Raw genomic sequence first — 57,671 nt, 5'->3', positions numbered from 1 at the left:
GCATTGGGAAATACCCCAGGATTCCACGGCTTGTTGCACTAATCATACTTGAACCAACCAGTGGATATGAATCATCTATATGAGCAGGACATTCATCAAAACCATCTGTTCCACCCATTACAAAAGAACCATGCTTTGTCTGATGTCCGTAGAAATCGGCCATGGCAGTACCAAGCATTTGCCTGAACATCTGAGGTTCAGCTTCTGTAACAAGACAAGTAACCGCACGTTTATGCATTGGAATAGTTATTCCTACAGTTTCAAGAATTGCATTACTTTCATAACCTGCAGCAACTACTACAGTCTCGGCTTCAAAGAATGTTTTTTCATCACCTTCTCCAGCTTCAACACCTGTAATCTTGCCAGCTCTGGTAACAATTCGGCTCACTGGAGCTCCTGTTATAAAATCAGCTCCCAATTCACGAGCCTTTTTATAATATCCCAAAGTTGTAGTCAGAGGGTTTGCATGACCGTCTGTTGGACACCAGGAAGCACAGGTAACTTCATCACTTAAATAAGGATTAATCTTTTTTACTTCTGCAGCATCAATCATTTTTACTTCGACACCGCAGGCATTTGCTCCATCAGCGAGTTTCTGCAAAATAGCCTTATGCTGATCATTTTTACCTAAACGTAAGTTTCCTTCCTGAGTGTATTCTGTATCAACTCCAAGTTCTTCACTTAAGGTTGGCCAGATATTCTGAACTCCCCATTTCATTAATGGTAATTCTTTTGGGTTACGTCCTGATTGTCGCACTCCACCACCATTGCGGCTGGAACCACCGTTTCCAATATAATCACTTGCTTCAAGAACAATTACTTTTTTTTCTTTCTTTGCAAGATAATAAGCTGTAGCGTTTCCTACTATTCCAGCACCTATAACTATAACATCAGCCTTTGTCATCATATTACAACACCTCCGAAGCAAGCGTTTTCATTTCTGTTGGTCTTATAGGCCCTCGGCTTGTAGCCGGATTAATAAGAGCAGGACTTACTTTTTGTTCTGCTGCAACTATTCCTTTTACAAGCTTAGAACAAGTCTGCCCCTGACAAAGCCCCATACCTGCTCTTAAATATCTTCTTATTTCCTGCATTGTAAACATTCCAGCATGAACAGCTTTTCTTATTTCGCCTTTTGTAATTTCTTCACAACGGCAGATAATCATGTCATCATCTGGCATTGGAACAAATTCTCCTATATCTCTTGATCTGTCATTCATCATACAGCGGTCTCCTTTTTATTTTTCCAGGCGCCAGAAGCGAGCCTTATATCCATATTCATTTGGAACTTTCATTGTAAGAAGATGAGTATGATCAAAAGCTCCTGCACTTCTTACTCCAACAATCTCTGCATCACATAAAGCTTCACCACTTCTACTCAAAGCCTTTCCAACAGTTCCCTTTTCTGGAAGCGGCAGGAATTCGTAAGGAAGGGTTATACTTGTAAATCCAGGTTCAAAATCTTCATGAACAAGGAATATTGCCTGTCCGGAACATGATGCTACACACATACCGCAGCCTGTACATCCACAATTATCTGGAGTAACAACAGGAAGTGCTGTAATACAGGAACCAATCTTAATGCAATTTTTCTTACATGCATCCTGACATGGGTTACAAGGAATATTCTGTGTACATTCAATTACCGGATGAATTCCCTTCTGATGGGTTACTCCCGGATATCTTTCAATTTCATCTTCTGCAACAAAGCCCTTAGTTAAAAGATTCATTGAAGTTGGTATTCCTTCATCAGTTTTTTCAATCAGCTTGCCACGGTTAGCTGGAGCAAACATTCCCTGACGCAAACTGTCCAAATCTTTTGCATAGACAGTTTCTGTTTCTGTCATAACCTTTTCTTCTGTAAAGCCAAGCTTGTAGGCTGCCCTGAGTCCTGCCATTCTTCCTTTAATCATGGCTGAACTTGCTTCTTCTATTCCACTTACATCTCCTGCTGCAAATAAACAAGGAACAGAAGTTTCGCCATATTCATCAACAATTGGAACCTGGCCGCCACGTCTAGGATTATCTTCCATTTTGCAGCCAGACATTTTTAATAACTGACTCATCGGAGACAAACCAACTGCAACGCAGACTGTATCAACATCTAATTCTATTTCTGTTCCAGGAATAATTTTGAAGTGTTCATCAACCTTGCCAATAATTACACCTTCAACCTTTTCAGTACCAATAACCTTTTTGATTGTATAACCAAGATAGAAAGGAACTCCTGTACGAGCAACCTTTGCCGCATGAACACCATAACCGCCAATTCTAGGAGCCGCATCAACAAGTGCGACAACTTCGCAGCCAGCCTGAAGAAGCTGAAAACTTACTACCAGACCAACGTTTCCACTTCCAAGCATAAAAATCTTTTTTCCAGGCTTTACACCATGAAGATTCATCATTGTTTGAGCAGCACCGGCACCAATTACTCCCGGCAAAGTCCAGCCTTCAAATGGAACCATATTTTCTGCTGCACCAGTTGCAATAATTACGCTATCTGCCTTGTAATGATGTACCGCTCCATCGTGATTAACAGTAACTTCCTTATTTTCAAAGATTCCAATAACAGTCGCATTAAGCTTTACCTGAACACCTGCATCAGAAGCTTCCTTAAGAAGTTCTGTTCCAATATTAAATCCCCTGATTTTTGCTTTATGCTCTTTTGAACCAAAGAACTTGTGAATCTGCTTAAAAAGCTGTCCTCCGGGTTTATGATTTTCATCAAAAACCATTACAGACATTCCACGCTTTGCCGATTCTATTGCAGCACTAAGTCCGGCAGGACCTGCGCCTACTACTATTAAATTATATCTTTCCATAATACATCTCCTGCTTGCCTTACCAAGTTTTTTCAGCAGAACAACCATATTGTGTCTGCACTTTCATTCCTGCTTTTAATGGAGTTATACAAGTTCGTGTATTTGGAACACCATCAACAACCATTACGCAATCTGTACATCTTCCAATTGCACAGAAAATTCCTCGTGGTTTATGCTGTTTTGAAGTTTCGCGATGTTTAAGAATTCCTGCGGCTCGTAAAGCAGCAGCAATAGGTTCCCCTTCGTACCCCTGCATTTCATTACCATCTAAAGTAAATGTCACCAGAGCACCTTTTTCAGGAACCCCTAATATTGGATGTTCTGTTATTCTTTCAGTTTCCATATTGCATCTCCTGCTTTTCTTTCTGATAGACTAACTATAGTTTTGTTATGAATTTTGTACTTGTAAAAATTGGAACTAATGGGATTTGATTTGGTGGTAAAGGGGGGAAAGTTAAAAATCTTGTTTTAATTGATTTTGTACAATTTATTTAGACTTTTTAACTTGTTTTTGTTATTCTATATCAGTAACTTCTATGTATATGAATCTTCTTGATTTTGAGTATTTGAGAAATAACCTTGATACTTCAAATTTGTACGGCAGCGATTCTTGCATTGCGAATCTTTTTTTACTGCAGACTAAGTACAATACTGAACTCAAAATTAAAAATGGTATTTTAATCCGATATTATTATGGTGATGAAAATCGAACCGGATATGGATTTCCGATTCCTATAAAATCAGCAGATAAGTCGGAAAACTGGCTTTCAGACGCCATAAATGTATTAATTGATGATGCACATTCGCAGAATCGCCCCTTGAGTTTTTGTATTTTGACTCAGGAACAGAAAAATCAGCTCGATGCATGTTTTGCTACTGATTTTCCACACCTTAGCGCTGACTGGAAAACTAACCGCGATGACTGTGATTATGTTTATCTGCGTGAAAATCTTGCTGAACTTCCAGGTTCGCATTATCAGAAAAAGCGAAATCATATTTCGCGATTCAAACGTACTTACGGCGAAAACTGGGAGTTTAAGGCCTTCCCGGAAAATGATATTGCTGCTGATATTCTTCAGGTTTCTCATAAATGGTTTGCAGAAAAACACGGTGAATCAGACCAGATTCTTCAGCTTGAACAGCAGAGTATTGAGCTCGCGCTAGAAAATGCAGAACTTTTGGGATTACGTGGCGGCGTTCTTTATATCAACGGGGAGCCTGCCGCTATGACCCTTGCCGCACCAATTTCTGATGATGTTATTGATGTAATTTACGAAAAATCCTTTGGCGAATTCGAGAAAAATGGTGCCTACGCGGTAATAAACCAGCAGTTTGCCCGCCGTTGTCAGGATTTTCTATATATTAATCGCGAAGAAGACATGGGCGTAGAAGGCTTGCGTAAGGCAAAGCTTTCTTATAAGCCAACGATGATTCTCGAAAAATTTTACGGTATAATCGAATAGGAGGGAGGAGCCCCTCCCTTCGGCCGCATTTCATTGCGTCCTACCCTTCCAGCGGGGGCCTCCCCCGCAACGCCCCCGGAGGTTTCATATGTTAACTTCAATCCTCGCAAAATCCACCTGCGCAGCCTGCAAATTCTGCTGCAGCTTCCGCCGCCAGAGCCTCTGGGAAACCCCGATTTTTGACGAAGAAACCATGAAAAAGCTTCAGGAGCTCTATCCGTCAGCTAAATTCCGCCCTGCAGGAAATAGCGGCCATTCTTACACCTTCGACATTTCCGACGCATACAAAACACAAGACCCCGAAGAAGAAGCACTCTGCCCCTTCCTCGACCCAAACCACGGCTGCGCACTTCCGCCAGAACTCAAACCCTTTGACTGCAAAATCTGGCCGCTCCGTGCAGTTCAGCACTCCGAGCCCGACAATTCCAAAAAACTAGCCGTTGCCCTCACTCCAACCTGCCCTGCAATCAATAAGGTTCCGCTTGAACGCGTCCGCGAACTTGCAGAATCAGGTCTCGGCCAGCAAATTCTCGACTACGCAGCCTCACATCCCGACATAATCAAAGAATCAAGCGAATTTCTTTCAAATATCATCTATAAATAAATTCATAGCAGAAAACTTTATTTGCATTTATAATGATATGTTATGGGACATAACAGTTCAGAAACAAAATCTTATGATATTTCCACGCTCAGCCGTCTGATGAAAAAGGATTTAATCTTTGTTATTGCTGTTTTCCTTATTCTGCTTTTGATTTTTACTGACATAAGTATTTACGAATCCTTTGGCTCCGTACGATCCAGAAAACTCGAAGCTTATAATCTTGCAGCATTATGTTCCTCAGAAATTGAACGCAACTGTATTCACACCTTTCAGATAAATGGAATATTTGCTTCCCTGGTAATGCTTGATGAAGCCAATCAGAAGAATTTTGAAGAAATGGCAGCCCGCATTCTCCCGGATTTTCCCGCAGCAGATTGTGTTCAGCTTGCACCCAATGGAATTGTTTCTTCAGTTTACCCGCTGCAAGGTAACGAAAAAGTCCTTGGCCATAATCTTTTTGAAGATGAAAAACGCGTCGATGAAGCCTATAAAACAAAAGCCAGCGGCATAATGACAATAGGCGGTCCATATCCTCTTATACAGGGTGGAGACGGATTTATCGGTCGTCTTCCTGTTTTTCTGGATGATCAGAAAACACAGTTCTGGGGTTTTGTAAATGTAGTAGTTCGTGTTTCTAGAATAATTGAAACAATGAATATTTCTACAATGGAAAGCCGCGATTATGTTTATTCAATTTATAAAATAAGTGATGTTACAGGAAATCGTACCCATATTTACGGAACCGACCTCGGAAAACTTCATAAACCAATCAGCGTTCGCATTGATATGCCTAACGCACACTGGGAACTTGCAATTGCCCCAAAAAGCTTCTGGGTAAACATACATCTTGTAATCGTTCTAACTACCCTTTCTCTTCTTTTGATTTGTGCCTTTACAATTCTAACCCTGCTTTTCTTAAAACTCCGTCAAAGCAATATTCGTCTTGCACAGGTTGCAACATTAGATCAGCTTACTGGTCTTTATACAAAACAAACAGCAATTTTCACACTAAAAAAAGAAATTGATTATGCAAAACGTAACGGAAGCCAGGTTGCTGTGTGTTTTATAGATATGAATAATTTCAAACAGATAAATGACAGATTCGGCCACACCGTTGGCGATACCGCGCTTGCTAAAGTCGCAAAACGTCTTATGGAATCTGTCCGCCCAGAAGATATTACAGCCCGCTTTGGCGGCGATGAATTTATAATCATCTTCAGAGGAAAAAATACCGGTACAGATTATCAATCTACCGTTGAACGAATAAGAACCGTTTTAAATGTTCCCGCTAAGCTTTCTGCCCATGTACTTGCAGATATTTCAGCTTCAGTTGGTCTTGCAGTTTATCCTACAAATGGAAACGGAGTTGAAGAACTAATAGCTTATGCAGATAAAGCTATGTATAAAGAAAAGGCCCGTATGAAGCAGGCCGCAAAAATCGAAACAAATATTGAAACCATATAAAAAGTCAGAGGTTGTTATGAAAAAATCCAGTTTTCTCTTTTTGGCTGCTGTTTCAGCTATCCTAACGTTCGGTAGTTGTAAAAAAGCACAGGCACAAAGTTCAGATTCCCTGATGTCTAAATCAGATATCTCTTCCCAGGGCTCTCCTGAGTATAAGGAAAGGAATTCTCTTAGTCTGAACACAGATAGTACCAATCAGGTAGATTATGATTCAATCAAAAAATTCTTCACATTGGATTATACTCCTGAATATCCTGATTCAGCTTTTGCCCCTGCAGAAGATTCTAAAAAATCAAAGAAAAAAACTGCAGATAAAACTGAAGAAAGTAAATCTTATATTCCAGGAATCAGAAAGCTTGCAGACTACGTCACAAAATACATGACTAAAAAAGCAAACCTTCAGGATTACAAACCAAACGATGAACTGGAAGAAGACGATAATACAAAAGAGTTCTATATAGAAGACTGGGGTCCTCAGGGAAAAATCGTTGCAGGTGAAAATCATCCATCTTTCTATGTAATTTTCTCACGCCCTGTCCGTTCTCTTCAGGCCTTAGACAAACCTCAGTCTACTTCAGACATAATGACTATTGAACCTGCTCTCCCTGGAGTATTCCGCTGGTATGGAACAAAACATCTCAGCTTTGAATCAGATATTCCAGCCGATCCTACAATTCAATATACAATCAAAATAAATCCTTCTATTAAAACTCCAGATGGAAAAAAACTTACAGGTGATACAGCCTTTACAACTCAGGCAGAACCGGTTGAAGTAATCAACCTTTGGGGTGGATATATTAAAGACAGCGACTGTGCATATAACTGGAATACCGGAGCTCTTCCTCCTTATGAAAACCGCTTTGTTATGCGCACAAATTATACAACCACACTCTCAGCAATTAAACAGAACCTCACTGTTTTAGTAGATGGTACATCCGTTATTTGCGACATTCAGCCTGTTTACAAGGACATTTTCCATATGTGGTCTAACCATGCAGATTTTGATGAAGCAGCAGGCCGCACAAATACCTATCTTGTAGAAATCAAAAGTGATGTTCCTCATAACGCACTGGTTGAAGTAATAAATACAAACGGAAAATCAGAAAGCTACAATACACTCATGACCTTTACAATAGAAGAAGTTGGTGAAATGACAGAATATTCTTCTGCAAAATACACCTGGCCTCTTTCAGTTTATTTCTCTCAGGTTCCAGATAAACAGACCCTCATAAACAATATTACTTATGATAATAATCTTCCGCTCAAAGAAGAAAACATTGTAATAAACGGCCGTTCAGTTAAAATCTGTAATCTTCCTTTTGACTATAAACAGGAACATACAATCACCTTTAATTCAGAAATTAAAGATAAATACGGTCAGAATCTTTCACTTAAAAAAGCAACATATAAATTTAAGACACCAGAAGTAAAGGCTTATGTAAGATATCAGAATCATGGCACTACAATGCTCGAAGCACAATTCCCTCACAAAATGATTTTTGAACATCAGAATCTTATTTCGGGAACTTATGCGCTTCAGAAAACTGACCGCCCTGCTGGAAACGGATATTATGCCTTTAATAAAGACAAATCTTACTCCAAGCTTTTCGACCTGGGTAAAAAGAATCAGCGTAATTTTCAGGAGCTCGATTTAGAGCCATACCTTGATGACGGCTATGGCTTTGTCAGCTTTGAAAGTACTGCAAAATATAAAGAATACAACTACTGGCGAGAAAAATATGAAGATGAAACTTCTTCTATGAGCGGTGTTGTTCAGGTAACAGACCTTGGTATTACAGCGCGAATGTCTATTAACAAAGCTGTAGTAATGGTACGAAGTCTTTCAACCGGAAAACCAGTTGAGAACGCCGAAGTTTATATTGTTCATAATTTAAATGATTATCAGACCTGGGTTGACGGCTCATATGTACCAAAGAAGATTTTTGTGTACGGAGATGAATCAACCTATGACAAGATGATTGCAAAAGGCCAGACAGATAAGAATGGTCTTGCAGTTATTACCTACGATGAAAAACAGATTAAAAACATTCAGAGTGATAACCGTAATGCTTTTGTTTATGTTGTAAATGGCAAAGATAAGGCTGCCTTTGCTCCTTCTTCTCATAACACCTGGCGTGCTGGAGTAAATACAGGTTCTATGGACAGAGCACGTACTCCTCAGCAGAGAACCTTTATGTTTGTAGACCGCGGAATTTACCGTCCGGGAGAAATTGTTACCTTCCGTGGAATCGACCGCGATCAGCTGCTCGGTTCATTTACTCCTCACAGCGGCTGGTACTCAATTACAGCAAAAGGATCATGGTGGAACTCAAAAGAAATCATTGAACCAATTGCAGGACAGCTTTCAGAAACCGGAGGCTTCTATGGTTCATTCAAAATTCCTGATGATATAGAACGCGGTATTTATAGTCTTGTTTATTCACGCGAAGGCGATTCAAAAGAAACAGCAACAATCCGATTTACAATTGCTGATTTTGAACGTGTAAAATTTGAGTCATCAATTACAATTCCAGAAATCACATATTTCAGTGGCGATAAACTCACCGCAAACCTTTCTGCAGACTATCTTGCCGGAGGTTCTCTTAGCGGAGCCAAATATGATATTTCATGGTATAAGCAGGCAACAACTTTTAAAACCTCAGAGCCGGAAGCAAAAGGTTATTCATTCTATACAGGAGTTTATCCAGACAGAATTTATTATTCAAATGATACAGGTGCTCTTGGTGTAGACGGTACAGCCGCTCTCATTTGTGAATCAGAAAAGATTACAGATGGTGCTCCTTATATCTACCATGTTGAATCAGCAGTTACAGATATTTCAAATCAAAGAATTGCAGCTTCAAATGATATTTTTGTTAATGCTGCTCAATTCTATGCTGGTATTGGTAAAGCACAGAATATCAACGGCTTTGCAAAATCTGGAACAAAACTTGATATTCCTTATATCCTCGTAACACCAGAAGGAAAACTCATGAAGGAAAGTGATGTACCTCTAAAAGTTTCATCACTTGAATATTCACTTTCTCATGAAGTCTGGACAATGGTTCATGAACAGAGCGTTGACGACACAATCTATACACGTTATGAACGTTCAGATGTAGAAGATGCCAGCGGAGAACTTAAAGCCCTTGCAAAAGGAATCATCAATATTACTCCAAATACAAGCGGCTGGTACACACTCACACTCACTGGAAAAGACAACCGCGGTGGAAAAGTAATCTGTAAGAGTGAATTCTATGTTACAGGAAGCGGCTCAAGCTGGTTCGATCAGTACAATTCAAATTCACTTAAACTTACTCCAGATAAGTCTCAGTATAATCCGGGAGAAACTGCCCACGTACTTCTTGAAAGCCCGCTTCCAGCCGGCGACTATCTGATTACAGTTGAACGTGAAGGAATCTTTACAGAAGAAATCCGTCACTTTGAAAACGGAGCCGAAGTCCTCGATATTCCAGTTGCTGGAAATTACGTACCTGTTGTTTATCTTTCAGTTTCTTCTTACTCAGAACGCCATGGCGCACCAACACATAATTATGGAGAACCAGACCTCGACAAACCGAAGGGCTACTATGGAGTTACACCTATTCTCGTAAATCCTTATGTACGTTCTTTCTCTGTTAAAGTTGAATGTGATAAGCCAAGCTACAAACCTGGAGATATGGCAACAATTAAGTTCACAGCAACAAAAGGCGGAAAACCTTATGAAGGCGCTGAACTTACAGCTATGGCCGTAGATCGTGGAGTTCTCGACCTTATAAATTATCATGTTCCAAATCCAATCGATTTCTTCTATAGCAAAGAAAATTTCCCTCTCAGAGTTTATGGCGGAGACTCACGTGCTTATCTTATGGACCCTGTAACTTACAGTGTTAAAAATCTGATGGGTGGAGACGCACTTGCAGAAGACGCAGAAAAGGAAGACGAACGAAAAGATTTCCGCCCGACAGCTTTCTTTGAACCTGTTCTTGTAACCGATAAAAATGGTGAAGCAACCGTTACCTTTAAAATGCCAGACAGCCTTACAACTTATCGTATTACTGCCTTTGGTGTAAAAGATGATTTGTTTGCTTTACAGGAAGAAGAGGTTAAGGTTCAGAACCCAATAAATATTCAGCAGGTTCAGCCACGTCGTCTCCGTGAACGCGATACTGCAGAATGTGGAGTTCTCATTACAAACCTTGATAAAAACGGACAGAACGTAACCGTAAGCCTTGAAGTGCTTTCTCCAGATAAAGATACTGCACAGGATATTCTTGAGGGCCGCAAAACAATTCCTGGAAAAGGTTTTGTTGATGGCGAGAGTTCTCACACAGTTTATATTGCCTCTGGACAGTCCAGCGTAGTTTATTTTGATGTTGCAGCTCAGACAGAAGGAACAGTAAATCTTGTTTATACAATTAAATCTGATATTCTGAATGAAAAACTCATTTCACCGATTCGTATTGAAAAGACCTTTGTATATGAAACCGTTACTATGACCGGAACCATTTCTGATGGAAGTAAAGGTCTTGAAAAAGAATCTCTGATAATTCCTGGTTTTGCAAAAGAAGGCCGGGGAGATCTTAAGTTTACTCTTGATGCTACACGACTTGGTGTACTTGGCAGTTCAGTTAATTATCTCTTTGATTATCCTTATGGTTGTCTTGAGCAGCAAAGTTCACGCATACTACCGTTAGTCTGTTTCGGCGAATACATAGATGTCTTTGGTATGAATTCAAAACTACTGAACATAAAAGACTGTGTCACAAGCTTTACAAAAAAATGGAAGGATTATCAGCATGAAGATGGAGGCTTTGGTTACTGGCCGGATTCATACTATTCTTCTTCATTTGTAAGCATGCGTATTTTATACATCTATGCACTTGCAATGCAGCGGGGTTATACACCAGAAGATATTCCTATCAATGTAAAGAAACTTTCAAAATATGTTTATGATAGAATTCTCGATTATAAATCTCATGTTACTAATTCGAACTTCTATGATTACGATATGGCTTTTGCCTGCTATGTTTACAGTCTGCTGAATGATACTTCCCTCAATTCAGTTCGTGAAGCACTTTATGGCAGAGCAGATGAACTTACTCTTGATTCACTTGCCTACCTTTCGTTAGCTTATCAGAATTCAGGTAAAGCTGCAGATACAGAAAAGGCAAAAATCATCAACAAGAAAATCCGTCCATACCTGCAGCCAGATCAGCGTAGTGTCACCCTCTCGAAAAAAGCAAAAACAGGTTACTGGTTCTGCTATCAGAATGAAACAGTTCAGTATGCAGCAATCCTCTCTGCTTTTGTATCAGAGAATCCGAACGACAATCTTGTAGACAAATTGATTTATACACTTTTGAAAAAACAGTCTCGTGGTTACTGGCAGAATACAATTACAACTTCTGCTGTGCTTGAATCAATTTATACCTACATTCAAAAGCGCGATCTCGATTCTACAGACTATACTGCTACAGCTTCACTCAATGGTCGTCAGCTCATGAAAGAAAGTTTTAAGGGCGCAGCAGCCAAACCTAAAACTTTGAGCCTGCCTTTTGAAGATGATTTTATCTCTTCGCTTTCACGCGATAAGGCTATACCACTTGTATTTGAAAAGGATGGCGACGGTTACTTATTCTATACTGTAGAAATGAGATACGCCCTTCCAGATGAAGCACAGGCCGCACGCGATGAAGGTTTGATTATTACTTATGAAATCACAGATTTTGAAACTGGTGAACTTATAAATATATCAAAAGACACCTGTGATGTAACTCTTGAAAGCGGCAAACTTTACAAGGCTAAGGTTTTTGTACAGACCAACCGCACAAGAGAATATGTAGCAGTTCGTGCACCAATTCCTTCTGGTGCAGAAATTCTAGACTCTACTCTTGTAACAACAGGTTCTGCAGCTCAGAGTAATAATTCACAAGGCTGGCGAAACTGGATCAGTCACAAGAATATAACTGATAACGAAGTGCAGTTCTTCTGGGATGAAATGCACAGCGGCCGTTACTTCTTTGATTTTACATTCCGTGCTGTACGCCGTGGTATTTATCCTACTCCACCAGTTCAGGGTGAATGTATGTATGAGCCGGAAACCTTCGGCCGCAGCGATGGATATCTGTTTATAATTAAGTAGAATGCTTCGCTGTCGTTTACAGAAATTACGGTGCTCCCGCCGGCTTATTCGTGCGGGTGCACTTATCCTTATCCTTCTCTTTGCTTTTCCTGTGGTACTGCGCCTCGTTCCGTTTCCTGAGCTCACAGAATTTATGGCGCAGGAATATAGTTGCAGGATTTACGACCGCCGCGGCGAGCTGATTCAGGTAACGGCGCTTAAGGGCGGTGGACGAAGAGAATTTACTCCACTAAAAGAAATTCCTAAAGATCTCCAGAAAGCTTTCCTGAAACAGGAAGACCGCCGTTTTTATTTTCATCACGGTGTAGACTGGTTTTCTCTTTTACGGGCCGCCTCGCAAAATCATCAGTCAAAAAGAATAGTCCGCGGCGGCTCGACCATCTCAATGCAGCTCGCCAAAACAATAAACAAGGACACCTCTTTAAATTTCCGCCGTAAGTTCTCCGACATCTTTACCGCTTACCGTATAGAAGCAAAACTCAGCAAAAAAAAGATTCTCGAACTTTATCTGAACTCAATTTATTTCGGAGCTAACTCTTATGGCGTAACTTCAGGAGCACGTTCTTTTTTTGGCTGTGAACTTTCACAACTTAATAAAGGTCAGCTGCAGGTTCTTTCCATAATTCCAAGAAATCCGTCTTTTTATAATCCTGTTGCATTCCCTGAACATTTTAAAATTTACTCAAAAGAAATTGAGCAGGCTGCTCATACTGCGCATTTTTATAAATATCCTTTTAAGCTTCCTCATTTTATAAATTATGTTACTTCTGATTTTAAAAAGAATAATCAAAAGCTTCCCTATAAACTTACTACTTCCATAAATCTTGAAATCTCTCAAATGGCAGAAGATTTTTTAAGGGAAGCTCTCGAAGAAGCACGACCTTCAAGAATCACAAATGGTGCATTTTTGCTATTAGATAACTCAGACGGCTCCGTACTTACCTGGCTCGGTAACGGAGACTTTTTCGACTCTGAAAACTCTGGCCAAATTGACGGTGTTCTTGTAAAGAATCAGCCCGGAAGTTCTATGAAGCCTTTCCTTTATGCACTCGCTATTGAAAACAACATATTCCAGCCAGGTACAGTTCTCGCAGATGTACCAACTGAATTTGGAAATGAAAAACTTTATATTCCTGAAAATTTCAACAACCGGTTTAATGGTCCTGTCCGCACACGAATAGCACTTGCATCCAGTCTTAATGTTCCGGCCGTTTCAACACTTAATAAACTGGGAGTAAAAGCTTATCTCGAAAAACTTTACGAACTTGGTTTTGAATCTCTTCGTGAAAATGATGCAGGCCTTAAAGCAGATCTTGGACTCGCTCTTGGAGCAGGAGAAGTTTCATTAAAGGAACTCGTTCCTGCCTTCAGTGTCTTTGTAAGGGATGGAACATATTTACCATTAAACTATAACAATCAACTAACTAACGGTCATCAGTTGTACACAGCAGATACATCGCGCATTATTACATCAATACTTTCTGATAAAGGTGCACGTGCTCTTGGTTTTGGTTATACACAAACATTTCAAACCGACTACCCTTCAATTTTTAAGACCGGAACATCCAATCAATATCAAAATATTATTGCGCTCGGAGCAACACAACATTTTACGATTGGTGTATGGATGGGAAATTTTTCCGGTAACACAGTCATTGGAAAAACAGGATCTTCACTTCCAGCCTGGATTGCTAAAAACATTCTCGATAAAATTGAAAACTCGACAACTCCATTCCCTGAACCGGAACACTGGCATAAAGAACGTATCTGTTCCCTTTCCGGACAGAAAGCATGTCCAAACTGCCGGGCGGTAGTTACAGAATATGTTAAAGATGGCACAGAACTTCCAGATTGCAGCTGGCACACATCCCTGTCAGATTCAAAGGAAATATCAACCGTCTATCCACCAGAATATCAGCAGTGGCTTCGTTCTCGTCCTGATAAGGGCTTAATTGAATATGCTTTATCACCGCTTACCTTTATTACTCCAAAACAGGACTCCCTGTTTTTCTACAGCAGTCTCAATAAAAATCAGCAGGCTATCCCTTTTGAAGTAACCGGTGGTTCAGAATCAACTCTGGATATTTATTATGATGAAAAAAAAATCGCCACAATCGACCGGCCGTTTAACTTTTCACTTCCGGTAAATCGTGGCGATCATTCGTGCCGCGTTCAATGCGGTAACGAAGAACTCATATTGAATTTCAGTGTAAAATAATTTAGCACTTCCAAAGTTTATGCAGATTACAGAACTCCCAAGCACCTTCTACTTTTTCTCCATCAAGAAGTGCAAATTCTGCTTTAGGTTCATCACCAGGCTTAAGCTGCTTTTTCTGAATTCCTTTATTTGTTGCAATTACAATCCACTCAATATAATGCTCTGGAAGCATTGGATGAGCTACTGAACCAACACTTACAGTTACTTTATTTCCTTCTACATTTACAACAGGAACATGCTTTTCAACAGCAGCATCAGTTGTTCCTGGAACAAGTTCTACCATGCTTTCACCACAACAAACTGTAGGCACTCCGGTATCTTTTACAACTACAATAATCTTACCACAGACTGTACAGTAATAAAATTTCACATCCATTTTTTTTATCCTCCTGATAAATCATATTATTAAAGGGTACATAAAGAATTCTCATTTGTCAAATATAAGTCGAATTTTCTACCGATATATATAAAAGTAACATATAATTGTATATAAAGTGTTAAAAATTTAAATCAGCGGAGAGTCATCTTGTATAAACGACTATCTTTTCCTCATTTGTTTTTGATTTTGTATTCATTCTTATTTTCTGTTTCATCGCTTTATGCTTCAGAAAACTCCATCGCTATGCCAGAAACAAAAAATCTTATAAGACTGGACGGCAAATGGGAACTCTTTCTTGAAAAAACTCCTGATCAGACTTTTAAACTCGTAGATTCTGGAACTCCTGCAGATTTTATGTCTTCTGTTCCAGGAACCTGGAATACTGAAGTATTACATACTGGAAAAACTTCTCCCATAACTTACGGATGTTACAGATACATCTGCACTAATCTGAATCCTGCAAAAAAATATGCAATTCTTACAAGAGAATCTCCCGCAACCTCCTGCGCACTTTACATTAACCGAAAGCTTCTTGGACAAACTGGTGATCCTTTTGCAATGACAAAACCTACCTTTAACGAAAAGCCTAATGCTTATAATCCTTCTCATTCACAGAGTATTCCCTTTTATTGTGAATTTTACCCTGACTCAAATGGATCTGTTGAAATTGTTTTTTTAGTATCGAATTACTTCTATAGAAAAGGTGGCCTCTGGGATGCTGTTTATTTTGGTGAACTCGGATATGTTATGCGTACTAATAATATGACTCTTCTTTTCAATGAATTTGTAATCGGCTGTCTTTTATTTATTACGCTTTTAAATTTAATTCAATTTTTCATCAATAAGAAAAAATGGGAATATTTTTATCTGGGAATCGCCTCTCTTGTTTTTGCATTAAGAATCGGAACTGCTGATTATTGTTCTTTCGGATTCCTTTTCCCAAATCTTATATCTGAAGTAAAAGTTAAACTTGAATATACGGTTTTATGGATTGCACCGATTTCAATTATTCAAATGATATTTAAGATTTATCCTTCACCAAACCGCGTAATTATTTTTAAATGGCTCAAAGAAAAATACATACGTCACTTTCTTGTAATTGCAGATTTATTACTTGGTATTTCCTCACTGATTGTTCCGGCCTACTATTCAAGCCGACTTGTTCCACCTTTGCAAATCGGTATGGGAATAATTTCTGTTTACGTTATCATCTTTATCATTTCAAACTTAATTAAACATAGAAAATATTCTTTATATAACAGCATAAGTTACAGCATGCTTTTCCTTGGCGCTATTATTGATATCATTTATTCACAACAGAAAGATCTGATGCCTTTTTCTTTCTTCCCAATTTTTCTTGTTGCTTTTGCAATCATTCAGATTCTTATGCTTGCTGCAATTCAAAATGATATTCACAAAAACACAGAAAAATCTTCTCAGGAATTACAGCGCCTTAACGAAGCTTATCTTCGCTTTGTTCCAAAAGAATTCCTTCGTCTTCTTAATAAAGAATCAATTATCAAAACAAAACTTGGAGATTATTCAAACATTGAAATGACAATTATGTTCTCTAAACAGAAATTTGATGATTCAAAAGATGATATATCTCTCGAACAGCATTTTGTTCTTTTCAATGAATATCTAAAACAGGTTTCTCCTATCATCAAAAAATATGATGGTTTTGTAAGTAAATTCCTAAGCGGCGGATTTATGGCTCTTTTCCCTAATTCAGAAACCGATGCCGTTCGTGCTGCTCTAGAAATCAATGATTGTACAAAAAATAATACCTGGATTGGTATTCACTATGGCCGAATGATTATCGGAACAATAGGAGAAGAAAATCGTCTCGATGACACAGTTATTTCAGATACTGTAAATACTGCATCGCGAATTGAATCTGTTTGTGAAAAGCTTGGAAAAAACATCATTATTTCTCAAGTACTGCATAAGCGTATTTCCCAGGAATCAACATTACAAGTTGAACTTAATGAACTTGAAGCTATTTATGTAAAGGGCAAAGAAAAGCCTCTTCAGCTTTATGAGGTTACGAGAAAAACTAAAAGAACACAGGAGACAGAGTAATGAAAGCATTAAAGAAATTTATTTTTTCAACAGTTTTACTTTCAGGGCTTTTTTCTTACAACCAGTTACCTGCTCAAAGCCTGCCTGATTTTTCAATTTCTACCTATAAAATAGAAAATCCTTCTGAGTTTAAACATTCTAGTGTAGAAATAAAATCTAACTGGGATTTCTATTGGGGTAAATTTATTTCTCCTTATGATAATACAACAAAACCAGACGCTGTAGTTTCAACTCCTTCAGACTGGAACAAATATCAACTCTCTAAAGAAATAAATGAAATCACTAAAACAGGTCTTGGTTCCGGAACATATCGTCTTAAAATTACAAATCTTACTCCAGGTACAGAATATGTTTTTCCTACCTATAAACTTGCTTATAATGCCTTTACTGTTTTCGCAGATAAAAAGATGATATATCAGTCTGGAGTTCCATCGGAGAAATGGGAACAGACTATTACTAAACAGTTCTTTGATACAGCCCGCTTTATCCCTGGAGATGATGGAACTGTTACGCTGACAATCTTTGTTTCAAATGATTTTTATCGTAAGGGCGGTTTACGTGGAAAGCTTATTCTTTATGAAGAATCTTATTATAGAAATTATTTTTTCCGTACATTAACCTCATACTCTATTTTTACCGGCATCCTTTTAATGATTTCCATTTATTGTCTTTTGAATTTCTTCCTTAAGAAAGACAAATCTTCCTTATATCTTTCGCTTTTAATTCTTTCAGTATTTACAAGACTTGCTACTGCTGATTTTTCAGTTCTTAAAGTGATTTTCCCAAATCTTCCTTTTACTGTACTGCTTCGTATAGAATATATTTCTGTATTCTTTATACCAGGTTTCCTTACACTCTATATTGATACCTTAAATAAATTTATTTTCAAAAAGATACCTGCGATGGTTATTGCTGCTCCAAGTTTTGTTTTCTTTATTCTTGATTTAGTACTTCCAATCAGACAGGCAAATATGACCGTTCCATACATGCAGACTTACATGTACACTGTAATAGCCGTTGATTCTCTGCTTTTTATAATCAGCTTCTTTAAAGCACGGGATGTAATTACAACAATTTCTATTATATCGCTTGTTATTGTTGCTCTTGGTGCTACCTTTAATATTCTTGCAATTCATCATATTAAAATTTTTGGTGGTATCAATTTCCTGATTCCAGCTTTTGCACAATTCGCTTTCTTGCAGATTATTCTTCTGGCTTATATTCAGAATAAAAACTATCTCAAAGTTTTTGAGCTTCATGATTATCTTAATGAAACAAATAAAGCCTATTATCGTTTTGTACCAAAAGAATTCCTCGAACTTCTCTGCAAAAAAGATATTACAGAAATCACTTTGGGTGAATATAAAATTTCTAAAGCTGCAGTACTTTCTGCAGATATCAGAAACTTCACTTCTACTTCCGAAAAACTTGTTCCTATTCAGGTATTTGATATGCTGAATTCTTATCTTCGTCGTGTAGCTCCTTTAATCCGTAAGTACAATGGTATTATTGAAAAATATCTTGGTGACGGAATTATTGCGATTTTCCCGGAAAGTTCTGAAGCAGCTTTAAATTGTGCAATTGAAATGCAGGAACAGATGATCGAACTTCGTCAGGAATTTGCAGAACGTGGAATGCCTCAGATTAAAATAGGAATCGGAATTCACTATGGTGATATTGTAATTGGAACAGGCGGAAATAACGAACGTATGACTGAAATTTCACTTTCCAAAGATATTGATATAGCAATTCTAACAGAATCTAAAACAAAACAATATCACAAGCCTATTCTTGTTACTTATGATGCTATTAAATATGCGGCTACAGAAGCCCGCAATAACGGACATAAATTTAACTTTTATGGACAGAAAATTCATGATGCACAGTCATCTGTAATTTTCTCAATTTTTAATGATAATTTTGAAAATGCATTATAATCATTTTTTAAATCTGATTGTATGTTTTTTCATTTTTTGGAATAATAGATTACGAGAGGAAAAAAATGGGACAAATTATTCAAAAACGTAATGATTACATTTCCTGGGACGAATATTTTATGGGAGTTGCAAAACTTGCCAGTTTACGTTCTAAGGATCCAAACTCACAGGTTGGTGCCTGCATTGTAGGCCAGGATAATAAAATCCTTTCAATGGGTTATAATGGCTTTCCGCGAGGCTGCTCAGATGATGAATTTCCATGGGCACGCGAAGGCGACACCCTCGATACAAAATACGCTTATGTTACACACAGCGAATTGAACGCCATTCTTAACTATCGTGGCGGTTCTCTTGAAGGCAGTAAAATTTACGTAACACTTTTCCCATGCAATGAATGTGCAAAAGCTATTATTCAGTCTGGAATAAAGACTGTAGTTTATGCAGAAAATAAATATGACGGAACCCCTTCAGTGGAAGCTTCTAAGAAACTAATGAATGCAGCCGGCGTACGTTATTACCAGTATCAACCAACCGGCAAAAAGCTGGAAATCAATGTTTAAAAAGATTTCCAAAACTTATCTTCCTCTCATTGCATTATTTGTCCTCTCTTTATCGTTTCAGAGCTGTAAAACAACTCGTTCCTTAGCAAAAGAAGCTATTGAACCGGGAGCTCCAGAAGAAGCAACATTTATTGTTGCTCATGATGTTGTTTTTCCAGAATGTGAAGGAAGTTTTAAATATATCTTTTTCCGACTCTATAACCCTGCTTATAAAAATCCTTTTTATGTAGCAAATCTTTTGAAAGGTGGCATAAAAATGACAAAAACAGAAGAAGTTCCTGATTTAAGTCATGCTGCTATTAATTTTTCTCTAGATGATAGTTATTATGGTCTGACCCTTGGTGGTGAACACCAGTTTGCCGAAGAAGAATGTGCTATTCCGGAAAATAACAAATATATGAAAAACTGTGATCCAACTAAATCTGAACAGATTACTTACGGATTACGAGTTACCGAAGAAGAATTCGAAAAAACTCAGCAGTTTGTAGAACATTATAAAAACAGTACCGACATTAAATATGCTCCAAGCCTAAATTTTAAGCTGGCCATATTCAGCCTTAAAAGAAAATTCTTTGCGCCAAAAGATCACAAACAGTTTGGAACTCTTATTTATCCTGAAGATGCAAAAAACAAAAAAGTCGACAGAAAGAAAAAGGATGATTATCTGAATGATTTTGTCTGTTCAACTTTTATTGGATACGTACTTTATAATAATGTAGAAAGTGTTTCAAAGTTTTTTGATGAAAACAACATTAAATACGAATATATGAACGTTACTGATATTTCTTTAATTCCAGGTATGACTCCACTCTTTTACTCAAACTGGGATAATTATCTGGAAGCTGCAAATGCCTTTGTAGAGGAATATCCGGAATTTAAGGAATACTTAAGTAATTAAATTTGACTAAAGTTTATTAAAACAGTATTCTTTTCCCGTTATGATTATTGATTTCCATTGTCACATTTATCCTGCAAAAATCGCTGAAAAAGCTTCTAAAAGCGTCGGCGATTTTTACAACTATCCAATGAAATATCATGGAAGCCCTGAAGAACTTCTTGAAAGCGGTTCTAAAATCGGTGTTTCTAAATATGTAGTTTTACCGGTTGCAACAAAGGCAATGCAGGTTGAGCCTTCAAATAATTTCATTATTGAACAATGTGAAGAACATCCGGAATTTATTGGCTTTGGAACAATGCATCCTGATTATGATAATTACGAAGCAGAATTACACAGAATTAAGGCAGCTGGCCTTCGTGGTGTTAAACTTCATTCTGATTTCCAGATGTTCCAGATTGATGCAGCACGTATGGATTCTGTTTATGATATTATGACTGATCTTGAATTACCACTTATTATACATGCTGGTGATAAACGTTATGATTTTTCTGGTCCTCAGCGCATCTTAAATCTTCATAAAAAACATCCAAAACTCACACTGATTGCAGCTCACTTTGGCGGCTATTCTGAATGGGATAAATCAATGGAATATCTTGCTGGTGAAGATGTTTATTTTGACACCTCAAGTACTCTTGAATGGCTTCCAGTTGAAAAAGCAAATGAAATGATTCGCGCACATGGAGTTGAAAAATTCCTGTTTGGTTCTGATTTCCCAATGTGGGATCATGAAGGAGAACTCGAACGCTTCAACCGTCTTGATTTGACGGAAGAAGAACGCGATATGATTTTCCACAAGAACGCAGAAAAATTACTTAAACTGTAAAAGCCTTATAAATTACACCGCCACCGACAATTACACCGTCTTTATACAGAACGGCAGATTGTCCAGGCGCAACTGCTCTTTGTGGCTCTGCAAAAGTAATCTTCCATGGCCGTCCGCGATACTTAGCTGCTTCTTCAGCATCACAAGTATAACGCTCAATACGGGCTGCAGCAGGCTTACTTGCCAGTCTGATTTTTACCATTACATCAATAGGTTCAGAAGGTTCTACACCAGCCGGCCATACAAAATCATCTGCAATTAAAGCATTTGAATTGAGAGCTTCGTTTGGAGCTAAAACTACCAGATTATTCTTAGCATCAATTGAATGTACATAAACAGGATAATTAACAGCTACACCAAGACCACGGCGCTGTCCAACAGTGTAATGTTCAATTCCTCTGTGTTTACCAAGAACATGACCATCAAGATCAATAATATCACCCGGTACAGAAGGCTTATCAGCAAACAGTACATCAAAATACTCTTCACCAATAAAATCCTGGCTTTCTTCACGATTTGCAGCTTCAAGCCCGGCTTCTTTTGCAAGAGCAAAAACATCAGCCTTTTTCATAGCTGCTAAAGGAAAACGTACTTTTTCCAGTGTTTCAGAAGGCACACGATACAAAAAGTATGTCTGATCTTTTGAAACATCTTCAGCCCCGGCAATCATACAAGGCCTTTTATCAGAACCAAAAACTCCTGTTTCCGGACGAACAATTTTCGCATAATGCCCGGTACAGAAATAATCATATTTGATTCCAAGCTTTTCAATTCCTGCAAGAAGTGCACCGAATTTAATCAGCATATTGCAGCGGATACAAGGATTAGGTGTTCTTCCATTTCGATATTCGTTTTTGAAGTATTCAAGAATCTCGTTTTTGTAAGTTTCTTTTACATCGATTACATGATATTCGATTCCATGTGCTTCACAAAAACGTTTACATTCTTCAATGTTCTCTTCTTCACCAGGTCCAAAACAAGCTTCCCGAGTTTTTGTTCCTGTATGAATTTCCGGGAGGCTTCCATCCCAAAGCGACATAGTTGCGCCTATAACCTTACATCCTCTCTGTAAAAGAAGAAGTGCTGTAAGTGTGGAATCAACTCCACCAGACATTCCTACAACTACTGTGTCGCCCGCCTTAGGCATTTCCTGCATTTCGTATTTCATATTGCCTACTATACCACAAGGTAGAAGGTTAGAAAAGTAATTTAACTTTATTATATAAAAAGGATTGCCAGTTAGAAGCTGATTTCTTACTGACAATCCCGACAAGTGTCCTTAAATTATTATTTTACAAATTTGATTGAAGTAACTTCTATGTACTTTACAGCTGCAGAAGAATTCTGTACTACAAGTGCTTTAGCTGATGTCGAAGCTAAATTTTCTGTATTAATTGGATCCCAGTTCTGCATACCAAGATTATACTGTGTCTTAATTGCATTAGCCTGCCAATCTCCGGCTGGATCATCAAGTACAATAAACTGTCCTAATCCCCAATCTGCAGTGATTTCTGTATTATCCGCATCATAGAATTTTGCTTTAACTTCAAGTTTTGAATAACCTGATACATCTACAGTTCTTCCAAAATCAATTACAAATCCACCATAAGCAGCAGCAAATGCATTAGCATTCTTTACTGTCTTTCCGGTAAGATCAATTACACCATCCCACTCTACTGTCTGTTCTCCACCATTGTCTATAGGAGCTTCAATAGATTCATTACTTCCGTTAGAGCATCCAACGAATACCATAGCCAGGAGCAAAGAAATTACTCCAATATGCAATCTAAACTTTTTCATTTTTTTAATCCTCCTAAATGAAAACTTTAATTTATGAGTTTATTATTATTTCCATCCCTAAAAAATTTCAAATGAAATTTATGGTTTTCAAGGGAAGATACGGAAACCCTCTTATGTTTTACACGATTTAATTGCATACAGTAAGATAAATCCCCTATGCATTTTTTAAATTTTTAAATATCTTTTTTGGAATTTGTCTGTTAAAATATAAATGAATATTTATATTTCGAGGGTTAACTATATGGGTATGAGACTTGTAACACGTTCAGATTTTGACGGATTAGCTTGTGGTGCATTACTCCTTGAAGCAGGAATTATTGATCACTGGAAGTTCGCACATCCAAAAGATTTGCAGGACGGACTTATTCCAATCGACAGCAATGACTGTCTTGCTAACGTTCCTTTTGTAGAAGGCTGTGGTCTCTGGTTTGACCATCATTCAAGTGAATTTGAACGAAATCAGCTTGAAGGAAAATATAAGGGAGAAAGCCGCATTACTCCTTCTTGTGCCCGAATTATTTATGAATATTATGGCGGAAAAGAAAAGTTCCCTAATTTCGATGATATCATGGTTGCAGTAGACAAAGTAGACTCAGGTAATCTTACAATTGACGAAATTCAAAATCCTAAAGGCTGGATTCTGGTAGGATTCCTGATGGACCCAAGAACAGGACTTGGACGCTGGCGTGAATTCACAGTTTCTAACTATCAGCTGATGGAAAAACTTATGGTTGCCTGCCGCGATAAATCTACCGAAGAAATTCTTGCAATACCAGACGTAAAGGAACGCATTGAAGTTTATAACGAGCAGACAGAAAAATTCAAAGAAATGGTAAAAGCTCACACTGTTGTTGATGGAAACCTGATTATTTCAGATTTGCGTGGTGTAGATCCTATTTATACCGGGAATCGCTTTATGATTTACAGTATGTATCCTGATCAGAATATTTCTGCATGGATTGTAAGCGGCCGTGGTGGTCAAGGCTGTTCTGCAGCAGTCGGATACAGTATTCTGAACAAAACAAGCAAAGTTAACGTTGGAAGCCTTATGCTTAAATATGGCGGAGGCGGACACGAAAAAGTTGGAACCTGTCAGTTTACTAATGAAAATATGGAAACTGAACTTCCTAAAATGCTTGCCGAATTGAAGGAAATGGCAAACGCTTAGAATTTGGCAAAAGATTAAATAATTGATACAATTAATGGGCTGTCTGAAAAGACAGCCCATTTTCGTCATTGCAAAACGCAATACAATATGTCATTGCGAGGAGCGCAGCGACGAAGCAATCCATTTTGTGGTGGGATTATGAAAAATAAAGTTTTTCTTGAAGGAATGCGCGATGGTGTGCCGATTGGATTAGGTTATTTTGCAGTAGCCTTTTCTCTTGGAATAGTGGCAAGAAATGCCGGTCTCACACCAATTCAGGGTTTTATTGCAAGCTTTTTCTGTGTAGCTTCAGCCGGTGAATATGCACTGTTCACCTCAATTCAAGCTTCAGCAGCCTTCTTAGAAATTGCTTTAATCACACTTGTAGTAAATGCCCGCTATCTGCTTATGAGCACCGCTCTTACACAGCGTTTTGACCCAAAAACACCGTTAATTCATCGATTTTTAATAGGTTTTGGCATAACAGACGAAATATTTGGAATAACAATCGCACGTCCAGGATATATCAATCCTGTTTACAATTATGGTGCTTTATTAGTTGCAATTCCACTCTGGAGCCTTGGAACATCACTGGGAATCATAGCAGGAAACTTTTTACCTGCCCGCGTTGTAAGTGCTCTCTCTGTAGCCCTTTACGGTATGTTCCTTGCAATTATCGTACCACCAGCAAAGAAGAACATTGTAATAATGATTTCTGTACTTATAAGCTTTGCTGCAAGCTATGCTTTCTCGATTATTCCTGTTGTCAAAGAGCTTTCTGGAGGCACAAGAACTATCATTCTTACTGTAGTGATTTCTTCGATTGTTGCACTTGTTAAGCCAATTCCGGAGGATGAATAATGTCTCTTTACATATATATTTCAATTTTTACTGCATTTATTGTTTCATATCTGATTCGTGTACTTCCACTTACCCTGATTCGTAAACCAATAAAAAACCGCTTTATCCGATCGTTTTTATATTATGTGCCATATATTACACTTGCAGTAATGACATTCCCTGCTATTGTTGAAGCAACTCAATCTCCTGTTGCAGGAATTATTGCACTTGTAATTGGTATCTTACTTTCATATTTTGGAGCTGGACTTTTTCCTGTAGCCTGTGCCTGCTGTGTGGTAGTTTTTGCAGCAGAATTTTTTCTTGTTTAATTATGTTTGATTATATTTTTTTTGATTTAGATGGAACCCTCACAGATCCTGCTTTGGGAATCACAAATTCATTTATACATGCTCTTAAATATTTTGGTATTGAAATTCCTTCTTATGAAAAACTTTGTTCATTTATTGGACCTCCACTTCCAGAAACTTTCAAAACACAGTTTGGATTTTCAGAAGAAAAAGCATCTGAAGGCGTAAAAAAATATCGCGAATATTTTGCTGAAAAAGGACTTCTTGAAAATTCAGTTTATCCTGGAATTCCTGAATTACTTGCAGAACTTAAAAATAAAGGTAAAAAACTCGTTGTTGCAACCTCTAAACCAGAAGAATACTCTGTACGCATTATAGAGCATTTTGGTCTTTCAAAGTATTTTGAAAATATCTGTGGAAGTAAAATGGACGAAACCCGCAGTAAAAAAGATGAAGTTATAGCGTACGCCATCGAACGAAATAATATTTCAGATAAATCAAAAATTCTAATGGTTGGAGACCGGAAGCACGATATTCTGGGCGCAAAAAAAGTCGGCATTAAATCCTGCGGAGTTCTTTTTGGTTATGGAAGCCTTGAAGAACTTAATGCCGCTGGTGCCGACTTTATTGCAGAAAATGTTTCACAACTTACAAATATCTGTGTGTTTTAGAACAAATAAACAAAGCATGGGAATCAAATCCTCTTTTTGACACATCAATATCTTCATTTAGAAATTCAATTGGTAAAAAGATATTTGTAATTCCATCATGTTTAATTACTTCAAAATTTTCATTCTGAAGATAATACAGTATTCGCTCTTTACATGGAATTGTAAATAAGTTTTTATAGCTATTGTTTGATTTGTAACTATAAACAAAAGTACCAATCAGGTTTTCATATTTTTCAGGTGCTTGAATAATTTTGTAATACTTGTTGCTCTGATAATCCTTCTCTTCAAGCTTCCAGTTATTTGAAAAAGCAGATGAACCCAATCCAACCAACATTAAAAGAAATAAAATTTTTTTAATATTCATTTTTTTAATCCTTTTTATGATACTTTTATAATAATCCATCATTAGTAAGTTTACAAGATGATAACGAAATATTATTTTTTAAAATAGTACTATAGTCATAAAAAGGTTAAACTACTAAATATTTGATATGACCTTGGTCATAACTACTAACTGTTAGTTTATTGAAAGGTAATTCCAGTCACATCTACTCCAAGCCCTGTAAGCACAGAAGCCATAGTTTCTGTAGTTGCCCAAATGTCTGGTTCATATCCCTTTCCTTCGCCAAGATAGTTCTTTGGAAGAATTTTTCCTAAGTATTTTGAGCCAAAGGAAATTTCAATATTAAGGTCATCATTTTTAATAGTATTAGAACGATCATAATTCTGCATACCACCTGAATGAGTTCCAACAAGCAATGTCTTAAATTGTGATTTCTCATTACCAAAAATAGACCAGACCTCTCCTGAACTAGTACTCCAGTTATCCTGTAAAACAATTACAGTACCTTTATATTTTTCAAGATTTAAAATTTTTTGCAATTTTTCTTGAACATAATTTGAACCACCATAATTCGATCTTGCATCAAGAATAATAAATTCTTTATTTCTACCTATTACTCCAACTGCTTCTAAATTTGTAAAATAATTTGCATTAGCTTCTACACAACTTGTAAATCTTACATAATATGCATTTGATGTTTCTTGTTCAAAATATATATCACGCTGATCCTTACTTTTTTTACATCCTTCATCATAGGCTGTTTCCTGATAATACGTAAACTCTCGTATTTTCATATCAAAGTGACAGTCTTCCATGTATTTATCAAATAATGCTTTTAGTTCGGAAGTATTTTTTATTTTATTAAATTTCTTTTTATTTAAGCCTCGTTTCTTCATATCAGAAAATCCAACATATTTAGAACTTAAATTTTCCCAAATATATGACAGATCTTCTTTTGAAACAGAAATGTCTGCACATAAAACTTCCGGAAAATATTTTTCAATAAAAGATTTAGAAAGAAAAGTGGAATCTATACCATCCATTTTGTCTATTACAAAATCTTCATTTTCAAGAAATTCTATAACCCCTGATTTACAGGAAGAATTAAATGCATTTCCAAAATCTCCATGTCTATGAGATGTCACGGCCACTACTGAAGAACCTATTAAATTTTCATATTTTTCTGGGGCCTTTGTTACAATATAATATACATATAAATCATATGGATATTCCTGAACATCCCAACCATTAGCAAAAAGAATTGAACCTAAAATTAACAATGTGATAATCAAACTTTTTCTTTTCATATCATTCTCCTTAGAAAATTTATGTATACTAATAATAAACTAACGATAGTAAGTTTACAAGGTTTTTATTTAACAGTATTCTATAAAAAGAAACATGAAACTTTTTCATAAAAACTACCGATTGTTAATTACAACAGTCGGAATTATTCTGCTATCAATACTACCACTCGTAAGGAACAGAAAAATGAATATCAAAAAAACTACAACTTTAGAAACTACCGAAAGTCAGGTTATGAAAACAGCTTCCTCGTATATTATCCCAGCAGATTTCCCGGATCCGGATATCATCCGTGTAGACGACACCTATTACATGGTAAGCACAACAATGCACTATATGCCGGGCTGCGTAATTCTACGCTCATATAATCTTGTAGACTGGGAGCATGCAGCATATGTATTTGACGAACTTGAACCGACTCCAGGACAAACCCTAAAGGATAATAAAGGTGTTTACGGAAAGGGTATGTGGGCCGCCTGCCTTCGTTACCACAACGGCAAATTCTATATCACTTTTGTTGCAAACGATACTCACAAGACATATTTGTATACAGCAGATAAAATCGAAGGCCCGTGGCATAAATCTGAAATAAGCGGCTTTTATCATGATATGTCGCTGCTATTTGATGAGGATGGAAAAATCTACTGTGTAAGTGGAAATATGAACATAAATCTTACCGAAATGAAGGAAGATCTGAGTGGACCTAAAATCGGTGGAATTAACAAAACAATCATTCGAGATAACCCTGAAAATGTCATTTTAGGCTACGAAGGAAGCCATATTTATAAGATAAACGGAAAATACTACATCTTCTTTATTCACATGCCAAAAGGCAAAATGCGTACCGAAGCCTGCTTTGTTTCTGATAAAATTGAAGGTCCTTACACAGGAAAAGATGTTTTATGTTCAGATCTAGCAGACTGGAACAGTGGAGTTGCTCAGGGCGGTATTGTCCAGGCTAACAACGGAAACTGGTATGGAATTCTGTTTCAAGACCACGGAGCTTTAGGAAGAATCCCGGTTTTAGTACCTGTAAAGTTTGTTGATGATTTTCCTGTGTTTGGAGCGGCCGGATTTGCACCACGACAGATAAATGTTCCGGATAATCGACCAGACTATGAATACAAAGAACTTTATAGTAATGATTTTACGAATCCAGCCTGGCAATGGAATCATATTCCAAACAAAGAACTTGTAAACGTTGTACCTTCTGTTTTCAGTGTAAAAACTGATAAAACCTGTATAAATGTTACAAAAGCTGCAAACACTTTAACTCAACGAACTTTTACAGAAAACTGCTATGGAAATGTAACTTTAGATGCAGCTAAACTTAATGATGGAGATATTGCAGGGTTATGTGCTCTTGAAGGTGAATATGGATTTATTGGAATTACAAAGAAAGAAGGAAAACTTAAGCTTATTGTAGCAGAACACAAGATTCCATATACGCCATGGAGTATGGGTGTTTATGATGATGAAGAACCTGTGATTACCACAGAAAAAGATTTAGATTCGTCTGAAATAACCCTAAAAGCCACATTCTGTCTTGAACATACAAAAGAAAACGTACAATTCAGTTATTATGATAAAGATACCCAAAATTATGTAGATTTTGGAGAACCGGTAAAACTTCGCTATACTCTGGATCAGTTTGTAGGCGTACGTTTTGCATTATTCTGTTATTCCACTAAAAAAGCCGGTGGAAGCGCTATATTTAAGGATTTTGAAATTGGAATACTATAAAGCACAATTAAATCAACTGGATGAAATATATTCTCTATACTCTAACGCTATAAATACAATGGAAACTGCAGGTATTCATCAATGGGATGAAATATATCCAGATAAACAGATTTTAGCTGAAGATATAGAAAAACAGCAGATGTATGTTGGAATTAAAGACCAGAAAATCGCAGTTTGCTTTGTTTTAAGCGAAGAATGTGATGAAGAATATATAAATGGTAAATGGAACTGGCCAGATGCAAAGTTTAATGTAATACATCGTCTTTGTGTAAATCCAGCGTTTCAGAACCAGGGAATTGCAGCTAAAACACTCAAATATATTGAAAATCTATGTAAATCAGAAGGATATGAATCTATCCGCCTGGATTGCTATACTTTGAACCCTTATTCTCAAAAACTCTATAATAAAGCCGGATATTCTGTTACTGGTTACGCAGACTGGAGAAAAGGACGCTTTGAACTGAGAGAAAAGAGACTTTCTGAATAAATAAGTCTTATTTACACAAAATACATAATTATTCAAATAATTATATTTCTGGCATTTAGATATTTTAATAAAGATATCTAAATGCCAATTTTTTTAATATTTAATTATTTTATTCTTAAATCCAGATATCTTTGAACAAAAAACCTGAATAATCCTGAAATATGGATATATTTTCATAAACCTATTTTATTTCCAATACTTCTGTAAAACATTACTCTTTTTCGGATAATAATTAAAATAAACAACCGAACATTCATTATTTTTAATGAATTACGACCGTTTATTAGTTTTTAAACCTAACGAACGGTCATAAACCACTTTTTGTTTCACATGAAACATATATAAGCTATTTATAGGATTTTATTTGTTATACCAGCCATAATGGGATGTTTCACATGAAACATTACTAAATCTATTATCTAACCTTTCGTGTATAATCAGCTATTATATTTTATAAGATTTACCAGTTTTTTCAGAGATCTAGAATAATATGTTTCACATGAAACAATCTATTAATCTATTTATGTGATAATTCAATTATATTATTAAATATGTCTAAAGATACAATATATTATTTTATAATGATTTCGATATATTTTTTATTTTGAGAATTAATCAATTTAAAGGATTGTTTCACATGAAACACTGATCTAACATTGAATAATCTTTTTATTCATTGGGTATCAATGTTCTACGTGAAACTTAAAATACTACTCCCCTACCCTACTCTGATTTTATAAAATAATTGATATTTGTTATTCTGGTGTTTCACATGAAACACTTTTAAATATTTATTTATCTTTTTCCTAAGTAAAGAAATTTCTAAGCAAATAGAAATATAAAGGATTCTTATATTGATAAGTAATAATACTAAGCGGTTGTTCAAACTCTAGTCATTAACTTTTTACTAAAAAATGTTTCACATGAAACTTATCCACATACCCACAGACTTATCCACAATTTTTTAAAAATGTGGATAACTTGTTGATAATGTGGATAACTTATATTTATGTTTTTTCACGTGAAACAAAAACGGCTGACCAGAATTATTGGTCAGCCGTTTGCCTGATGTATATATATTTTCACCCTAGAACTAAAACTTTCTGATATTAGCTCATACCCTTGTAATAATTATTAAACAAAAAAATCATTTTGTCAATAATAAAAAATATTTTTCTAACTAACGATTGTTAGGTATCTAAACTAACTTTCGTTTGTTAGATATCTTTAATTAGTCTTCGTCAGCCTGAACTTTATCAAGACCCACAATGAAGTCTGGTTCAGTAACACGAACAACGTTTACACCAGAAGCTCCTGTTCCCTGTTCCTTAATGTCTGTTGCCTTAAAGCGCAGTGTCTTACCCTGGCTGGTCATACATACAACTTCATCTTTATCTTTAACGTTGATGGCACCGATGATTTCACCCTTAGATTCAGTGTTACCAAAGATTCTCTGTCCACCTGTTCCACGTCCATGAACTGAATACAGGTCGAATGAAATTCTCTTTCCAACACCCTTTTCTGTAAGAAGAATCATATTTGCATCTGGTTCAACTTTTACAGCTGCAGCGATCTCATCACCTTCAGAAAGCTTCATTCCCTTAATACCGCAGCTTGCACGTCCCATCAGACGAACAGAATCTTCTGTGATACGGAGGGCCTTACCACGGCGAGAAATCAACATAACTTCAGAATTACCTGTTGTTGGAATTGCACTGATAAGCTTATCGTTATCATTAAGTTTAATACCGATGATACCGCGTGTTTTAGCATTCTGGAATTCTGTAGAACGAACCTTCTTAACAACACCCTGTGAAGTTGTCATGAACAGGAACAGATCTTCTGAGAACTCTTTGAGTGAAACTACAGTTGTAATTTCCTCATCCGGTCCAACCTGAAGAAGTCCCTTGATATGAGCACCACGGGCAGCCTTTTCACTTTCCGGAATCTCATGAATCTTCATCCAGTAAGCACGGCCTAAGTTAGTTATGAATAACAGATGTTCCTTTGTAGAACCGATGAACAACTGATTAACGTAGTCATCATCAATAAGGTTGGTACCGTTACTTCCGGTTCCTCCCCTACCCTGCTTTTTGTATTTATCAGCTGGAACACGCTTGATGTAACCCATACGGGAAATCATAACAACCATGTCCTCATCTTTAATCATGTCTTCAACATTGATCTGTTCAACTTCGCTTGCAACGATTTCTGTACGGCGGTCATCACCATACTTTTCTGCAAGGCTGCGAGTCTCGTCTTTGATAAGTCCAAGAATCTTGTTGTGATCAGCAAGAAGTCCTTCGAGGTAATCAATGAGTGCCTGAAGTTCTTTAATCTCTTTCTGAAGATCTTCGATAAGCAGATGTGTGAGGCGCTTGAGCTGCATATCAACAATTGCCTGTGCCTGCTCATCATCAAAATTGAATCTCTTCTCGAGTTTAAGTTTTGCATCCTCTGTATTTTCAGAGCTCTTGATAATCTGGATAACTTCATCAATGTTATTGATTGCAGTAATCAGAGCTTCCAAAATGTGCATGCGGTGTTTTGCAACTTTTAAATCATAAATTGTACGGCGTGTAATAACTTCGTCGCGGTGATTTACAAAGTGCTGGATAAGCTGCTTGAGTGTAAGAACTTCCGGTTTAAGATAAGTTGGAGGCAATGTAAGCATGCCAGGCTCATCATAGCGTGGAGCTCCTTCTTTTACCTGTGGAACAAGTGCAAGATTGATTACACCAAAGTTTGACTGCAAATCAGTTTTAGCAAAAAGCTGATTCAAAACGATCTTTGTAATTGCTCCTTTTTTAAGATCAACTACAAGGCGCATACCTGAACGGTCTGAAGATTCATCGTTTGCATTTACAACACCGTCGATCTGCTTATCGCGAACAAGCTCTTTGATACGACGGATAATATTTGTTGTATTTACGCCATAAGGAACTTCTGTAAATACGATTGATTCCTTTCCGCGTTTATCAGTTTCAATTGTGAACTTTGAACGGATAACAATTTTACCGCGTCCTGTTGTATATGCTTTTTTGATTCCAGCTGTACCGTAAATAATACCGCCGGTCGGGAAGTCTGGTCCCTTAATATAATGCATGAGTTCTTCAACAGAAATCTCAGTATTATCGATGTAAGCACAAATTGCATCTGCTACTTCACGGAGATTATGTGTCGGCATGTTTGTTGCCATACCAACGGCAATACCAGTTGTACCGTTACAAAGAAGGAATGGGAACTTTGAAGGAAGAACTGCAGGTTCGTCGCAGGTATCATCAAAGTTGCGAATCATGTCGACGGTGTTCTTGTTGATGTCGCTTGTCATCTCTTCGGTGATCTTCGACATCTTAGCCTCAGTGTATCGGTAAGCGGCCGGAGGGTCACCGGCGATTGTACCGAAGTTTCCCTGTGGAGTTACTGTTGTATATCTCTGAGCAAAATCCTGTCCAAGACGAACAAGAGCATCATATACAGAAGCATCTCCATGTGGATGGTAGTGTCCCAAAACTTCACCAACGATGGTAGCACATTTTTTTGTCTTTCCACCGCTTGCAAGATGAAGAGTATCCATAGCGTACATAATACGTCTATGTACAGGCTTAAGACCATCACGAACGTCAGGCAAAGCACGCTGAACAATTACAGACATTGAGTAGTCAATATAAGCCTGCTTAACTTCATCCTCAATCGGGATTTTAATGAGAGAGCCACCTTCGGCAGTTTTGATTTCTTCCATCGTCTTCTCCAATGAAGTAACTTAAATAATCGTACAATTATAGCATTTTTTTAAGTTTTAGTCTTTAATTGCCATAACTAATGAGTGGTAGTTATGATTTATAATACTTTTCTGTATAATTTGGCCTTAAAAGTCTGGCTACCGTCGAGTTTTGAATATTCAGCATCCTGATAATAAGACATACCGAGTTTTTCCATTACACGACGAGAGCCATAATTGTCTACACAGAATTCTCCATCAATAATTTTGATATCAAATTTGCTTCGACCGTATTCAATTATTTTTTCCATTGCTTCAACTGTAAGACCTTTCTTCCAGTAATCACATACAAGGTTATAACCTATTCTCCAGGTGTCTATATCTTCATGATAGTACATTCCACCACTTCCAATCAGCTCGCCTGTTTCTTTGTAAACAAATCCATAATCTATGTTCTTTTCATTTTCATAAAGATGAGACAACCATTCACGACCATCTTCAGGACTTTTATAAAGAGGATAGATCATGAATTTGTTTACTCTAGGATCACCTGTCCATTTAAAAACTGCATTTAAATCATCTACAGAAAGAGGACGTAAGATTAAACGAGAAGTTTCTAATACAGGTAATTCTACTTTTTTCATTTGTTACTCCAGAATTTTATGCAAGATGTTTTATCTGATCTTCAATATTTTTTAACATTGATTCATAATCAAATGCTGCATCTTTATTATATTCCATTACGATATTCATTATTCCATTAACAGTAATTACACATAAGCTGCAATCAAAATTAGTCTGCATTGGTGAAGAAACTTCCATTTCTTCTACTTTTACTTTACTTGTCTCAGAAAAAGTAGCTCTTCCTATGTTACTAATTAAGAAAGGACGTCTTTTTGTTGAAAATATTGCATTATATTTTGCAGCAATTTCATTTTTGTAACATCCAGTTGATTCAAAACATATTGCGTCATATAAGCTTGCATCAAGCAAATTATTCATTGCCCAAGAAAAAATAATATTTTTTTTATCCTGCAAAATAGCATGTACGTTTTTATGAATAGAAGTTGCATTTTCCCAGAAGGTTTTTGTCTCATCATAGAAAGTATCTACACCAAATCCACCTGAATAATTGCCCATTCCTTCTCTCATTTCAGGTAAGCCATCTGCAACAACAGTTAGCTTTTCATTACGGGCAAAAACTTTTGCTGCAGTTGTCATTAAAATACTGTTGATACTTACTTTATACTTTTTACTTATGCTGACCAATTTTGTCATTTCTTTTTGATCAACCTTCAATGTTTTTACACTTTTTTTATTTTTAGACCAGTATTTATCAAAAATGTTTAAGTAATCTTCGTTTGTAAATATTGTATTATTCTGTTTCCACATTTTATTAAAAGAAACTAAAGTATTTTTAAGAGAATCTGGAAGAGGAATATTATTTTCAATATATTTTTGAGTAACTACATTATGTGGGAAAACTGGTTTATCTTCGTTTTCGAAAGTTCCATTTTCTATTGCATCAAGATTTTTTATAATTTCATCGAACAACATTAAGACTGATTTTCCGTCACCACCTAAGTGATGCTCAATCATTCTTATATTCATATATCCATCTAAATCTTCAATGATAAAGCGAATCATTTCTCCTTTATCAAATCGGAATGGAGTTTTTGACTGTTCGTTAGTTAATGTCTGTAAATCAGTATGATAGTTTCTTACTTCAATACTTGGATTTGCCTTTTCTCCATTATAAATAAAATAAGCTTGTCCATCTGATTTTCTTTCAACACGGCTTCTTAAACTTTCAAATCTGTTTACACTGTAATTAATTGCAGTTTTTAAATTATTAACATCTGTACAGCCTTTGATTTTGACAGATGCAATAATATGCATTGAAAGTCCATCCAGCATTACCCTGTCGTTAGTAATTTTTTTTTCCATGTTTTCATCTCCTTTATATTTTTTAATTGTTTAATTTTAAAATTTAAAATAAATCTAAATTTCGTAAATTGAGGAAATTTTAGATTTGATTTCTTTTTAGATTAAATATCCAAATTAGCGTAGCTTGAGTTTTCTTCGATGAACCGGCGGCGTGGCTCTACTTCTTCACCCATACATACGCTGAATATTTTATCTGCAGCCATTGCATCAGGAATTGTTACAACACGCATCTTACGGTGTGCAGGATCCATTGTTGTTTCCCAAAGCTGCTTACCATCCATTTCACCAAGACCTTTGTAGCGCTGAACATCTGCCTTATCTCTCTGGTCGCCAAGAGCTTCCAGGGCTGCATCGCGTTCTGCATCACTGTAACAATAAACAGGATCTTTCTTACCAAGCTGAACTTTGAACAGCGGAGGCATAGCAAGATATACATAACCGTTTTCAATCAGTTTCGGCATGTAGCGGAAGAAGAAAGTCAAAAGCAATGTACGGATATGTGAACCGTCGACATCGGCATCGGCCATGATAATGATTTTATGATAACGGAGTTTGTCGATATTAAAGTCTTTTCCAAAGCCTGCACCAAGCGAAGCAATTACAGGCTCGAGCTTATCGTTGTTCATTACCTTTTCTGGACGAACTTTTTCAACGTTAAGCATCTTTCCCCAGAGAGGAAGAATAGCCTGAGTTTTAGGGTCTCTACCCTTCTTTGCAGAACCACCCGCAGAGTCTCCCTCGACTATGTATACTTCGCAGAGCTCAGGATTTTTCATTGAACAGTCAGACAATTTTTCTGGAAGACCGAAGCCATCACTCATTGTCTTTTTGCGCATATTGTCTTTTGCCTTTCGGGCTGCAATACGTGCCTTAGCTTCATCAATTGCCTTTTTAAGAATTGATTCAAGCACCTGAGGATTCTGTTCAAAATATATTGTGAGCTTTTCTTTTACAATCTGATCTACAATTGTGCGGACTTCTGTATTACCAAGTTTTTCCTTTGTCTGACCTTCGAATTCAGGCTCAGGAACTTTCATGGAAATTACTGCAGTAAGACCGCTGCTCAAATCTTCATAAGTAAGCTTTTCATCTTTATCAAGATTTTTCTTAAGCTTGTCGTTTCCTTCGAAGAACTTGTTTAAAACAAAACGAACGGCACTACGGAAACCTTCGAGGTGTGTACCACCATCACGGGTATTAATATCGTTAACGAACGTTCGTACGTTTTCAGAATATCCTGAATTGTAATGCATTGAGATTTCTGTAATAACATCATCTCGTTCTTCTTTGATATAAATTGGTTCAGCTGGAACAACAGCCTTACCTTCATCAATTTCTTTTACAAATTCATTGATACCGCCTTCAAACTTAAGAACTTCTTCTTTAGGAGTTTCAAGTCTTTCATCGCGGAAAATAATTACAACGCCACTGTTAAGGAATGCAAGTTCACGAAGACGATCACGGAGAACGTCATAATCATAAGTTGTTGTTTCTGTAAAGATTGTTTTATCAGCCTTCCAGCGGATTGTTGTTCCATGTACATCTGGGCCAACATCGCCAATAACTTCTACTTTTGTTTTTGGCACACCACGTTCATATTTCTGTTGATAGATATGTCCATCACGTTTTACAGTAGCTTCCATCCAGTCTGAAAGAGCATTAACGCAGGATACACCTACACCATGCAAACCACCAGAAACCTTATATGAACCCTTATCGAATTTACCACCGGCATGAAGACGTGTAAGTACAAGCTCAAGAGCGGAAATTTTTTCTGTAGGGTGAATATCAACAGGAATACCACGTCCGTTATCTTCAACGCGGCAAATATCATCTCTCTCCAGAGCGACAACTACAGTATCACAGAAGCCAGCCATAGCTTCATCGATAGAGTTATCTACTGTCTCATAAACAAGGTGATGAAGTCCCCTCGGACCCGTTGAACCAATATACATACCAGGTCTTTTACGAACTGCTTCGAGTCCTTTCAAAACCTGGATGTTACTTGCACCGTAATCAGCTGACATATTTATATCCTTTTGTATGATTTTCTTTTGAAATAAATGTCTAATATATAAGAAAATATATAAGAATAGTTAATTTTACAGAATTTTCCCTTTAAATTCAATAAAGCTTATAACTAACCGTTGTTAGTTTGAGAAAAATTATAAAATACTTGAAGAAATCTTCTAACTCTAGGATAATAAAAGAATGTCAGAAAATAATTATAAAGAGGCTTGGGAGTACACGATGAAAGTACTCCATGATTTATATAAATCGCAAAATAAAGGAGATGAATTTAAACTCTGGTTCAATATGAACTACGTAGAAGACACTATTGATACTATCACTGTGTCTGTTGCATCTACATTCCTTCAGCAGTCAATGCAGAGAAAGGGAAATTTTGATATCGTTCTTAAAAAACTCAAGGAAATTACAGGTCAGGATGAAATTAAACTGAACGTTGTTGTAATTAAAGAGGAAAATTCAGAAGCAAAAGAATCTAAAAAATCAGATACATCTGAATCAAATATTGCAGAAGAAAAATCAGTTAAAGAAAATAAGCCTTCAGAATCAAATGAAACAAAAAAAACAGGCTTTAAAAAACATCAGCTGCTTGATGAAGAATATACTTTTGATACTTTTATTCCAGGTGATAACAGTAGATTTGCATATAATGCTGCTATAGCTGTAGCCAATGAACCTGGAAGAAAATATAATCCGATTCTTTTTTATGGTGGATCAGGTCTTGGAAAGACTCACCTTATGCAGGCAATCGGAAACTATATTAACAACAATAATACTGAAAAATTAAAGATCTGCTACGTATCTGCAGAAAGCTTTACAAATGAATTTATTCTTTCTCTTAAAGAAAAAACTGAAAAAGCTTTTAAGAATAAGTACAGAAATCTTGATGTACTTTTACTTGATGATATTCACTTTCTCCAGGGAAAAGAATCAACTCAGGAAGAATTGTATTTAACTTTTGATGCTCTTTCACAGAAAAAAGCTCAGATGGTTTTTACATGCGACCGTCCAATCCGTGAAATCAAAACTATGGCTGAAAGACTTGTAAGCCGTATTTCAAGCGGTATGTGTATTGATCTTCAGCCACCTAACTATGAAACCCGTTATGCAATTCTTCAGAAAAAAATTGAACTTCAGAATAGAGTTCTTGAACCTGAAATTATAGATTTTATTGCAAGAAATGTAGAAACTAACGTTCGTGAGTTGGAATCTGCTCTTGATAAAGTTCTTGGTTATGAAGAACTGATTGGTAAAAAATTAAACATTGATATCGTAAAAAATCAGCTTCGCGATATTATCAGTTCTAATTCTACAGAAAATATTTCGCTTGATATTATTCAGAAAGTTATTGCAGAAAACTATCAGATTTCTGTTGCAGATTTGAAGAGCAAAAAGCGTGATAAAAAATATGTAGTTCCTCGCCAGATTGCTATTTATATTGCCCGTGAACTTACTGAAATTGCTTATACTGAATTAGGCAATGAATTTGGCGGTAAAGATCATTCTACAATTATGACTGCATATAAAAAGATTGCTGAACAGATCAAAATTGATTCAACACTGGAATCTAAAATCCAGCTTTATATAAGAGAAATTAAGGAGTATAAAAAGTAAAAATTTGTTGATAAATTGCCGCTTTAAAGTGGATAAATTGACAAATATTAATTAAAATGTGGATATGTGGACAAAAAGTTAATTAAGTCATCCGATTTATTAACAATTTAAATCTTTGAAATATAAAGAATTAAATGTGTTTTCCACAGTATTCACAGCCCTTATTATTACTATTACTAAATTTAAAAAATTTAATAAATAATAAATAATGTGTAAAAGGAGATAAAGAAATGAAATTCACATTCGACAGAGACGCAATGATTAAAGAAATTTCAATTGCACAGGAAATTATTACAAATAAAAGTCCTGTTTCTATTCTTTCTAATATTTTAATCATAGCAGAGAATAATTCACTTACAATTAAAGCTACTGATTCAACAGTAAAGTTTACAACTGTAATTCCTGTTGATATTCAGGAAGAAGGCCGCACAACAATTTTCTGCGACAAGTTTATGAGTATTCTTTCTTCTTTACCTTCTGGCGAAATTGAATTCATTCAGGAAGATATTGGAGTAACAATTAAACCAATTTCTAAGAAAGTTAAATTCCAGCTTAAGAGTCAGGCAAGTGATAAATTCCCTGAGTCTGGTACAAGCGACAATGTTCCATTCTTTGAACTTCCTGCAAAGGATTTCAAAGAGATGATTAAGGAAACAATTTTTGCTGTTTCTGATGACCGCAACCGTTATTTCATGACTGGTGTTTACTTCATCAAAAATGATGAGACACTTACAATGGTTGCAACTGATGGTCGTCGCCTTTCTTGCGATAACAAAACAGGCTTCAGTATTCCTGATTTCCAGCCGGCAATTATTCCTACAAAAATTCTTTCTTGTATTTTGAAGAATGCTCCGGATGAAGGAAACATTCAGGTTGCTGTAGTTGATAAATCTATCTTTGTAAAATTTGGAAATCTTGAATTCTCTTCTGTACTTATCGAAGGTCAGTTCCCTAACTACCAGAAGGTAATTCCAGAAAATCTTACAATGTCATTCATGGTTAATAAGGCTGATCTCGATGCAGCTCTTAAACGTACAACAATCATGGTTGATAAAAAAGTAAGCAGAATTATTTTCAAGATTTCTTCTGGTGTTCTTAAGCTGATTTCTCCAGAGTCAGATATTGGTACTGCAGATGAAGAGATTCCTTGCCGCTATGATGGCCAGGATATTTCTATGGCATTGAACTTTACTTATGTAACAGAACCGCTCAAAGTTATTGATTCAGAAAATGTTGTTTTTGATTTCAATATCAATGACGTTGACGGCGATGCAAATATTACTAAGGCTGTAATTATGCGCAGCGAAACTGGCGGAGATTACATCCACGTAATCATGCCAATGAATTACTAGGATGCCGTTTCTTTATCAAACATTTTATAATTTCCGAAATCTTAAAAATGATAAAATAGACCTTTCGAACAGAGAGGTCTATTTTGTCGGTGAAAACGGGCAGGGCAAGAGTAATATTCTGGAGTCGCTTTATTATGCGTCTTACGGAATTTCTTTTCGAACTCATGTTGATTCACAAATTGTAAAAAAAGGTGAAAAAGATTTCAGCGTTAATTCAATGTTCAAAAAAGATGAAGGAGATATTCAACGCGTCTCTGTAATTTTTGAGAACAACAAAAAACGAATAGAAAAAAACGGAAAAAAAATTCAGGACAGAAAAGAGCTTATCAATACAATTCCATGCATTCTTTTTTGCCATGATGATTTGCGGTTTGCAACTGGCGAACCAGAAGCCCGCAGATTTTTTATTGATCAGTCACTTACACTTTATGATTCAACTTACATTGATGATTTACGAAATTACAAAAAAGTTTTAAAGAGCCGAAATTTAATTTTAAAAAATCATCAGTATGATGTGCTTGATGTTTTGGACAGTCAGCTCGTTCAGTACGGACTTGTGATTCAGGAAAAACGTAAAAAGGCAATTTTTCTTTTTAATCAGATTTTTGGAAAAGTCTTTGAAGAGATAACAGGCATTGAGGGGCTCTCAATAAATTATCATCCGTCATGGAAAGAGCTTGATGCAGATGGCCAGAAAATTTTTCCTGCTTCGCAGGATATTTTAAATTTGCTTTTAACTAACCGTGAGCGAGATAAAAATCTTGAAACAACACTTTCCGGCCCACACCGCGACCGCATTGATTTTGTAAAAGATCATCATCTTTTTATACCGACTGCATCAACAGGACAGTGTCGTTTAATTTCACTTTTATTGAGAGTTGCACAATCAATTTATTATACACGCGCAACCGGCCTTCGGCCGGTACTCTTAATGGACGACGTTCTCCTGGAACTCGATCCTGACAAAAGAGCAAAATTAACAGAAATGCTTCCTGAGTATGATCAGCTCTTCTGTACATTTTTACCGGGCGAACCTTATGAACGCTATATGCATGACACAACTAAAGTGTATAAAATAAGACAAGGTGAATGGTATGAATAATAGAATAATTTCCGCCGCCGACATGATGCTGCAGGCTGCAAATATTGGAACCTCCGAGGCTAACGAAATTTGCAGTGTCTGGAAAAAAGTTGTGTCTGGTATTCATTCAAGTAAATACGAATCTGAAGTTAGCGAAAGACGCATGCCAATTGGAGAACGCCTTGCAGGAAATACACGCGTCATCGATTTGAAGAACGGTGTTCTTTTAGTTGAAACAGATCATCCAGGCTGGATTCAATATCTGAAGATGTATCAGAAATTTATTATCAATGGGCTTAAGATGAATCTGCCGAAACTTAAAATCAGTTCACTGGCTTTTCGTGTGTCTGGTGAGAAGGTTAGTCTCAGCGAGAGTTATGAAAATCAGCTTGCTAAAGAAAGAAAAGAAATGGCTGCAAAATTAGAAAAGCAGGAAAAGGAATTGAAAAAATACGATAAAGGCAGTGAAAATACCGAAAAAAGGGAAAATAAACTGCCTCCAGAGCTTCTAGCTAAATTTGACAGTATACGGAATAGCATGCTTGACCTATCGCAAGAATAAATGATATATTTTATTACTATTTTTGAATTCTTTTTTTAGAAATTTAAATTATTATATATAAGGAGTACGTTCCATGAAAAGAACATATCAACCAAGCAAAGTAAAGCGCAACAGAAAATTTGGATTCAGAGCTCGTATGGCAACAAAGGGCGGACGCAAGGTACTTGCTAGAAGACGTGCTAAGGGTCGCGCAAAGCTCTCAGTTTCTGACGAAAAGAAGAAGTACTAATTTTTTAAGGGATGGAAACAGACTTGATAAAAACGGGATTTTTTAAACGTGAAGAGCGGATAAAGAATCCCGCTGATTTTAAAAAGCTGTTTAAAGACGGAAAAAAGATAAGTATTCCGGGTGCTAAGCTTTTCTATTTAGAAAACAATCTTGGAATGAATCGTGTCGGTTTTCCTTTGATGCGCGGCTACGGTAACGCGGTCGAAAGGAACTTATCAAAAAGGTACAGCCGTGAAGTCTATCGATTACTAAAATCACATCTGAACACCGGATATGATATGCTATTCTTAATATATCCCGGAAATGATTCGTTCCACTCGCGATGTGATCAAATTCGTTTATTGTGTCAAAAGGCAGGATTAATTCAGGAATAAGGCTATGTTGAAAAAACTGGCCGTCATTTTAGGCGGAGCCATAAGTAAATTTTTCACAAAACTTTTCTGTTTTTTAATTCGTGCTTATCAAATTTGTATTTCGCCATTGCTTGGGAAAAACTGCAGATTTACTCCCACTTGTTCTGCATATGCTCTTGAAGCAATAAAAAAATACGGTCCGGGTAAGGGCCTTTTTCTCTCGATTAAACGAGTTCTCAAATGCAATCCATTTCACGAAGGCGGTTACGATCCTGTGCCTTAAACTTAAGAGGAATGCAAAAAAATGGATAAAAACACTATATGGGCAATTGTTCTTTCAACACTTGTTATTATTGCTTCTTATCTGATTTTGCCTAAATTTTTCCCTGGCCTTAATATGATGGGCTTAGGAAACCAGGCAAATGCTCAGGTACAGACAGAAGAAACTGCGGAGCCTCAGGAGTTTTCTCTTGAGTCAACAGAACTCAGCGAATTAGCAGAAAGCGAAAATGATTTCTTTGATGATGCTGAAGCAGAAGAAGTTCTTGTTGAACAGAAATATACTATCAGAACAGATAAAGTAGAAGCTGTTTTCACTAATAAGGGTGGAGACATCATCAGTTATAAACTTCTTGATCATAAAGATATGGATACTGATGATTTTGTACAGCTTTCTGATAACATCAACAGCAAGAACAGAACATGTGCAATTGCATTTGGAAAGGCTGATTCAAAAATTATTGATGACATTTTCAATGCAGAAACAGATGGTAATAAAATCACTTTTACAAAGACACTCAATGTAAACGGCAAGAAAACAACTATGCGTAAGGTTTATACCTTTATGGATGGTGAATATGTTTTCAAGCTTGATGTTCTTATTCATACAGCTGATTCTAATGGAATTGATCTTGGAGGAACTGCTTACACAATCAGAACTTCTCCACAGATTGGTCCACACTTTAATCCAAAACAGAATCGTTATGAACGCCGTGAATTTATTTCATATAACGGAAATAAATATAAGAAGATTATGCTTAGCAACGGTCAGTTCAAAGAATACGATAAAGATATGATCTGGAGCGGTATTGCAGGAAAATACTTCATTGAACTTATGATTCCTAATGCTCCGGAAACAGTAAAAACTAACTGGTATTCTTCTAATGTAGAAGTAAATAATTATGCTAATGCTCAGGCATTTATTGAGCGTTCATCGTTCAGTGGTTCAGATATTTCTGATACTTACTATATGTACTTTGGTCCTCGTAATGATAAGGATCTTAAGCGCTATAATATTGCAGAAAATAACGGCTGGAACATTGGTGGTAAAAAGATCAGCCAGGCATTACAGACAAGCGGCTGGCTCAACTGGCTCGAAAAGATTCTTAAGGTAGTTCTTGAGATGTTGAATAAGCTTTTCCATAACTGGGGTGTTTCAATCATCATAATGACACTTATCCTTAAGGTAATTATGTTCCCGCTTTCTAAGAAGCAGTCTCTGGGTACTCTTAAGATGCAGGATCTTCAGCCTAAACTTAAGGCTCTCCAGGATAAATATAAGAATGATCAGCAGAAACTTCAGCAGGAAACTTCAAAGCTTTATCAGCAGGCTGGATATAATCCTGCAAGCGGATGTCTCCCAATGGTTTTCCAGTTCCTCATTCTTTTTGCTATGTATAACCTCTTTAACAACTACTTCGAATTCCGTGGTGCTATGTTTATTCCAGGCTGGATTCCAGACCTTTCTACAGGTGATGTTGTAAAGACCTTAAGTAAAAATATTCCGTTAATTGGTAATCAGATTCGTCTTTTACCTGTAATCTATGTGGCTACTCAGTTGTTATCTGGTAAGATAACTCAGAATGGTCAAACAGCAGCTCCAGGTCAGAGTCAGGCTACAATGAAGTTCATGATGTACGGTATGCCGTTAATGTTCTTCTTCCTGTTCTACAATGCTCCATCTGGATTGCTTCTTTACTGGCTTACCAGTAACGTTCTTCAGATTTTCCAGCAGCTTATCATCAATAAGATGATGAAGGAAAAAAGAGCAGAAAAAGATGCAGGCTTTAAGGCAAAAGAGCAGAAAGTTCTTCCACCAAAAGCTAAAGGAAAGAAAAAATAATAATGACCGCTACGCGGCCAATCTAGGAGATAAATAAAATGACTTACGAGTTTGAAGGAAAAACTGAAAAAGAAGCTATCGAAATGGCAGTAAATGAGCTTGGTCTTGAAAGAGATCAGTTCGATGTAGAAATTCTTGAAACACAGAAAAACTCAATTTTTAAAAAAGGTTATGTAAAAATCAGAGTTCATACTCTTGATGATAATGATAATGGTTCAAACTGGGTAAATGAAGCTTCAGAAGAAAAGCATTCACGCCTTGTTGCAGATCCACTTCCACAGGGAGAATTTGAGCAGAAACTCATTGAATTCATCAAAACTGTTGTTGAAAAAATGGGTTATGATGTGAAAGTTGAGGTTTCTTATCGTGAAGAAAAGAAGCTTGGAATTCGTCTTGATTCATCTTACTCTTCAATCCTTATTGGACGCAAGGGAAAGAACCTCGATGCTCTTCAGCTTCTTGCAAACATCTACGCTGGACGTCTTGGTCACGAAGAAGTTCGCGTAATTCTTGATACAGAAAACTACAGAATCCGTCGTGAGGAAACACTTGTTCGCCTCGCATATACTACAGCAGATAAAGTTCGTCAGTCACACAATTCTATTCTGCTTGAACCAATGAATCCGTTTGAGAGACGTCTTATTCACACAACTTTGAATGACATTCCTGATGTTGAAACAAAGAGTGAAGGAGAGGGCGTATTCAAACAGGTTCGCGTTCTTTACAAAGGAATTCGTTAATGGGATTTAATTTGATTAAAAAGATGGGCCTGATGCTTTTAGCAGGTGCAGTTTTCACCGGTACAGTATTTGCCGATGAAAACGCCAAAGTAAAAGGAATGGTCAGCGCACAGCTTTATGAGCAGCTGGTTAAAGAAGGCAGCATTGCAGATTATCGTTACGATGGTTTAGAAGAATTTAAACTTCTTCCTAAATCTGTTTACAGTGAAGGTTTATTCAGAACGATGATCAAAAAAGAGCCTGGAAATTTTCCATACACTTACGAAGGTCTTCATCTTATTAAAAAAGCAGATCTTCTTAAGCAGGGAAATTCAGGCAAAACATCAATAACTATTGATGATATTTCTAAAGTAGTTCGTTCACTTTCTACAATGGAAGGATTGAAATATTATTCAACTACAAGAAATAAAGAAATGGTTCTGTTCAAAAAATGCTATATGATTGCAGGAGCTGATGATAAAACTAAAGTTCCTGATCAAAATACAGGTAATGCAGATGGCCAGATTTCTTATTGTCTTCAGGATGACAGCAGTTTTGGTGTAAACACTTACAGACTTACTTATCATCAGAATGAAGATTCTTTGTGGTGTAATTTTACAATTCTTGACAAAATGGGAATTGGACCATTTAGACCAATCCATCCGGGAAAAATGATTATCAATATTCTGGTAATAGATTGCGGTGACGATATACTTTTATATCTGTGTACCGATACAGACAGTCTGAAATTACCTGGCATTAAGGGACAGATTACAAAGTCCATGCTTGCCAGAATGAATGCTGTTTATGAATGGTTCAAAACTCAATTCTAAGAGGTAATAAAATGAAACTTAAAAAAACTATTATTGCAGGTCTGCTGGCAATTTTTGCATTATCTTCTTGCACAGCCGCAGGTACTAAGGGGAAAAACATGGAAGCATTGAAAGGAAAAGAAGGCGTATTTGCCGTTCTTGAAACAGAAAAGGGAACTATCATTCTTAATCTTTTTTATAAAGAAACTCCAATGACAGTTGCAAATTTTGTTGGTCTTGCAGAGGGAACTCTTGATGCAGCAAAGGGAAAGCCATTCTATGATGGTTTGAAATTCCATCGTGTAATTTCTGATTTTATGATTCAGGGTGGTGATCCACAGGGTAATGGTACTGGTGGTCCTGGATATAAGTTTGCTGATGAATTTGTTGAAGGATATGTATTTGATAAGCCTGGTAAACTTGCTATGGCAAACTCTGGTGCTAATACAAACGGAAGTCAGTTCTTTATTACTCATGTTCCAACAGACTGGCTTAACTACAAACACACAATTTTTGGTGAAGTTCTTGAGGGACAGAATGTTGTAGATACAGTTGCTCAGGGAGACACCATTAAGTCTCTTACAATTGTTCGCCAGGGTAAAGACGCAGAAGCATTCAAAGTAACTCAGAAGAGCTTTGATGAACTTAAAGCTGCAGGTGCTAAAAAAGCTGCTACATTCAAAGAAGAACTTGCAAAGAAAACAATTGCTAAGGTAATCGAAGGCTGTGAAAAGTCTAAGAGCGGTATTTACTACCAGATTCTTAAACAGGGCAGCGGTGCTGTTTGTGGAAAAGGAAAGAAAGTAACTGTTGAGTACAAAGGATATCTTCCAAGTGGACAGCTTTTTGATGCTTCTAAAGAATTCCATCCACAGGGACATGACCCAATTGAATTCACAACAGCTGGTGGACAGATGATTCCTGGTTTTGATGAAATGGTTCAGGAAATGAAATACGGTGAAACAAGAAAGATGGTAATTCCACCTGAGCTCGCTTATGGAAGCTATGGTGTTCCACAGGCTGGAATCCCAGGTGATTCATATATCTGCTTTGATGTTAAGCTTGTAAAGTAGGCGAAGATAGCAGAACCGTTAAAAACGAAGCCGACTCATTAATATGAGCCGGTTTTTTTATTTAATAATTGGTGGAACATCAAATAAGCTCTTTGTAGCTTCGTAAATTTTGCGTGCTACAAGAGGGTTATTCATTGTGTAAAGGTGAATACCTTGAACTCCGTGAGTAACAAGATCAATTATCTGATCAATAGCATAGGCAATACCAGCGTCACGGATAGCTTCCGGATGGTCGGCATAGCGGTCCATCATATCAGTAAACTTTTTAGGAAGCACGGCGTTTGTCATACTGACCATTCGTTCTATTGATTTTTTATTTGTAGCCGGCATAATACCAGCCTCAATAGGCACATTTATTCCTTTAATCTGACAGCGTTCCAGGAAGCGGTAGAACTGTGCATTATCAAAGAAAAGCTGTGAAAGCAGGTGAGTGGCACCGGCATCAACTTTCTTTTTCAGGTAATCAATATCATCATAAACATTTTTTGACTGTGGATGAAGTTCAGGATAACAGGCACCAAAAATCTTGAATTGTTTTCCGTCAGTTCTTTTTGAATCAAATTCCTGTATAAATTGAATAAGATCACTTGCGTGATGGAAATCATTTGCAGGTTCTTTACCTTCAACACGGTCTCCACGAAGTGCAAGGATATTTTCTATTCCAGCATTCTGAAACTGTTCCAGTACATACTGAGCATCCTGACGTGTCATATTCAAACAAGGCATATGGATTACAGATTGAACACCGCAAACGTTTTTAATATGCTTTGCAATTTCTACAGAATTATTGCAGTTTTCGCTTCCACCGGCTCCGAAGGTTACGGAAATAAAATCTGGAGAAAGACCTTTTAACTCATCGAGAGTAGAAAAAATAGTATCGATTGGCATGGTCTTTTTAGGAGGAAATACTTCGAATGAAAATATTGTTTTAGTCATATTGTGTTATTATATAAAGAAACGAATATGTGGTAAAGACAAACAAAATCATTCAAAGCTATGACATTTGTCATAAATCTTAGGTAACTTTAGTTATTTTGAATGATTTAAATGTATAAAATGTTATATTACTTATGACAATTATATTATAATTTGTCTAAGAAAAAACACAAAACTATCAGTATGATAGTTGTAAATTTCCTAGGGGGATAAAATGAAGTTATTAAACAAAGGTATTGTATCTTTTTTTGCAGCTGTTTTTGTTACTTCATTACTTTTTGTAACCGGATGTTCATCATCAAAAGTTGCTTCTGGTAATGGAAAACAACTGGTTATGGACTCTGCAATTAAGCAGGGTAAACTTGACAATGGAATGTCATATTTTATTCGTGAAAATGGAGAACCAAAAAATCGTATCCAGCTTAGACTGGTTGTAAAAGCTGGTTCGTGCATGGAGGAAGACGATCAAAAAGGTGTTGCTCATTTTGTAGAACATATGTGTTTTAATGGAACTGAGCATTTTGAAAAGTCTGCAATCGTTGATTATTTTGAATCTATTGGTATGCAGTTTGGACCAGAAGTAAATGCATATACTAGTTTTGAAGAAACTGTTTATATGCTTGAGCTTCCAGCTGATGACCCGGAGATATTAAAAACAAGTCTTATGGTACTTCATGACTGGGCTAGTGCTGTTTCTTTTAATCCGGAAGAAATCGATAAGGAACGTGGTGTAATTGTTGAAGAATGGCGTCTTAGAAATCAGGGTCTTAATGGACGTGTTACAGATAAGTTAATTCCACTTATTTTCAAGGATTCAAGATTTGAAGGAAGATTACCAATTGGAAGCATGGATGTAGTTAAAAATGCTCCTTACGATCGTATTAAAGATTTTTATAAGAAATGGTATAGACCGGAACTTATGTCTGTAGTTGCAGTAGGTGATGCAAAATCAGATGTTCTTGAAAAAGCGATTAAAGAAGTGATGGGTACAATTCCTGCTTCAGAGAAGAAGATTAAATCACCAGAATTTAAAGTTCCTTTGCAGACTAAGAAAAAAATTGAAATAATGCGCGATAAAGAGTTGAACATTTTGCAGGTTGAAATCTATCAGCAGGCAAAGGATAACTCTCCTGTAACAACAGTAGAGCAGCTCAGAAAAGAATATGCACTTAATATTGCTGCAAGCGTATTGAATATGCGTTGCCAGGAAATTTCAAATCAGCCTTCTGCAGAATGGTTAGGTGCAGGTGTTGGATCTACAGGTTTTGCAAATAATAATCCTATTTATGTAATGCAGCTGTTTCCTAAAACAGACCGCTTTGAACAGGCTTTTAAAGCATTCTTAGATGAATATGAACGTTTTATGCTTCATGGAATTACTGAAGCAGAGCTTAATAGAGCAAAGCAGTCTATGTTGCAGAGTTTCCAGCAGAACTATGCTAATAAGGATAAACATCCTTCAGCAAATTTTGCAGGCAGTATTGTAAGTCATATTGTAAGTGGACGTATTTATTTATCTGATGAAGATGCTTTCAAATTAGATACAGAAATTACAAATCAGATTACTGCTGAGGAAATTCTTGAAGTTGCAAAAGAAGCATTTGAAAATCGTGGAACTTTGATGCTTGTTCTTGTTCCTGAGTCAATGAATGCACCTTCTGAAAAGGAAATTCTTGATATCTGGAATAATTACGAAAGTGAATCAGCAAAAGAAGCTTATGTGGATGATACAGGCGATAATAAGCTGATGGATAAGCCGTCAAAAAAAGCTAAGGTTACTGAGAAAAAAGCAATCAAGGAACTTGGCGGAACTCAGTATACTTTTGAAAACGGTGTAAAAATCATTACTAAAAAAACTGATTTCCAGAAAGACTCAATTGTAGTTTATGGTGGAAGCAAGGGTGGATATTATCAGCTGAAGGAAGAAGAAATTCCTTCTGCAAAGATTGCCAGGGAATATGCTTTGTATTCTGGTTTTAATGGAAAAACTTTGAGTCAGATAAAGAAAATTGCAGCTCCATTAAATCTGAATATCGGTTTTGAAATTAATAATACAGAAGAATGTTTTTATGGAAATGCAAACAAGTCAAATATTGAAGAAACCTTGCAGTATATAAACATTGCGTTTGATAAGCCTCAGTTCACTGAAGAGGGTTGGACAACTCTTATAAATCAGTATAAGCAGGTTGCAGAAAACTATGGTGCTCAGCCTTCAAGAGTTTTCAATGATAAGATTAACGAAATGCTTTACGGTAACAACTTATATTTTGCTCCATGGAATATGGATTACATCAATAAAATGAATCCTGAAATTGCAGAGCGTGTTTATCGTGAACGTTTTGGAAATCCTGCAGATTTTACTTTTGTATTTGTTGGTGATTTTGATGAGAAGAAGCTTGTAGATTTGTGTGCATACTATCTTGGAACTCTTAAAACAAATGATGTAAAAGAAGAAACAAAATATGTATACTTCCCATTCCCTGAAACAAGTAAGACAACAACTGTTAAAAAAGGAATCGATCAGAAGGGTGATGTTTACATGTGCTTTGGTGGTGAATTGCCAGAATGTAAAGATTTAGAAATCAGCTATAAAGAAGGCAAGATAATTGATCAGCTTGCATCTGTACTCGATATTCGTTTGCGCGAGGTTATTCGTGAAGATAAGGGTGGTTCTTATGGTGTAAGTACAGGCGGATTTATTGATGGCTGGCCAGAGCGCTTCTATAAGGTTTATATTGATTTTGGTTGTGAACCTTCAAGAGAAGAGGAGCTTCAGGCAGTTGTAATTGAAACTATAAAGGATATTCAGAGTGGTAACATTTCTGATGAGCTGATTCAAAAGTTGAAAGAAACTTATACCAGAACTATTGAAACTTCGGTTAGAAATAACTACTGGTGGTTGAACAGAATTGGTAGTGAGATTTTGTTTACTTATGAACCATTATGGTATACAAATGATACAGGTCGTGTAAATGAGTGGATTACAAAGGAAGCACTTGTTGAAGCTGCTAATAAGTATCTGGATACTAACAGAATTGTTACTGGATATTTGAAGCCAGAGAAATAAAAAGAAGACTGCCAGGGGATTTTAAGGGGGTGACCCCTTAGGAGAAGGGGTAGCGTAAAATAAAAAGGCTGCGGTGGTTTACCACTGCAGCCTTCTTATTTGGAGTGAGGGGAAGTCTTTCCCCTTCAAAAATTAAAGAATACCGATTCCCTTCAAGAGGATGATGAAAAGAAGGATTGGTGCGACGAACTTAATCATTACAACGTAGAGAGTCTTACGACCGAACTTTTCACCATTGAGGGTAATCTCATCGATTGTTGTTTTTGGCTTAGCAACCCAACCGATAAGGATACAAGTAAGAAGACCAATGATTGGCATGAGAACGTTGTTACTTGCGTAGTCGAGGATATCGAGAATCTGACCAACACTACCGTTCGGAAGTTTGAGGTCGAAGTAGAATACGTTGTATCCGAGACAAACGATGATTGAAACAACGAATGTGCTTGCTGCCATAACGAGAGTAGATTTCTTGCGGCTCCACTTGAACTTATCCATCATAGAAGATGTGATTGCTTCGAGAATTGATACAGCAGAAGTGAGGGCGGCGAACATTACCATTACGAAGAAGATGAGACCGATGAACTCACCGAACTTACCAAGAGAGTTGAATACTTTTGGAAGTGTGATGAACATAAGTCCTGGACCTGCAGACATACCTTCTTTTCCAGAGAATGCAAATACGGCTGGGATAATCATCATACCAGCGAGAAGAGCGATACCTGTATCGAAGATTTCGATCTGGTTTACAGACTTACCGAGGTTAACATCTTTCTTCATGTATGAACCGTAAGCAATCATAATACCCATAGCAATTGAGAGTGAGTAGAAAAGCTGTCCCATTGCATCAAGACAAACTGTAAGGAAGCCCTTGAATGTGAGTCCTTCAAAGTTTGGAATGAAGTAAACTGCAGCACCCTGGAGACCTGTACGTGTTACGCCAGCTTCGTCTGTGTGGCTGATGAAAAGTGAGTAGATTGCAATGAAGATTACAATTACAACAAGAATTGGCATAAGGATTTTTGAATACTTTTCGATTCCGTGCTCAACACCTTTATAAACAATAATGAAACAGAGAACTGCAAAAAGAACTGTATAGAAAATTGGCTGCCACTGTGATGTGATAAAGCCTGTGAAGAATCCGTCTGCAACTGCAACCTGGCCCTGGAAAGCGAGGTAGCTGAACATGTACTTCATTACCCATCCACCGATTACACAGTAGTAAGGATAGATGATGAATGGTACGACGAAAGAGAAGATTCCGAGGAAGCCCCATTTCTTGCTGATTTTTGAATAAGCAGTAAGAGGACTTTCCTGAGTCTTTCTACCAATTGCTACTTCTGTGATGAGAAGAGCAAAACCGAATGTAAGAGCGAGGGCAAGGTAAACTACGAGAAAGAGTCCACCGCCATCTTTTGCTGCGAGATATGGGAAGCGCCAGATGTTTCCAAGACCTACGGCACTACCTGCTGCAGCGAGAACGAACCCGATTGAACCAGTAAACGAGTTGCGCTGTTTTGTTTGAGTTTCCATAAATAAACCTCTAAAAAAATTTTTTTACGGAAAGCATTTTAACATAAAAGAGGGCTTTGCGTCATTAGAAGAGATTGTTATTGAAGGAAGTATTAAAACAGTGGTGCGAAGATGCGGAAAAGGCGGCCGAGTACTCTCTGATAAAGAGGAATCTTTTTATAATCACCTTTCTGCATGTGAGTACAGTCTTTGAGGGTTTCATCAAAATCTGCTTTTGCATCGTGTACCACTGGTGAATCTAAAAAGACAACTCCATTTTCGAAATGATGATAGAGGCTTCTGTAGTCGAGATTCACTGAACCAATGGTTGCGATATGGTCATCAGCGATGAACATTTTAGAATGGATAAAACCTTTATTGTAGAGATAAACTTTTATTCCGTTATCAACAAAAGATTCCAGATATGTTTTTCCAATGCAGAATGTGAGAAGATGATCTGGAACTGATGGCACGATGATAGAAACTTCGACTCCGCGGGCTGCGGCAAAGAACAGGGCTTCCTGTAACAGGTTATCTATGAGGATATAAGGAGTTGTGATGTTCAGATATTTTTTTGCATTATTTATGATGTAGAAATAAATGTTTTCTGCAATGTCTTTGTTGTTGAAAAAGTCGTCGCCGTAAGGGATGGTGATGCCGGGGTGTGCGGGGAGGGCTTGTTTAGGAGCGAGTTCTTGTTGTGTACCGGGGATTTGCTGAGAGTTGAAGTCTTGTGATGCACTGGGTGACTGCTGAGGGTCGAGATCTAGTTGTGTACTGAGGGCCGGGAGATATGGAGAAAAATCTTCAGGAGTTTTGGAATAAAGATTCCAGTTCTGCAGGAAAAGCTGCATGAAGGTGTGGACAGCGATTCCCTGTATTTTAACAGCATTGTCTTTCCAGTATGGAAAGCGGTTTTTACCACGATTGAAATATTCGTCGGCAAGATTAAGACCGCCGGTAAAGGCTGTCTTGCCGTCGATGATTACGATTTTACGGTGGTCACGGTTATTGAGGTGTGTTGAAACAATCGGAATGATTGGGAGGAATACCCTCGAATCAAAGCCCTTTGATTTCAGATACTTCTGATAGAACGAAGTAGAAGCTACAGGGGATCCGAGGCCGTCGCAGAGGATTCGGATTTCAACTCCATTTTTCTGGCGTTCCTGAAGTGCGCTTAAAATCTCGTTCCAGGAACTGTCTACATCGATAATGAAAAATTCAAGGAAGATAAATTTCTGTGCGTTTTTAATTTCTTCTATCAAGGCTGGGAAAAAAGTTTCGCCATTTGGATAATAAGTTGTATTGCAGTTCTTGTAAGGAAAGAAAAAATTATTTGTGAGGTAGTAGATTAAATCTGCAGATGGATTTTTAGAGAACTCGCGTATCAATTCTTTCTGTTCTCTGAGTGAAGAAGGTATGTTTGCCGGAAGTAAGATTTCAGTTTGTTCACGAAGCAAGGCGAGTCTTTTTGAGTGTCGATGTGAGCCTCGGTTTGTATGATACATAAGGTATGCGGCGATGCTGAACAGTGGGACGAAGATCATCGGAACGATCCAGGCGAGCTTGAACTCGTTGCGTCCTTTTTTGTTTACTATGAAAATCATGAACCCGGCTGTGAGGGCGAGGGAAATTCCAAAATAGACTTCGAGGTATTTTTCGAGTCGGAAAATGAAAAAGGCCAGAAGGAAGATTTGAATGGAGATGAACAGGAAGTTGATTATGAGACGGCTGTAAACGTTCTTATGAAAAATTTTGAAACGCTTTTTGTCTTTGATGATTTCATAATTTGATTTTTTAGAATGCTTTTTCATAATCAATTAAATAATAAACTGATTAGTCAATTTTGTCATTCATACGTTTGTAATTAAAATAATTCTGGTTGAAGAGGGTCGTTGTCTGGAAACTTTTCAATCCATTTGAAAACAGAATCAGTACCTAGCATGATGTTGTTGCGTTTACAGAGTTGTGAGAGATAAGACATAAGGGCGTGACTGTTCGGACTGTTTACCATGTAATTGTAACCGAAAGTTTTTATGTAGCGTTGCTTGAGAGAAATCTGATCAGCAGAAAGTGATGGAAAATTACGGTCTAAGGCGGCATAAAAATATTCGCGGTTACCTTCTCGCAAAGTGAGCCCAATTCCAAAGCAGATGATTGCGTGAACTCCGGCCCGGGCACAAAGGTCTACAATGCCTTCGATATTTTCTTTTGTGTCGTTTATGAATGGGAGAAGCGGGCTGAACCAGACAACGGTTGGAATGCCGGCTTTGTGAAAGGCCTGAAGTACTTCGAAGCGTCGGCTTGTTGGACAGACATTGGGTTCAATTTTTTTACAGAGAGTGTCGTCTGCGGTGGTGAGTGTCATTTGAACTACAGCCTTTGTTTTTTGATTTATGTGAGTAAGAATATCGAGGTCACGAAGTACAAGATCTGACTTAGTAATAAGAGTTGCACCGAAATTATAGCGGTCTATGATTTCGAGGCAGCGGCGTGTAAGCTGGAGTTCTTTTTCTAAAGGGATGTAAGGATCGCACATAGAGCCGGTACCTATCATGCAGCGCTTTCGCTTTTTTTTGAGAGCGGCTTCGAGAAGCTCGGGTGCGTTTTGTTTTACTTCTATGTCTTCAAAATCATGAGTGAACTGATAACATTTACTTCGTGAATCACAATAGATGCAACCGTGGGAACAACCACGATAGATGTTCATACTGTGAGGAGTAAGAATTGTTTTTGCGTTCACGAAGTGCATGTTTGTATTATAGCATGAAAATATGACAAGGTGATGTCATATTAAAAATCTCTTTTGAAAAAAATATAAGTTTGATTATTTACAATTCTTAATATGAGCTTTGATTTTTTTCATAGCCCAGTCGTAGTGGCTTGAGGTTGTACTGACACAATAATCTCCAAGCGCTGCGTTTCCTGTCCATGCAAAATACTTTGGAATAAAAAGTTCTTCGTTTGAATAACTCTCTATCAGATTTATTACATCGGCGTGGCTTTTATCGAGCAACTTTCTAGCTTCTTCCAGACTTGTTTTCTGATGATTATTCCAGAACATTACATTCATTGCGCCATAAGTTTTCCACGAATATTCTGATGGGAGGAAGGCAATGGCTGATTTTTTGTCAGTGATGTCTTTATTGTTTTTCGGAAATTTGAGCATAAGCTGATGCCATTCATAAAGGTGTATAAGGACATCGCGGACATTTCTGTCGCGGCTCCAGTGAGCTTCTTTCTTGCTTGGTTCGCCTGAAAAATCAAATGGTGTATTAAGTTCTTTTTCAGACATTCCGTCGATGAGCTTGATAAGTTTGTCATAGTTTTCTTTTGCTGCTGTAAGCAGGTCGTCTTTAGTTTTTGGTCTTGGCATTTAGTTCTCCTTGTTTATTATATCACTGAATTCTTTAAGAAGTTCAGTAGTGTATATTTTTTCTCTGGTAGAAGTACGAACTTCTTTCCAGAGGATTGAAGCGGTTTTGAGTTTATTTTTAAAGTGAGTGGTGGCTGGGTCAGCGCAGAAGTCGTGAACGAACTTGTTCCATTGTAGAGAGACTTTGTCGTATTTTGCGTAAGTTTTAGTGCCGTAAAAAATGTCGAGGAGGTCACCGAGGGTGAAAGAGATATCGTTGGTTTCCTTTACTTTACGAACAGTGGCTACCATATCGACGTTGAATTTGAAATTATCGATTCCAGTCTGTTGAGAGAAAAAATCGCGAAAGCGCTGGTTGAAGCAGAAACCGCATTCTATGAGGCTGGTTTGGGTGGTGAGAGTGGTGATGGAAGTGGCAGCCTTTGGGGAAGTATGGTGTTTGGTAACTGAGGGGCTGAAAGTGTTTGATTTTTTTGGTGGAATGAAATTGCCTTTAAAGTATTCTTCTATGTTGTGGTTGAGTTCTGCTTTCATACCTGAGGCATCGATATTCAATGATTTGCAGATAGTCTGGAGCTCTTCGCGGTACCAGTAATATTTAGAAAATTCTTCATAGGATTTGATGGCGGTGAAAGAAGGGCGCTTTGTGATGGTGGTTTCGTGTTTCGACAAACTCAACAACCGACTGCTGCGCGGATATTTAACTGCTGTTGTATGAGCAGTGATAATAGTATAGCTGTATGCATTTACTGTGATGTATATTCCATCAATTTCACAGTACCAGTTCTTGCCTTGGCGAGTGATTTTGCAATCTGGGGATGAAATCTTCTTTTTGCAAAAATCCACAACATCAGTAATACTTTCACCCAGAGAAAGATTTTTTCTGATACGTTCTGATCCCATAGGAGTAGTGTAAATCTTGTTGAGATTCGATAATAATGGGCAATTATCTGCGTTGATCATGTTTTTATTATAGGATCTTAAATATGACAATGGCATGTCATATTTAAAAATATTATTTTTTTCATTTGTGATATGCTATACTATTATTTAAGGAGTACTTTTTGGAAGAAATAATTCTTTTTGCAGCCTGTATATTTTCTTTTGCTTCTGTGTTGATATCACTTTTAT

At 37.0% G+C, this 57,671-nt stretch carries 47 protein-coding genes (1 of these 47 only partly in view); 28 read left to right on the top strand and 19 right to left on the bottom strand.

Annotation, left to right across the window (positions count from 1 at the left end):
• The 4 genes in view from BMY21_RS11120 to BMY21_RS11105 are tightly spaced (at most 19 nt apart) and all read right to left on the bottom strand, a layout consistent with a single transcriptional unit that may run on beyond the window.
• A protein-coding gene (locus BMY21_RS11120; protein ID WP_074644159.1) for an NAD(P)/FAD-dependent oxidoreductase crosses the window boundary here: on the bottom strand, positions 1-907 show its 5' portion. Its footprint begins 239 nt before the window's first position; only the first 907 of its 1,146 coding nucleotides appear in the window; it begins with the start codon at positions 905-907; its stop codon lies off the left edge, out of view.
• A gap of 1 nt (position 908) precedes the next feature.
• On the bottom strand, positions 909-1,223 hold the full coding sequence (locus tag BMY21_RS11115) for a (2Fe-2S)-binding protein (RefSeq protein ID WP_074644157.1): 315 nt from the start codon (positions 1,221-1,223) through the stop codon (positions 909-911).
• A gap of 15 nt (positions 1,224-1,238) precedes the next feature.
• Positions 1,239-2,822, bottom strand: coding sequence for an FAD-dependent oxidoreductase (locus tag BMY21_RS11110; protein ID WP_074644154.1), 1,584 nt, complete (start codon positions 2,820-2,822; stop codon positions 1,239-1,241).
• A 19-nt stretch (positions 2,823-2,841) separates the two neighbouring features.
• Positions 2,842-3,165: a (2Fe-2S)-binding protein gene (locus BMY21_RS11105; RefSeq protein WP_074644152.1), complete on the bottom strand. Its 324-nt coding sequence runs from the start codon at positions 3,163-3,165 to the stop codon at positions 2,842-2,844.
• Positions 3,166-3,358: 193 nt separating this feature from the next.
• On the opposite strand from BMY21_RS11105, the gene BMY21_RS11100 reads away from it, so the two are divergent.
• The 5 genes from BMY21_RS11100 (at position 3,359) to BMY21_RS11080 (ending at position 14,716) form a co-directional block, all read left to right on the top strand.
• Complete coding sequence (locus tag BMY21_RS11100; RefSeq protein ID WP_074644150.1) at positions 3,359-4,285, top strand: DUF2156 domain-containing protein; 927 nt, start codon at positions 3,359-3,361, stop codon at positions 4,283-4,285.
• Positions 4,286-4,373: 88 nt separating this feature from the next.
• Positions 4,374-4,889 (top strand): hypothetical protein, encoded by a 516-nt coding sequence (locus BMY21_RS11095; protein ID WP_074644148.1) that lies wholly within the window; start codon positions 4,374-4,376, stop codon positions 4,887-4,889.
• 42 nt (positions 4,890-4,931) lie between these two features.
• Positions 4,932-6,353 carry a sensor domain-containing diguanylate cyclase gene (locus tag BMY21_RS11090; protein ID WP_074644146.1) on the top strand — a complete coding sequence of 474 codons (1,422 nt, stop codon included), beginning with the start codon at positions 4,932-4,934 and terminating at the stop codon, positions 6,351-6,353.
• A gap of 16 nt (positions 6,354-6,369) precedes the next feature.
• Positions 6,370-12,498 carry an alpha-2-macroglobulin family protein gene (locus BMY21_RS11085; protein ID WP_074644143.1) on the top strand — a complete coding sequence of 2,043 codons (6,129 nt, stop codon included), beginning with the start codon at positions 6,370-6,372 and terminating at the stop codon, positions 12,496-12,498.
• Position 12,499: 1 nt separating this feature from the next.
• The gene (locus BMY21_RS11080; protein ID WP_074644140.1) at positions 12,500-14,716 is read left to right on the top strand and encodes a transglycosylase domain-containing protein; all 2,217 of its coding nucleotides are present in this window, start codon (positions 12,500-12,502) and stop codon (positions 14,714-14,716) included.
• A 1-nt stretch (position 14,717) separates the two neighbouring features.
• Here BMY21_RS11080 and BMY21_RS11075 read toward each other — a convergent pair whose 3' ends face one another.
• A complete protein-coding gene (locus BMY21_RS11075) occupies positions 14,718-15,092 on the bottom strand; it encodes a desulfoferrodoxin family protein (protein WP_074644138.1) in 375 nt (124 codons plus the stop codon).
• Positions 15,093-15,242: 150 nt separating this feature from the next.
• Here BMY21_RS11075 and BMY21_RS11070 point away from each other — a divergent pair, with 150 nt between their 5' ends.
• The 5 genes from BMY21_RS11070 to BMY21_RS11050 all read left to right on the top strand — a co-directional run bounded on the left by BMY21_RS11070 (position 15,243) and on the right by BMY21_RS11050 (position 21,395).
• Positions 15,243-17,177 (top strand): adenylate/guanylate cyclase domain-containing protein, encoded by a 1,935-nt coding sequence (locus BMY21_RS11070; RefSeq protein ID WP_143064217.1) that lies wholly within the window; start codon positions 15,243-15,245, stop codon positions 17,175-17,177.
• Positions 17,177-19,114 (top strand): adenylate/guanylate cyclase domain-containing protein, encoded by a 1,938-nt coding sequence (locus tag BMY21_RS11065; protein WP_074644132.1) that lies wholly within the window; start codon positions 17,177-17,179, stop codon positions 19,112-19,114. Before BMY21_RS11070 ends, BMY21_RS11065 begins: the two co-directional genes overlap by 1 nt.
• Before the next feature lie 65 nt (positions 19,115-19,179).
• Positions 19,180-19,674, top strand: a complete 495-nt coding sequence (locus BMY21_RS11060) for a deoxycytidylate deaminase (RefSeq protein ID WP_074644130.1) — start codon at positions 19,180-19,182, stop codon at positions 19,672-19,674.
• The gene (locus tag BMY21_RS11055; protein WP_074644128.1) at positions 19,667-20,572 is read left to right on the top strand and encodes a hypothetical protein; all 906 of its coding nucleotides are present in this window, start codon (positions 19,667-19,669) and stop codon (positions 20,570-20,572) included. The genes BMY21_RS11060 and BMY21_RS11055 overlap by 8 nt, the downstream gene beginning before the upstream one ends.
• A 40-nt stretch (positions 20,573-20,612) precedes the next feature.
• Complete coding sequence (locus BMY21_RS11050) at positions 20,613-21,395, top strand: amidohydrolase family protein (protein ID WP_074644126.1); 783 nt, start codon at positions 20,613-20,615, stop codon at positions 21,393-21,395.
• On the opposite strand, the gene mnmA is transcribed toward BMY21_RS11050, so the two are convergent.
• Together mnmA and BMY21_RS11040 are read right to left on the bottom strand one after the other, a co-directional pair.
• A complete protein-coding gene (mnmA, locus tag BMY21_RS11045; RefSeq protein WP_074644125.1) occupies positions 21,385-22,563 on the bottom strand; it encodes a tRNA 2-thiouridine(34) synthase MnmA in 1,179 nt (392 codons plus the stop codon). The genes BMY21_RS11050 and mnmA overlap by 11 nt on opposite strands.
• A 119-nt stretch (positions 22,564-22,682) precedes the next feature.
• Complete coding sequence (locus BMY21_RS11040) at positions 22,683-23,195, bottom strand: hypothetical protein (RefSeq protein WP_074644122.1); 513 nt, start codon at positions 23,193-23,195, stop codon at positions 22,683-22,685.
• Between the two features lie 241 nt (positions 23,196-23,436).
• Between BMY21_RS11040 and BMY21_RS11035 the strand changes: the two genes are divergently transcribed.
• The 4 genes from BMY21_RS11035 to BMY21_RS11020 all read left to right on the top strand — a co-directional run bounded on the left by BMY21_RS11035 (position 23,437) and on the right by BMY21_RS11020 (position 26,161).
• On the top strand, positions 23,437-24,363 hold the full coding sequence (locus BMY21_RS11035; protein ID WP_256210403.1) for a DHH family phosphoesterase: 927 nt from the start codon (positions 23,437-23,439) through the stop codon (positions 24,361-24,363).
• A gap of 138 nt (positions 24,364-24,501) precedes the next feature.
• Positions 24,502-25,203 (top strand): AzlC family ABC transporter permease, encoded by a 702-nt coding sequence (locus tag BMY21_RS11030; protein WP_256210402.1) that lies wholly within the window; start codon positions 24,502-24,504, stop codon positions 25,201-25,203.
• Positions 25,203-25,511 (top strand): AzlD domain-containing protein, encoded by a 309-nt coding sequence (locus BMY21_RS11025; protein WP_074644117.1) that lies wholly within the window; start codon positions 25,203-25,205, stop codon positions 25,509-25,511. The genes BMY21_RS11030 and BMY21_RS11025 overlap by 1 nt, the downstream gene beginning before the upstream one ends.
• Positions 25,512-25,513: 2 nt before the next feature.
• Positions 25,514-26,161 (top strand): HAD family hydrolase, encoded by a 648-nt coding sequence (locus tag BMY21_RS11020; RefSeq protein WP_074644114.1) that lies wholly within the window; start codon positions 25,514-25,516, stop codon positions 26,159-26,161.
• Here the strand turns inward: BMY21_RS11020 and BMY21_RS11015 are convergent.
• Complete coding sequence (locus tag BMY21_RS11015) at positions 26,139-26,525, bottom strand: hypothetical protein (RefSeq protein ID WP_074644112.1); 387 nt, start codon at positions 26,523-26,525, stop codon at positions 26,139-26,141. The genes BMY21_RS11020 and BMY21_RS11015 overlap by 23 nt on opposite strands.
• Positions 26,526-26,683: 158 nt before the next feature.
• On the bottom strand, positions 26,684-27,811 hold the full coding sequence (locus BMY21_RS11010) for a hypothetical protein (protein ID WP_074644109.1): 1,128 nt from the start codon (positions 27,809-27,811) through the stop codon (positions 26,684-26,686).
• 184 nt (positions 27,812-27,995) lie between these two features.
• Here BMY21_RS11010 and BMY21_RS11005 point away from each other — a divergent pair, with 184 nt between their 5' ends.
• Entirely contained in the window at positions 27,996-29,552 is a 1,557-nt protein-coding gene (locus tag BMY21_RS11005) for a glycoside hydrolase family 43 protein (RefSeq protein WP_218141053.1), read from the top strand.
• A complete protein-coding gene (locus BMY21_RS11000; protein ID WP_256210400.1) occupies positions 29,539-30,039 on the top strand; it encodes a GNAT family N-acetyltransferase in 501 nt (166 codons plus the stop codon). Before BMY21_RS11005 ends, BMY21_RS11000 begins: the two co-directional genes overlap by 14 nt.
• A gap of 1,231 nt (positions 30,040-31,270) precedes the next feature.
• Here BMY21_RS11000 and gyrA read toward each other — a convergent pair.
• The 4 genes from gyrA to gyrB all read right to left on the bottom strand — a co-directional run bounded on the left by gyrA (position 31,271) and on the right by gyrB (position 37,734).
• Positions 31,271-33,781, bottom strand: a complete 2,511-nt coding sequence (gene gyrA, locus BMY21_RS10995; protein WP_074644108.1) for a DNA topoisomerase (ATP-hydrolyzing) subunit A — start codon at positions 33,779-33,781, stop codon at positions 31,271-31,273.
• 98 nt (positions 33,782-33,879) lie between these two features.
• Positions 33,880-34,404, bottom strand: coding sequence for a GNAT family N-acetyltransferase (locus BMY21_RS10990; protein WP_074644105.1), 525 nt, complete (start codon positions 34,402-34,404; stop codon positions 33,880-33,882).
• 16 nt (positions 34,405-34,420) lie between these two features.
• A complete protein-coding gene (locus tag BMY21_RS10985; protein WP_074644102.1) occupies positions 34,421-35,707 on the bottom strand; it encodes a condensation domain-containing protein in 1,287 nt (428 codons plus the stop codon).
• Between the two features lie 101 nt (positions 35,708-35,808).
• Positions 35,809-37,734: a DNA topoisomerase (ATP-hydrolyzing) subunit B gene (gyrB, locus tag BMY21_RS10980; protein WP_074644100.1), complete on the bottom strand. Its 1,926-nt coding sequence runs from the start codon at positions 37,732-37,734 to the stop codon at positions 35,809-35,811.
• Between the two features lie 184 nt (positions 37,735-37,918).
• On the opposite strand from gyrB, the gene dnaA reads away from it, so the two are divergent.
• From dnaA to BMY21_RS10925, 11 genes are all read left to right on the top strand, one after another.
• Complete coding sequence (dnaA, locus tag BMY21_RS10975) at positions 37,919-39,349, top strand: chromosomal replication initiator protein DnaA (RefSeq protein ID WP_074644098.1); 1,431 nt, start codon at positions 37,919-37,921, stop codon at positions 39,347-39,349.
• 230 nt (positions 39,350-39,579) lie between these two features.
• Positions 39,580-40,701, top strand: a complete 1,122-nt coding sequence (gene dnaN / locus BMY21_RS10970; protein WP_074644096.1) for a DNA polymerase III subunit beta — start codon at positions 39,580-39,582, stop codon at positions 40,699-40,701.
• 1 nt (position 40,702) lies between these two features.
• Positions 40,703-41,803 (top strand): DNA replication/repair protein RecF, encoded by a 1,101-nt coding sequence (gene recF, locus BMY21_RS10965; RefSeq protein WP_074644094.1) that lies wholly within the window; start codon positions 40,703-40,705, stop codon positions 41,801-41,803.
• Positions 41,796-42,344, top strand: coding sequence for a DciA family protein (locus tag BMY21_RS10960; protein WP_074644092.1), 549 nt, complete (start codon positions 41,796-41,798; stop codon positions 42,342-42,344). Before recF ends, BMY21_RS10960 begins: the two co-directional genes overlap by 8 nt.
• Positions 42,345-42,417: 73 nt before the next feature.
• Positions 42,418-42,573, top strand: coding sequence for a 50S ribosomal protein L34 (rpmH, locus tag BMY21_RS10955; protein ID WP_022932870.1), 156 nt, complete (start codon positions 42,418-42,420; stop codon positions 42,571-42,573).
• 11 nt (positions 42,574-42,584) lie between these two features.
• Entirely contained in the window at positions 42,585-42,947 is a 363-nt protein-coding gene (gene rnpA, locus BMY21_RS10950) for a ribonuclease P protein component (RefSeq protein WP_074644090.1), read from the top strand.
• Between the two features lie 4 nt (positions 42,948-42,951).
• Positions 42,952-43,209: a membrane protein insertion efficiency factor YidD gene (gene yidD, locus BMY21_RS10945; RefSeq protein ID WP_083379839.1), complete on the top strand. Its 258-nt coding sequence runs from the start codon at positions 42,952-42,954 to the stop codon at positions 43,207-43,209.
• 21 nt (positions 43,210-43,230) lie between these two features.
• Entirely contained in the window at positions 43,231-45,048 is a 1,818-nt protein-coding gene (gene yidC / locus BMY21_RS10940) for a membrane protein insertase YidC (protein WP_074644088.1), read from the top strand.
• 38 nt (positions 45,049-45,086) lie between these two features.
• Positions 45,087-45,788, top strand: coding sequence for an RNA-binding cell elongation regulator Jag/EloR (gene jag, locus BMY21_RS10935; RefSeq protein WP_074644086.1), 702 nt, complete (start codon positions 45,087-45,089; stop codon positions 45,786-45,788).
• Complete coding sequence (locus tag BMY21_RS10930; RefSeq protein ID WP_074644083.1) at positions 45,788-46,600, top strand: DUF6675 family protein; 813 nt, start codon at positions 45,788-45,790, stop codon at positions 46,598-46,600. The genes jag and BMY21_RS10930 overlap by 1 nt, the downstream gene beginning before the upstream one ends.
• Before the next feature lie 11 nt (positions 46,601-46,611).
• Positions 46,612-47,652 carry a peptidylprolyl isomerase gene (locus BMY21_RS10925; protein WP_074644081.1) on the top strand — a complete coding sequence of 347 codons (1,041 nt, stop codon included), beginning with the start codon at positions 46,612-46,614 and terminating at the stop codon, positions 47,650-47,652.
• 57 nt (positions 47,653-47,709) lie between these two features.
• On the opposite strand, the gene metF is transcribed toward BMY21_RS10925, so the two are convergent.
• Positions 47,710-48,588: a methylenetetrahydrofolate reductase [NAD(P)H] gene (metF, locus tag BMY21_RS10920; protein ID WP_074644079.1), complete on the bottom strand. Its 879-nt coding sequence runs from the start codon at positions 48,586-48,588 to the stop codon at positions 47,710-47,712.
• A gap of 214 nt (positions 48,589-48,802) precedes the next feature.
• Here metF and BMY21_RS10915 point away from each other — a divergent pair, with 214 nt between their 5' ends.
• Complete coding sequence (locus tag BMY21_RS10915; protein ID WP_074644076.1) at positions 48,803-51,655, top strand: M16 family metallopeptidase; 2,853 nt, start codon at positions 48,803-48,805, stop codon at positions 51,653-51,655.
• Positions 51,656-51,787: 132 nt separating this feature from the next.
• Here BMY21_RS10915 and BMY21_RS10910 read toward each other — a convergent pair whose 3' ends face one another.
• The 5 genes from BMY21_RS10910 to BMY21_RS10885 form a co-directional block, all read right to left on the bottom strand.
• A complete protein-coding gene (locus BMY21_RS10910) occupies positions 51,788-53,185 on the bottom strand; it encodes a sodium-dependent transporter (RefSeq protein ID WP_074644073.1) in 1,398 nt (465 codons plus the stop codon).
• 92 nt (positions 53,186-53,277) lie between these two features.
• Complete coding sequence (locus BMY21_RS10905) at positions 53,278-54,978, bottom strand: phospholipase D-like domain-containing protein (protein WP_083379838.1); 1,701 nt, start codon at positions 54,976-54,978, stop codon at positions 53,278-53,280.
• Between the two features lie 53 nt (positions 54,979-55,031).
• A complete protein-coding gene (locus BMY21_RS10895) occupies positions 55,032-55,916 on the bottom strand; it encodes an SPL family radical SAM protein (protein ID WP_074644065.1) in 885 nt (294 codons plus the stop codon).
• Positions 55,917-55,991: 75 nt separating this feature from the next.
• Complete coding sequence (locus tag BMY21_RS10890) at positions 55,992-56,540, bottom strand: ClbS/DfsB family four-helix bundle protein (RefSeq protein ID WP_074644064.1); 549 nt, start codon at positions 56,538-56,540, stop codon at positions 55,992-55,994.
• A complete protein-coding gene (locus BMY21_RS10885) occupies positions 56,541-57,503 on the bottom strand; it encodes a DUF3781 domain-containing protein (RefSeq protein WP_177177752.1) in 963 nt (320 codons plus the stop codon).
• Positions 57,504-57,671 lie beyond the last annotated feature (168 nt).

It is taken from the genome of Treponema bryantii, from assembly GCF_900111035.1.
Lineage (GTDB): Bacteria > Spirochaetota > Spirochaetia > Treponematales > Treponemataceae > Treponema_D > Treponema_D bryantii_C.
This window is presented reverse-complemented; position numbering and strand designations above follow the sequence as displayed.

Coding starts and splice junctions, on each gene's coding strand:
- BMY21_RS11115 (WP_074644157.1), bottom strand. CDS start 1,223: ATGATGAATGACAGATCAAGAGATATAGGAGAATTTGTTCCAATGCCA.
- BMY21_RS11110 (WP_074644154.1), bottom strand. CDS start 2,822: ATGGAAAGATATAATTTAATAGTAGTAGGCGCAGGTCCTGCCGGACTT.
- BMY21_RS11105 (WP_074644152.1), bottom strand. CDS start 3,165: ATGGAAACTGAAAGAATAACAGAACATCCAATATTAGGGGTTCCTGAA.
- BMY21_RS11100 (WP_074644150.1), top strand. CDS start 3,359: ATGTATATGAATCTTCTTGATTTTGAGTATTTGAGAAATAACCTTGAT.
- BMY21_RS11095 (WP_074644148.1), top strand. CDS start 4,374: ATGTTAACTTCAATCCTCGCAAAATCCACCTGCGCAGCCTGCAAATTC.
- BMY21_RS11090 (WP_074644146.1), top strand. CDS start 4,932: ATGGGACATAACAGTTCAGAAACAAAATCTTATGATATTTCCACGCTC.
- BMY21_RS11085 (WP_074644143.1), top strand. CDS start 6,370: ATGAAAAAATCCAGTTTTCTCTTTTTGGCTGCTGTTTCAGCTATCCTA.
- BMY21_RS11080 (WP_074644140.1), top strand. CDS start 12,500: ATGCTTCGCTGTCGTTTACAGAAATTACGGTGCTCCCGCCGGCTTATT.
- BMY21_RS11075 (WP_074644138.1), bottom strand. CDS start 15,092: ATGGATGTGAAATTTTATTACTGTACAGTCTGTGGTAAGATTATTGTA.
- BMY21_RS11065 (WP_074644132.1), top strand. CDS start 17,177: ATGAAAGCATTAAAGAAATTTATTTTTTCAACAGTTTTACTTTCAGGG.
- BMY21_RS11060 (WP_074644130.1), top strand. CDS start 19,180: ATGGGACAAATTATTCAAAAACGTAATGATTACATTTCCTGGGACGAA.
- BMY21_RS11055 (WP_074644128.1), top strand. CDS start 19,667: ATGTTTAAAAAGATTTCCAAAACTTATCTTCCTCTCATTGCATTATTT.
- BMY21_RS11050 (WP_074644126.1), top strand. CDS start 20,613: ATGATTATTGATTTCCATTGTCACATTTATCCTGCAAAAATCGCTGAA.
- mnmA (WP_074644125.1), bottom strand. CDS start 22,563: ATGAAATACGAAATGCAGGAAATGCCTAAGGCGGGCGACACAGTAGTT.
- BMY21_RS11040 (WP_074644122.1), bottom strand. CDS start 23,195: ATGAAAAAGTTTAGATTGCATATTGGAGTAATTTCTTTGCTCCTGGCT.
- BMY21_RS11035 (WP_256210403.1), top strand. CDS start 23,437: ATGGGTATGAGACTTGTAACACGTTCAGATTTTGACGGATTAGCTTGT.
- BMY21_RS11030 (WP_256210402.1), top strand. CDS start 24,502: ATGAAAAATAAAGTTTTTCTTGAAGGAATGCGCGATGGTGTGCCGATT.
- BMY21_RS11025 (WP_074644117.1), top strand. CDS start 25,203: ATGTCTCTTTACATATATATTTCAATTTTTACTGCATTTATTGTTTCA.
- BMY21_RS11020 (WP_074644114.1), top strand. CDS start 25,514: ATGTTTGATTATATTTTTTTTGATTTAGATGGAACCCTCACAGATCCT.
- BMY21_RS11015 (WP_074644112.1), bottom strand. CDS start 26,525: ATGAATATTAAAAAAATTTTATTTCTTTTAATGTTGGTTGGATTGGGT.
- BMY21_RS11010 (WP_074644109.1), bottom strand. CDS start 27,811: ATGAAAAGAAAAAGTTTGATTATCACATTGTTAATTTTAGGTTCAATT.
- BMY21_RS11005 (WP_218141053.1), top strand. CDS start 27,996: ATGAATATCAAAAAAACTACAACTTTAGAAACTACCGAAAGTCAGGTT.
- gyrA (WP_074644108.1), bottom strand. CDS start 33,781: ATGGAAGAAATCAAAACTGCCGAAGGTGGCTCTCTCATTAAAATCCCG.
- BMY21_RS10990 (WP_074644105.1), bottom strand. CDS start 34,404: ATGAAAAAAGTAGAATTACCTGTATTAGAAACTTCTCGTTTAATCTTA.
- BMY21_RS10985 (WP_074644102.1), bottom strand. CDS start 35,707: ATGGAAAAAAAAATTACTAACGACAGGGTAATGCTGGATGGACTTTCA.
- gyrB (WP_074644100.1), bottom strand. CDS start 37,734: ATGTCAGCTGATTACGGTGCAAGTAACATCCAGGTTTTGAAAGGACTC.
- dnaA (WP_074644098.1), top strand. CDS start 37,919: ATGTCAGAAAATAATTATAAAGAGGCTTGGGAGTACACGATGAAAGTA.
- dnaN (WP_074644096.1), top strand. CDS start 39,580: ATGAAATTCACATTCGACAGAGACGCAATGATTAAAGAAATTTCAATT.
- recF (WP_074644094.1), top strand. CDS start 40,703: ATGCCGTTTCTTTATCAAACATTTTATAATTTCCGAAATCTTAAAAAT.
- BMY21_RS10960 (WP_074644092.1), top strand. CDS start 41,796: ATGAATAATAGAATAATTTCCGCCGCCGACATGATGCTGCAGGCTGCA.
- rpmH (WP_022932870.1), top strand. CDS start 42,418: ATGAAAAGAACATATCAACCAAGCAAAGTAAAGCGCAACAGAAAATTT.
- rnpA (WP_074644090.1), top strand. CDS start 42,585: ATGGAAACAGACTTGATAAAAACGGGATTTTTTAAACGTGAAGAGCGG.
- yidD (WP_083379839.1), top strand. CDS start 42,952: ATGTTGAAAAAACTGGCCGTCATTTTAGGCGGAGCCATAAGTAAATTT.
- yidC (WP_074644088.1), top strand. CDS start 43,231: ATGGATAAAAACACTATATGGGCAATTGTTCTTTCAACACTTGTTATT.
- jag (WP_074644086.1), top strand. CDS start 45,087: ATGACTTACGAGTTTGAAGGAAAAACTGAAAAAGAAGCTATCGAAATG.
- BMY21_RS10930 (WP_074644083.1), top strand. CDS start 45,788: ATGGGATTTAATTTGATTAAAAAGATGGGCCTGATGCTTTTAGCAGGT.
- BMY21_RS10925 (WP_074644081.1), top strand. CDS start 46,612: ATGAAACTTAAAAAAACTATTATTGCAGGTCTGCTGGCAATTTTTGCA.
- metF (WP_074644079.1), bottom strand. CDS start 48,588: ATGACTAAAACAATATTTTCATTCGAAGTATTTCCTCCTAAAAAGACC.
- BMY21_RS10915 (WP_074644076.1), top strand. CDS start 48,803: ATGAAGTTATTAAACAAAGGTATTGTATCTTTTTTTGCAGCTGTTTTT.
- BMY21_RS10910 (WP_074644073.1), bottom strand. CDS start 53,185: ATGGAAACTCAAACAAAACAGCGCAACTCGTTTACTGGTTCAATCGGG.
- BMY21_RS10905 (WP_083379838.1), bottom strand. CDS start 54,978: ATGAAAAAGCATTCTAAAAAATCAAATTATGAAATCATCAAAGACAAA.
- BMY21_RS10895 (WP_074644065.1), bottom strand. CDS start 55,916: ATGCACTTCGTGAACGCAAAAACAATTCTTACTCCTCACAGTATGAAC.
- BMY21_RS10890 (WP_074644064.1), bottom strand. CDS start 56,540: ATGCCAAGACCAAAAACTAAAGACGACCTGCTTACAGCAGCAAAAGAA.
- BMY21_RS10885 (WP_177177752.1), bottom strand. CDS start 57,503: ATGATCAACGCAGATAATTGCCCATTATTATCGAATCTCAACAAGATT.